Origin of the sequence: Mesorhizobium sp. M0018 (assembly GCF_040323955.1) — a bacterium.
Lineage (GTDB): Bacteria > Pseudomonadota > Alphaproteobacteria > Rhizobiales > Rhizobiaceae > Mesorhizobium.
The window spans coordinates 392,393-448,625 of sequence record NZ_JAMYVL010000002.1 but is presented as its reverse complement, the minus strand read 5'-3'; the positions used below and the strand labels follow the sequence as shown (position 1 = coordinate 448,625).

General features: G+C 62.7%; 54 protein-coding genes and 3 tRNA genes (2 of these 57 cut by a window edge). 21 read left to right on the top strand and 36 right to left on the bottom strand.

The genetic code is table 11. The features are described from left to right. Window positions 1-168: the 3' end of an aminoacyl-tRNA deacylase gene (locus NKJ81_RS04445; RefSeq protein WP_352470443.1), read on the top strand. 306 nt of this gene lie to the left of the window's left edge; the window shows 168 of its 474 coding nt (coding positions 307-474); its start codon lies beyond the left edge, outside the window; the stop codon is at window positions 166-168. Window positions 169-232: 64 nt separating this feature from the next. Here the strand turns inward: NKJ81_RS04445 and NKJ81_RS04440 are convergent, their stop codons facing one another. The 5 genes from NKJ81_RS04440 to tig form a co-directional block, all read right to left on the bottom strand. After that, on the bottom strand, window positions 233-1,045 hold the full coding sequence (locus NKJ81_RS04440; protein WP_352539752.1) for a DUF2189 domain-containing protein: 813 nt from the start codon (window positions 1,043-1,045) through the stop codon (window positions 233-235). Window positions 1,046-1,361: 316 nt separating this feature from the next. After that, entirely contained in the window at window positions 1,362-2,294 is a 933-nt protein-coding gene (locus NKJ81_RS04435) for a heme o synthase (protein ID WP_352470441.1), read from the bottom strand. Between the two features lie 147 nt (window positions 2,295-2,441). Then, window positions 2,442-2,795 (bottom strand): c-type cytochrome, encoded by a 354-nt coding sequence (locus NKJ81_RS04430; RefSeq protein WP_502899547.1) that lies wholly within the window; start codon window positions 2,793-2,795, stop codon window positions 2,442-2,444. Between the two features lie 212 nt (window positions 2,796-3,007). Next, window positions 3,008-3,529, bottom strand: coding sequence for a hypothetical protein (locus NKJ81_RS04425; RefSeq protein ID WP_352470439.1), 522 nt, complete (start codon window positions 3,527-3,529; stop codon window positions 3,008-3,010). Window positions 3,530-3,689: 160 nt separating this feature from the next. Then, entirely contained in the window at window positions 3,690-5,165 is a 1,476-nt protein-coding gene (tig, locus tag NKJ81_RS04420; RefSeq protein ID WP_352539768.1) for a trigger factor, read from the bottom strand. A gap of 343 nt (window positions 5,166-5,508) precedes the next feature. On the opposite strand from tig, the gene NKJ81_RS04415 reads away from it, so the two are divergent. Further along, window positions 5,509-5,593 (top strand) — tRNA-Leu (locus NKJ81_RS04415). A gap of 91 nt (window positions 5,594-5,684) precedes the next feature. Here the strand turns inward: NKJ81_RS04415 and NKJ81_RS04410 are convergent. Next, complete coding sequence (locus NKJ81_RS04410; RefSeq protein WP_352539750.1) at window positions 5,685-6,269, bottom strand: GDYXXLXY domain-containing protein; 585 nt, start codon at window positions 6,267-6,269, stop codon at window positions 5,685-5,687. Next, entirely contained in the window at window positions 6,266-7,384 is a 1,119-nt protein-coding gene (locus NKJ81_RS04405) for a DUF2157 domain-containing protein (protein ID WP_352539749.1), read from the bottom strand. The genes NKJ81_RS04410 and NKJ81_RS04405 overlap by 4 nt, the downstream gene beginning before the upstream one ends. A 222-nt stretch (window positions 7,385-7,606) precedes the next feature. Between NKJ81_RS04405 and NKJ81_RS04400 the strand changes: the two genes are divergently transcribed. The 3 genes from NKJ81_RS04400 (at window position 7,607) to trmFO (ending at window position 9,709) form a co-directional block, all read left to right on the top strand. Next, on the top strand, window positions 7,607-7,747 hold the full coding sequence (locus tag NKJ81_RS04400) for a DUF1127 domain-containing protein (RefSeq protein ID WP_091596947.1): 141 nt from the start codon (window positions 7,607-7,609) through the stop codon (window positions 7,745-7,747). Window positions 7,748-7,795: 48 nt separating this feature from the next. Then, on the top strand, window positions 7,796-7,936 hold the full coding sequence (locus tag NKJ81_RS04395) for a DUF1127 domain-containing protein (protein ID WP_023678914.1): 141 nt from the start codon (window positions 7,796-7,798) through the stop codon (window positions 7,934-7,936). A gap of 363 nt (window positions 7,937-8,299) precedes the next feature. Continuing rightward, window positions 8,300-9,709 (top strand): methylenetetrahydrofolate--tRNA-(uracil(54)-C(5))-methyltransferase (FADH(2)-oxidizing) TrmFO, encoded by a 1,410-nt coding sequence (trmFO, locus tag NKJ81_RS04390; protein ID WP_352539748.1) that lies wholly within the window; start codon window positions 8,300-8,302, stop codon window positions 9,707-9,709. A 26-nt stretch (window positions 9,710-9,735) separates the two neighbouring features. Here trmFO and NKJ81_RS04385 read toward each other — a convergent pair whose 3' ends face one another. The 4 genes from NKJ81_RS04385 to yajC are packed head-to-tail and all read right to left on the bottom strand — an operon-like array spanning window position 9,736 to window position 13,940. Next, window positions 9,736-10,563, bottom strand: coding sequence for a phytoene/squalene synthase family protein (locus NKJ81_RS04385; protein WP_502904270.1), 828 nt, complete (start codon window positions 10,561-10,563; stop codon window positions 9,736-9,738). 25 nt (window positions 10,564-10,588) lie between these two features. Continuing rightward, window positions 10,589-10,978: an Mth938-like domain-containing protein gene (locus tag NKJ81_RS04380; RefSeq protein WP_352539746.1), complete on the bottom strand. Its 390-nt coding sequence runs from the start codon at window positions 10,976-10,978 to the stop codon at window positions 10,589-10,591. Between the two features lie 15 nt (window positions 10,979-10,993). Then, entirely contained in the window at window positions 10,994-13,546 is a 2,553-nt protein-coding gene (secDF, locus tag NKJ81_RS04375) for a protein translocase subunit SecDF (protein ID WP_352470433.1), read from the bottom strand. A 52-nt stretch (window positions 13,547-13,598) separates the two neighbouring features. After that, window positions 13,599-13,940, bottom strand: coding sequence for a preprotein translocase subunit YajC (gene yajC, locus NKJ81_RS04370; protein ID WP_352451381.1), 342 nt, complete (start codon window positions 13,938-13,940; stop codon window positions 13,599-13,601). Between the two features lie 293 nt (window positions 13,941-14,233). Here yajC and NKJ81_RS04365 point away from each other — a divergent pair, with 293 nt between their 5' ends. After that, window positions 14,234-15,109, top strand: coding sequence for an ATP-binding protein (locus NKJ81_RS04365; RefSeq protein WP_352539745.1), 876 nt, complete (start codon window positions 14,234-14,236; stop codon window positions 15,107-15,109). Between the two features lie 96 nt (window positions 15,110-15,205). Here the strand turns inward: NKJ81_RS04365 and NKJ81_RS04360 are convergent, their stop codons facing one another. From NKJ81_RS04360 to NKJ81_RS04300, 13 genes are all read right to left on the bottom strand, one after another. After that, window positions 15,206-16,738 (bottom strand): peptidoglycan DD-metalloendopeptidase family protein, encoded by a 1,533-nt coding sequence (locus NKJ81_RS04360; protein ID WP_352539744.1) that lies wholly within the window; start codon window positions 16,736-16,738, stop codon window positions 15,206-15,208. 189 nt (window positions 16,739-16,927) lie between these two features. After that, on the bottom strand, window positions 16,928-17,593 hold the full coding sequence (locus NKJ81_RS04355; protein ID WP_352500868.1) for a protein-L-isoaspartate(D-aspartate) O-methyltransferase: 666 nt from the start codon (window positions 17,591-17,593) through the stop codon (window positions 16,928-16,930). Next, window positions 17,590-18,348, bottom strand: a complete 759-nt coding sequence (gene surE / locus NKJ81_RS04350) for a 5'/3'-nucleotidase SurE (protein WP_352539743.1) — start codon at window positions 18,346-18,348, stop codon at window positions 17,590-17,592. The genes NKJ81_RS04355 and surE overlap by 4 nt, the downstream gene beginning before the upstream one ends. Beyond that, a complete protein-coding gene (serS, locus tag NKJ81_RS04345; RefSeq protein WP_352539742.1) occupies window positions 18,348-19,652 on the bottom strand; it encodes a serine--tRNA ligase in 1,305 nt (434 codons plus the stop codon). The genes surE and serS overlap by 1 nt, the downstream gene beginning before the upstream one ends. Before the next feature lie 293 nt (window positions 19,653-19,945). Continuing rightward, on the bottom strand, window positions 19,946-20,809 hold the full coding sequence (tatC, locus tag NKJ81_RS04340) for a twin-arginine translocase subunit TatC (protein ID WP_352539741.1): 864 nt from the start codon (window positions 20,807-20,809) through the stop codon (window positions 19,946-19,948). Continuing rightward, entirely contained in the window at window positions 20,806-21,492 is a 687-nt protein-coding gene (tatB, locus tag NKJ81_RS04335; RefSeq protein WP_352539740.1) for a Sec-independent protein translocase protein TatB, read from the bottom strand. The genes tatC and tatB overlap by 4 nt, the downstream gene beginning before the upstream one ends. Window positions 21,493-21,537: 45 nt before the next feature. Then, the gene (locus tag NKJ81_RS04330) at window positions 21,538-21,759 is read right to left on the bottom strand and encodes a twin-arginine translocase TatA/TatE family subunit (RefSeq protein WP_023678929.1); all 222 of its coding nucleotides are present in this window, start codon (window positions 21,757-21,759) and stop codon (window positions 21,538-21,540) included. A 178-nt stretch (window positions 21,760-21,937) separates the two neighbouring features. After that, entirely contained in the window at window positions 21,938-22,717 is a 780-nt protein-coding gene (gene scpB / locus NKJ81_RS04325) for an SMC-Scp complex subunit ScpB (RefSeq protein WP_352470421.1), read from the bottom strand. After that, window positions 22,714-23,514 (bottom strand): segregation and condensation protein A, encoded by an 801-nt coding sequence (locus tag NKJ81_RS04320; RefSeq protein WP_023678931.1) that lies wholly within the window; start codon window positions 23,512-23,514, stop codon window positions 22,714-22,716. Before NKJ81_RS04320 ends, scpB begins: the two co-directional genes overlap by 4 nt. A gap of 58 nt (window positions 23,515-23,572) precedes the next feature. Continuing rightward, window positions 23,573-24,592 carry a beta-N-acetylhexosaminidase gene (nagZ, locus tag NKJ81_RS04315; protein WP_352539739.1) on the bottom strand — a complete coding sequence of 340 codons (1,020 nt, stop codon included), beginning with the start codon at window positions 24,590-24,592 and terminating at the stop codon, window positions 23,573-23,575. A 116-nt stretch (window positions 24,593-24,708) separates the two neighbouring features. Further along, window positions 24,709-28,395: an SPOR domain-containing protein gene (locus NKJ81_RS04310; protein WP_352539738.1), complete on the bottom strand. Its 3,687-nt coding sequence runs from the start codon at window positions 28,393-28,395 to the stop codon at window positions 24,709-24,711. Between the two features lie 103 nt (window positions 28,396-28,498). After that, window positions 28,499-30,256, bottom strand: coding sequence for an arginine--tRNA ligase (gene argS / locus NKJ81_RS04305; protein ID WP_352539737.1), 1,758 nt, complete (start codon window positions 30,254-30,256; stop codon window positions 28,499-28,501). A gap of 61 nt (window positions 30,257-30,317) precedes the next feature. Next, complete coding sequence (locus tag NKJ81_RS04300; protein WP_352539736.1) at window positions 30,318-31,532, bottom strand: deoxyguanosinetriphosphate triphosphohydrolase; 1,215 nt, start codon at window positions 31,530-31,532, stop codon at window positions 30,318-30,320. 73 nt (window positions 31,533-31,605) lie between these two features. Between NKJ81_RS04300 and erpA the strand changes: the two genes are divergently transcribed. The 4 genes from erpA (at window position 31,606) to NKJ81_RS04280 (ending at window position 33,565) form a co-directional block, all read left to right on the top strand. Further along, the gene (gene erpA, locus NKJ81_RS04295; protein ID WP_352539735.1) at window positions 31,606-31,953 is read left to right on the top strand and encodes an iron-sulfur cluster insertion protein ErpA; all 348 of its coding nucleotides are present in this window, start codon (window positions 31,606-31,608) and stop codon (window positions 31,951-31,953) included. 2 nt (window positions 31,954-31,955) lie between these two features. Further along, window positions 31,956-32,345 (top strand): VOC family protein, encoded by a 390-nt coding sequence (locus tag NKJ81_RS04290; RefSeq protein WP_352539734.1) that lies wholly within the window; start codon window positions 31,956-31,958, stop codon window positions 32,343-32,345. Between the two features lie 30 nt (window positions 32,346-32,375). Further along, the gene (gene xth, locus NKJ81_RS04285; protein WP_352500877.1) at window positions 32,376-33,170 is read left to right on the top strand and encodes an exodeoxyribonuclease III; all 795 of its coding nucleotides are present in this window, start codon (window positions 32,376-32,378) and stop codon (window positions 33,168-33,170) included. 77 nt (window positions 33,171-33,247) lie between these two features. Continuing rightward, window positions 33,248-33,565 (top strand): hypothetical protein, encoded by a 318-nt coding sequence (locus NKJ81_RS04280; RefSeq protein WP_023678938.1) that lies wholly within the window; start codon window positions 33,248-33,250, stop codon window positions 33,563-33,565. Window positions 33,566-33,589: 24 nt separating this feature from the next. Here NKJ81_RS04280 and NKJ81_RS04275 read toward each other — a convergent pair whose 3' ends face one another. The 8 genes from NKJ81_RS04275 to NKJ81_RS04240 form a co-directional block, all read right to left on the bottom strand. Further along, window positions 33,590-34,426: a tetratricopeptide repeat protein gene (locus NKJ81_RS04275; RefSeq protein WP_023678939.1), complete on the bottom strand. Its 837-nt coding sequence runs from the start codon at window positions 34,424-34,426 to the stop codon at window positions 33,590-33,592. After that, window positions 34,413-36,137 (bottom strand): dihydroxy-acid dehydratase, encoded by a 1,725-nt coding sequence (gene ilvD, locus NKJ81_RS04270; protein ID WP_352539733.1) that lies wholly within the window; start codon window positions 36,135-36,137, stop codon window positions 34,413-34,415. Before ilvD ends, NKJ81_RS04275 begins: the two co-directional genes overlap by 14 nt. 280 nt (window positions 36,138-36,417) lie before the next feature. After that, the gene (locus tag NKJ81_RS04265) at window positions 36,418-37,638 is read right to left on the bottom strand and encodes an OmpP1/FadL family transporter (RefSeq protein ID WP_352539732.1); all 1,221 of its coding nucleotides are present in this window, start codon (window positions 37,636-37,638) and stop codon (window positions 36,418-36,420) included. Between the two features lie 460 nt (window positions 37,639-38,098). Beyond that, window positions 38,099-40,882, bottom strand: a complete 2,784-nt coding sequence (locus NKJ81_RS04260) for a valine--tRNA ligase (protein WP_352539731.1) — start codon at window positions 40,880-40,882, stop codon at window positions 38,099-38,101. 392 nt (window positions 40,883-41,274) lie between these two features. Then, window positions 41,275-42,135 (bottom strand): DUF2497 domain-containing protein, encoded by an 861-nt coding sequence (locus NKJ81_RS04255; RefSeq protein WP_352539730.1) that lies wholly within the window; start codon window positions 42,133-42,135, stop codon window positions 41,275-41,277. Window positions 42,136-42,334: 199 nt separating this feature from the next. Next, window positions 42,335-43,726, bottom strand: a complete 1,392-nt coding sequence (locus tag NKJ81_RS04250) for a TolC family outer membrane protein (protein ID WP_352470406.1) — start codon at window positions 43,724-43,726, stop codon at window positions 42,335-42,337. Window positions 43,727-43,913: 187 nt separating this feature from the next. Further along, complete coding sequence (locus tag NKJ81_RS04245; RefSeq protein WP_352539729.1) at window positions 43,914-44,582, bottom strand: protein-L-isoaspartate O-methyltransferase family protein; 669 nt, start codon at window positions 44,580-44,582, stop codon at window positions 43,914-43,916. An 89-nt stretch (window positions 44,583-44,671) separates the two neighbouring features. Further along, window positions 44,672-44,745 (bottom strand) — tRNA-Cys (locus NKJ81_RS04240). 217 nt (window positions 44,746-44,962) lie between these two features. Between NKJ81_RS04240 and NKJ81_RS04235 the strand changes: the two genes are divergently transcribed. Then, window positions 44,963-45,163: a hypothetical protein gene (locus tag NKJ81_RS04235; protein WP_352539728.1), complete on the top strand. Its 201-nt coding sequence runs from the start codon at window positions 44,963-44,965 to the stop codon at window positions 45,161-45,163. Between the two features lie 64 nt (window positions 45,164-45,227). On the opposite strand, the gene NKJ81_RS04230 is transcribed toward NKJ81_RS04235, so the two are convergent. Further along, the gene (locus tag NKJ81_RS04230; RefSeq protein ID WP_023676401.1) at window positions 45,228-45,488 is read right to left on the bottom strand and encodes a hypothetical protein; all 261 of its coding nucleotides are present in this window, start codon (window positions 45,486-45,488) and stop codon (window positions 45,228-45,230) included. A gap of 220 nt (window positions 45,489-45,708) precedes the next feature. Here NKJ81_RS04230 and NKJ81_RS04225 point away from each other — a divergent pair. Then, window positions 45,709-45,783 (top strand) — tRNA-Asn (locus NKJ81_RS04225). Between the two features lie 257 nt (window positions 45,784-46,040). Here the strand turns inward: NKJ81_RS04225 and NKJ81_RS04220 are convergent. Further along, the gene (locus tag NKJ81_RS04220; protein WP_352539727.1) at window positions 46,041-46,946 is read right to left on the bottom strand and encodes a LysR family transcriptional regulator; all 906 of its coding nucleotides are present in this window, start codon (window positions 46,944-46,946) and stop codon (window positions 46,041-46,043) included. Between the two features lie 186 nt (window positions 46,947-47,132). On the opposite strand from NKJ81_RS04220, the gene NKJ81_RS04215 reads away from it, so the two are divergent. The 7 genes from NKJ81_RS04215 to NKJ81_RS04185 all read left to right on the top strand — a co-directional run bounded on the left by NKJ81_RS04215 (window position 47,133) and on the right by NKJ81_RS04185 (window position 53,337). Continuing rightward, a complete protein-coding gene (locus NKJ81_RS04215; protein WP_352470377.1) occupies window positions 47,133-47,360 on the top strand; it encodes a hypothetical protein in 228 nt (75 codons plus the stop codon). A gap of 50 nt (window positions 47,361-47,410) precedes the next feature. Further along, on the top strand, window positions 47,411-48,457 hold the full coding sequence (locus tag NKJ81_RS04210; protein WP_352539726.1) for an alpha/beta hydrolase: 1,047 nt from the start codon (window positions 47,411-47,413) through the stop codon (window positions 48,455-48,457). A 66-nt stretch (window positions 48,458-48,523) separates the two neighbouring features. Beyond that, window positions 48,524-48,727, top strand: a complete 204-nt coding sequence (locus tag NKJ81_RS04205) for a cyclophilin-like fold protein (RefSeq protein WP_352470375.1) — start codon at window positions 48,524-48,526, stop codon at window positions 48,725-48,727. 62 nt (window positions 48,728-48,789) lie between these two features. Next, complete coding sequence (locus tag NKJ81_RS04200) at window positions 48,790-48,936, top strand: hypothetical protein (RefSeq protein ID WP_352539767.1); 147 nt, start codon at window positions 48,790-48,792, stop codon at window positions 48,934-48,936. Between the two features lie 671 nt (window positions 48,937-49,607). After that, the gene (locus NKJ81_RS04195) at window positions 49,608-50,093 is read left to right on the top strand and encodes a (2Fe-2S)-binding protein (RefSeq protein ID WP_352539766.1); all 486 of its coding nucleotides are present in this window, start codon (window positions 49,608-49,610) and stop codon (window positions 50,091-50,093) included. Further along, window positions 50,090-51,079 (top strand): FAD binding domain-containing protein, encoded by a 990-nt coding sequence (locus NKJ81_RS04190; RefSeq protein ID WP_352539725.1) that lies wholly within the window; start codon window positions 50,090-50,092, stop codon window positions 51,077-51,079. The genes NKJ81_RS04195 and NKJ81_RS04190 overlap by 4 nt, the downstream gene beginning before the upstream one ends. Then, window positions 51,076-53,337, top strand: coding sequence for a xanthine dehydrogenase family protein molybdopterin-binding subunit (locus NKJ81_RS04185; protein ID WP_352470372.1), 2,262 nt, complete (start codon window positions 51,076-51,078; stop codon window positions 53,335-53,337). The genes NKJ81_RS04190 and NKJ81_RS04185 overlap by 4 nt, the downstream gene beginning before the upstream one ends. Here the strand turns inward: NKJ81_RS04185 and NKJ81_RS04180 are convergent. Continuing rightward, complete coding sequence (locus NKJ81_RS04180) at window positions 53,276-54,475, bottom strand: amidohydrolase (protein ID WP_352539724.1); 1,200 nt, start codon at window positions 54,473-54,475, stop codon at window positions 53,276-53,278. The genes NKJ81_RS04185 and NKJ81_RS04180 overlap by 62 nt on opposite strands. A gap of 89 nt (window positions 54,476-54,564) precedes the next feature. On the opposite strand from NKJ81_RS04180, the gene NKJ81_RS04175 reads away from it, so the two are divergent. Both NKJ81_RS04175 and NKJ81_RS04170 read left to right on the top strand, forming a co-directional pair. Further along, window positions 54,565-55,395: an AraC family transcriptional regulator gene (locus tag NKJ81_RS04175; RefSeq protein ID WP_352539723.1), complete on the top strand. Its 831-nt coding sequence runs from the start codon at window positions 54,565-54,567 to the stop codon at window positions 55,393-55,395. Between the two features lie 69 nt (window positions 55,396-55,464). Continuing rightward, window positions 55,465-55,896: a cupin domain-containing protein gene (locus NKJ81_RS04170; RefSeq protein ID WP_352539722.1), complete on the top strand. Its 432-nt coding sequence runs from the start codon at window positions 55,465-55,467 to the stop codon at window positions 55,894-55,896. A gap of 55 nt (window positions 55,897-55,951) precedes the next feature. Here NKJ81_RS04170 and NKJ81_RS04165 read toward each other — a convergent pair whose 3' ends face one another. Further along, a protein-coding gene (locus tag NKJ81_RS04165) for a nuclear transport factor 2 family protein (protein ID WP_352539721.1) crosses the window boundary here: on the bottom strand, window positions 55,952-56,233 show its 3' portion. It continues 165 nt past the right edge of the window; 282 of the gene's 447 nt are visible here — the last part of the coding sequence; the start codon falls outside the window, past its right edge; its stop codon occupies window positions 55,952-55,954.

The following is a 56,233-nucleotide window of genomic DNA, read 5'->3' as shown; positions in this document are numbered from 1 at the left end:
GGCGCTGCCTATGATGTGCCAGTGGTCCTCGATGAAAGCCTCGGCGACGCTCCCGAAATCTATTTCGAGGGCGGTGATCATAGGACGCTGGTGCATGTGAGCGGCAGAGATTTTCGCGACCTGACAAAGGACGCGCGCCAGGCCCGTTTCAGCCACCCGGCCTATTGAAAGCTCTGCCCCACCTGCCCGCACCGGCACTTTCACCGGTGCGCGCAGGGCTGGTTTTTTCAGCTCACGGTCTGGAGGCCGGCGGCGATTCCACAACTTTCCGATAGACATGCCAGGTCGCATGACCAAGGATCGGCAGCACGACTGCCAACCCGGCGAACACTGGCAGCGAGCCGACGATCAGGGCGACGGCGACGATAAGGCCCCACACGGCCATCACGATCGGGTTGGCCAGGACAACGCGCACCGAGGTGTGGATGGCTTCGTAGGCGCCGACATCGCGGTCGAGCAACAACGGGAATGCGACGACCGTGGTGCACAACACAACCGCGGCGAACACGAAGCCGATGGCGTGACCCAGGATGATGAGCGTCCAGCCGCGTCCCGTGGCAAATATTTCACTGATGAAACTGGACAGCGATTGCGGCGGCGCCGGGCCGAACAGGGTCTGGTAGAATATCTGGGCCGTCAAAAGCCAGGCGATGAAGATCGCAAGCAGCATGACGCCGACCGCTGCAATAGCCGGCAGTGCTGGAGAACTCCTGACCTCAAAGGCGTGCCTCCACGAGGCGTCGAGCCCGGCTTCCCGTCGCCGGCTGATCTCATAGAGGCCGATCGCCGCGAACGGACCAATCAGTGCAAAGCCGGACACAAGCGGAAACAGCAATGGCAGCGTGTTGTTACCTGATGTCCAGACAGCAAGCACGACACCCGCAATCGGATAGATCAGGCAGAGAAAAACGATGTGCGACGGCTTGACCATGAAATCATCGACGCCACGCCTGAGCGCATCAAAAAGATCGGAGACACCGATTTTTCGAATTCTGGTGTGTTCCAGCGTCTCGCCGGCGCCTGCTATTACGTGAAAGCTTGCCATGACCATTCCTCCAGACCAGGTCCGGTAAGGTCGCGTTTTACGGTGCTGCCGTTCCGCATGATTGGCCCACGCAAACCGCGACCTGCACCATGATCAATATACTCTCATGCGGGGGACTTGTCGCGCTTTGTAGGAAGGCCCGGGAGTAAGAGGTCCCGGGTAGCCTGACTAGCTACGGACGCCGTTCTCCGATATGCTCTTCTAGTCGAAGGTGAAGGTCATGGACGGAAGGACAGTTCTCATACTCGGCCTTGGCGTCGTTATTCTGCTGTTGCTGGGATTTTGTGCTCTGCCAATGTGATATTTTGAGCCGGGGTCAATAGTCGGCTGAAGCGATCACTCGCATTACAATGGTGTCGGCAAGCAACGCTGCAAATATTGCGAAAAGATAGACAATCGAATACGCAAACAGCGCCTTTGCCGGCTTCATCTCCTTGTCGGCGACGAGAACCTTCCAGGCCTGCCAAATGAAACCTGCACCCAACGCGGCTGAAGCAGTGCCGTAATATCCGCTCGCGAAGCCGAAACCCCAAGGGAGCACGCCGATTGGCGCCAAGAGCAGTGAATAGGCGAAGATTTGTTTTCTGGTCGAGTGCTGGCCGGCCACATTCGGCATCATCGGGACCCCAGCCGCGGCATAGTCACCGACCTTGAAAAGGGCCAGCGCCCAGAAATGAGGCGGCGTCCAGAGGAAAATGATCAGAAACAGGATGAGACTTTCAATGCCGATTGCGCCGGTTGCAGCAACCCACCCGATCACCGGAGGAAGGGCGCCTGCCGCGCCGCCTATGACGATATTCTGTGGCGTCGAGCGCTTCAGCCACATCGTGTAGATAACGACATAGAAAAAGATGGTGAACGCCAACAACGATGCGGCGAGCCACCCCACCAGCACGCCGAGCGTCATGACCGACAGTGCGGAAAGCACCAGACCGAAGCTGAGAGCTTCGCCAGGCGTGACGCGACCGGACGGAATTGGTCGCTTGGACGTGCGAGACATCAAGGCGTCTATGTCTGCGTCGTACCACATATTGAGCGCGCCGGCGGCTCCCGCTCCAACCGCGATTGCGCCGATGGCAATTAAGGCGATAACTGGATTCATCACGCCGGGCGCCATCATCAGGCCGACGAAGGCAGTAAACACGGCGAGCGCCATGACGCGTGGTTTCAAAAGCGCAAAGAAATCACCCGCCGTCGCCTCCGAGAGGCGGATGCCGGTATCCTTGAGACGGCTTTCTTCAGTCGACATTCAGACGACCACCGATGGGAATGGCAGCCTAGCCGGCCAATGTCTTTTTTGCAACGAGTCGCCCTCCCCACCGACACTGCCGGCAGATTGCGGCCGAGGCTATGCCTCGACCTGTTTGCTATACCAAGATCCGGCGGAAGAGCCGGGCTATTTGGAGAATTGCTTCAGATAAGCAATGACATTGGCGACGTCCTCGTCCTTCTTGAGGCCGGGGAATGCCATCTTCGTTCCTTTGACCATCGCCTTGGGATCGTGAAGGTAGGTCGTCAGCGTGGCTTCGTCCCATTTAACGCCGGATTTGCCGGCCTCGGTCATAGCCTTGGAATAGCTGAACCCTGGATGCGTGCCGGCCGTTCGGCCGATGACGCCATTCAAGGACGGACCGATCTTGTTCTGATCCTTGTCCGCGATATGGCAGACCTTGCATTTGGCGAAGACCTTCTCACCCGCCGCGGCATCCTGTGCCCGCGAGGGGCCGGCAATGACGGTGGCGACGGACATGATGACAAAAAACACAAAGGCACGCATGGCATTTCCTCCCTGATCGCCAATTTGCCCTGGCTGACCTGCACAGGCCGACATTTAGTCCGCTGGCATGCGCTCTTGAATGGCAGAACGGATATCCACTGCCCGGGGTTGCGGCACCTACATACCACGGAACCCGGCCGGCAGATAGAGTTCGGCCGTGCCAAGGTTTAATGCGGACAATCTGCTCAAGGCAATTTGGTGTTGCAGCTGGCGGCGATCCGGCCGATCGCCTCTTCAACTCCGGTGAGGTCAAACTCGGCTTTGCCGCGCCCCGACAGCAGCCCGAACCGCCAGGACAGCAGCAGCCGGTCCGCGGCAATCAGTCGCCTGATGCCGTCGGCACCGTCGCGGACCAGCATCCTGCTGCGCGGGCCGACCGACCAGCTTTCGTTGAGCTTGCCGGATTGGCCGACAGTCACCGACATGGCGATGGTTCGGCTGGCGGAAACGGTGTCGCTCAGCTGCAGCCATTCGCTCCAACGCGGTTCGCCGGCGGTCCGGCACGCGATCGTCAAAACCGGGCTGTAGCTCAATGCGCCGCCGCCGGTGATGAGCTTGTTGGTCGCATAAAGCGAGGCGGTGACAAGGCCATCGCTGCTCTTGTCGAACCGCCAGTTGTCGAGAACCGTATCAGCCTGGGCAATGCCACAGACCGACGCAAGCAGGAACGCCGCCGCCACGCTTCCGATACCGAAGAACTGTCTCAACGATGCCTCCAACAACCGCTGCGGTCAGCAACCCAGCGCAGATAATCATCAAAGCTTCATATCGCTACCTCGACCGCCAGATGCGTGAAATCCGTTGCGTCTGTGCCACAACGAAAAAGGCCGCCTCGAGAAGGCGGCCTTTCGGAATTCAGCAGGGACGTTATTCAGCGTCCTTGGCGGCCTTCTTCTTCGGCGCGGCCTTTTTCTTCGGCTCTTCAGCGTCGTCGTCGGCCCTCTTGGTGTCCGCTTTTTTCGCAGCCGCCTTCTTCGCCGGCTTGGCCTTGGTTGTATCCGTATCCTCCTCGTCGGCCAGCAGCTCTTCCTTGCTGACCTTGACGTCGGTGACCGAAATCTGGCCGAGCAGATGGTCGACCACCTTCTCTTCGAACATCGGCGCGCGCAACGTGTTCAGCGCTTCGGGATTGTTGCGATAGAATTCGAAGGCCTCCTGCTGCTGGTTGGCCGGATAGCGACGCACCTGCTCGAACAGGCCGCGCTGCAATTCCTCGTCCGTCACCGTGACGCCGGCCTTCTCGCCGATTTCGGCGAGAACCAGACCGAGACGCACACGGCGCTCGGCAAGCCGCATATATTCTGCACGCGCTTCTTCTTCAGTCGTCTCTTCGTCGGCAAAGGTGCGCCCGGCAGCTTCGAGATCGCGATTGACCTGGTTCCAGATGTTATTGAACTCGGCCTCGACTAGCTTGGACGGCGCCTCGAACGAGTAGGCAGCGTCGAGCTGGTCGAGCAACTGCCGCTTGACTTTCTGGCGCGTTATCGAGCCGAACTGGTTCTCGATCTGACCGCGCACCACCTCGCGCAGGCGCTCCAGCGATTCAAGGCCGAGATTTTTGGCCATCTCGTCGTTGATCTCAAGCGCGCCGGGCTTCGACACTTCCTTGACCGTCACGTCAAAAGTGGCTTCCTTGCCGGCCAGATGCGCCCCCTGGTAGTTTTCCGGGAAGGTAACCGTGACCTGCTTCTCGTCGCCGGCCTTGCTGCCGACCAGCTGGTCCTCGAAGCCGGGGATGAATTCCTTCGAGCCGAGCACCAGCGGCTGATCGGTGCCGGCGCCGCCGCCGAAGGCTTCGCCGTCGATCTTGCCGACATAATCGATGGTCACACGGTCGCCCTCGGCGGCCTTGCCGGTCTTCGGCTCGTAAGTGCGGGCGGATTCAGCGACACGCTTGACCTGCTCGTCGATCTCTTCATCCGGCACGTCGAACACCTGGCGCGTCACCTTGATGTCGGAGAAATCCTTGATCTCGATCGGCGGAATAACCTCATAGTTCAGACGGAACTCGAAATCGGCACCGCCTGCCAGGATCTTCTCGGCTTCCTTCTCGTCCTCGGTCATGATCACTTCGGGCTGCATGGCGGCCTTTTCGCCGCGCCCGGTGATGATCGAACGGGTCGAATCATTGAGGATCTCGTTGACCACTTCGGCCATGAACGACTTGCCGTAGACCTTGCGCAGATGCTGCACCGGCACCTTGCCGGGGCGGAAGCCGTTGATGCGGACCTTGTTCCTGGCATCGGAGAGCCGCGCCATCAGCTTGGCTTCCATGTCACCGGCCGGCACGGTGATCTTGATCTCGCGCTTGAGACCGGAGTTGAGCGTTTCGGTGACCTGCATCATAAAACCTTTGTTTCCACCAATGAGGCCGTCAAACGGCCCCTGCCGTTTACAGCCTGCCGGTATGATCTTGCCGGGAATGGCTTTTGGTGCGGGACTTGGCGATCTGTCCGCTCAACGCGGCACAAATCCTCCAGAAATACGCTCCAAAATGTGAATAAGTCTTTGTTTTTCCTACTTCTTATCACATTCTGCAGAAGCGGATCGTCGCGTCCCGTCACATTCGACACGCCTTTTGTCACAGGCGACGCTGATTTTCAACCATCTTTGCATTCCGGCCAATGATGCCGATGTGGGCTCTGACATTGACAGAATGATGGCTACATGGGATTGGCCGGGCAATGCGGATGTGGCGGAATTGGTAGACGCCCTGGATTTAGGTTCCAGTGCCGAAAGGCGTGGGGGTTCGAGTCCCTTCATCCGCACCACCCTTCGCTCTTCGAGCTTCGGGTGGCAGGCCACTCGAAGCTCCTCCGAAGCCTTGGCGAAGGAGGATCATTGCCAAGGCCGTGGCGCGATCTAATAAAGCGGCTCCTCGAACAGTGTCTTGTCGCCATCCACCAGCGCCTTGATCTGCGCCGTGCCGTTGGCCGCAATCGCCACCCGGATGCCGAACGGCCGCACCCGCATATCGTTCTGGATCGCCATCCCCTCGCCTTCCGGCAGATAGAAGCGCTCGATGCCGTAATCCGGCGCGATCGTCGTTGCTCCCTGGCCGATATTCCAGCCCTCGGAGACGTGTCCGACGATATCGGCTTCATCGGATGCTGCCGGCGCCGGCGCTTGCCCGAACCAGGCCGCGGTCGGGCCCCAATAGCCATCGGCGCCCTGCTTCAGCCTGACCACGATCGACGTTTCCTCGCTGGAAAGCTTGCCGGCCGGAATGTTGCCGATCAGTTTCACCGGTATGCGTGAAATGTCGTAGCCGAGCAGAATGTAGTCACCGCGCAAGAGATCGCGCGGATCGATCGGCTCGACCTTGAGCAGGACCTGCTTGCCATCGCGCAGGATCGCCGCGCGTCCGGCGATGATCCAGCTCAGAAAGCCGATCTGGACGAGCGCCAGGACCAGCGCCGAGATGATCAGTCTTTTGCCGGTCATCATGCCGCCGCTCCTGTCATGTTCGAGGCGTTCATGCGCCTTTCTATGCGGATGATAATGAAAGCAAGAACGGCGAGCAGCACCGCCGCCGCAAGGAAGAAGCCTGCCGTGTCGAGCATTGATTGCAGCATCACCACATAGATGATGGCGAGTTCGAAGGCGAAGCCCGCATAGGCAACCCAGCGCAGTCCCCGGCTCTCGCGGCCGCCCAGCACGATCGCCGCGATGATGCCGGCCAGCGCAACAGCCGAGGCAATGGCAAAGCCGCCATTGTAGCTGCTTTCATCCGCCAGTTCGAATTGGATCATCGCCAGGCCGGTGAGAAAGCCGATCAGCGCGTGCAAGGGCAACCTGCCGCCGAGTTGCAAAACCCTCTCGACCGGCCCGGCAGCAAAGATCGCAGCGGTAAAAAGCAGCACCGACGCGGCAACGAGCGGGATGGCGACTTGCAGCGTGTCGTATTCCATGGCCAACAGCACGAGGTAGAAAAGGACCGACAGGATGATCAGGTGGCGCGCCGCCTGGCTGCGCGTCCAGAACGAAACGGCGAACAGTATTAGCGCCATGACCACGAAGAGATGCGGAAATTCCGTGCGCCGGAAGTAGTCGAACCCTCTCAGGAACAGCCAGGCATCGGCGATGCCGACGGCAGCGACGGTCAGTGGGTTTGAGCGCAGCGCCACCGCCGCCAGCGTCGTGCCGGCGCCCCAGGTGATCAAGGCCGAGGCCTCGTCGCCCGACAAATGATACATCTGGCCGATCAGCGCGATCGAACCGCCGAATGCCGCAGCCGCGACGATCCACAGTGCTTCGCCGATCGCCGCATGGTCGCGCATCTTCAACATCGCGCCGCCGACATAGCCGGCAAGGATAACGGCAAAAAGTGCCGCGACCCGCACCAGCCGCGGGATGACTTCCCAGTTGGCGGCGATGAAGATCAGGATAGCCGCGCCGAACAGCAGCGCCGCCATCATCGCCAGGATCGAGCCGAAACTCAGCGATTTGCGTTCGTTTGCCTCGACGTCGCGCGTTAGAGCCTCGGCTGTCGGCGCGTCGATCAGGCCGGCCTGCTGCCATCGCGCGATATCCGACCTGACCCGTGACGAATAGCTCGCCATGCCCCTCCCCCTTTCCTTGGTTCTTTTAGCTCGTCCGGCCAAGCGTTTGACCTAACGGCATTTTCCGATCTGGGCGGAAAACTGGACGCGCGTTAATGCTGCATTGCACAATTTGCATTGCTGCCATGCACCAATAGCGCTTTTAAATCGATATGACCCCACCTATTTTCACGGTGCACACAAAGACGGAATGATCCGAAAGAAAGACGAAACGAGACTACCATGAACCTGATCCGCAACTATCGCAACTGGCGCCGCTATAGGGACACCGTGTCCGAGCTGAGCCGCCTGAGCACCCGTGAACTGACCGATCTCGGCATCAGCCGCAGCGACATTCACTACGTCGCCCGCAAGGCGGTCTAATCCTTCGGGCCGCAAATGGCCCGAACCAGTTTTGAAAAGAGAACGACAATGAACCTGATCCGCAACTATCGTAACTGGCGCGTCTACCGCGAGACGGTTACCGAGCTGGGTCGCCTGTCGAACCGCCAGCTCAACGATCTCGGCATCGTCCGCGACGAGATCAAGATGGTCGCTCGCAGGGCGATCTAACCACAAGAATTTCGCCAGGGTCGACCTCCTCCCCGACCCTGACGGATACGGTCAGCCTTCACCTCCTCCCGAGGGTTGACCACAAAAACGGCGCCCGCCGGACCTCCTCCCCCGGCGGGCGCTGTTTCTAAAAAGGGTTTCGCACCCTTTCAAATGGCGAAAGGAATTTCGTCAAAGCCGACCTCCTCCCCGGCGATGACGAATACGGTCGATCTTCACCTCCTCCCGAGGATCGACCAACAAAACGACACCCGCCGGACCTCCTCCCCCGGCGGGTGTTGTTGTTTTGGGGCGGCTTCCCCCGTCAGCCATTCTCCCGCGTGGCAATTGCAATCCTTGCGCCAAGCGACTATTTCGGCGCTCATGGACAAGAACCCCATTCACGTTATCGGCGGCGGTCTCGCCGGCTCCGAAGCCGCCTGGCAGGCGGCCGAAGCCGGCATTCCCGTTGTCCTGCATGAAATGCGTCCCGTCCGCGGTACCGACGCGCACAAGACCGACGGGCTGGCCGAACTCGTCTGTTCCAACTCCTTCCGCTCCGACGATGCGCAAACCAATGCCGTCGGCCTGCTGCACGCCGAAATGCGGCTGGCCGGTTCGCTGATCATGAGCGCCGGCGACGCGCATCAGGTGCCGGCCGGCGGAGCGCTGGCCGTCGACCGCGACGGATTTTCCGAAGCGGTCACCAGAAAGCTCGAAGCGCACCCGCTCATCACCATTCGTCGCGAGGAAGTGCCCGGCCTGCCGTCGGCGGAGTGGGACCAGGCGATCGTTGCCACCGGCCCGCTGACGGCGCCTTCGCTCGCCCAATCGATCGCCGAAGTGACCGGCGCCGACGCGCTCGCCTTCTTCGATGCCATCGCGCCGATCGTCCATTTCGACACGATCGACATGGATATCTGCTGGTTCCAGTCGCGCTACGACAAGGTCGGTCCCGGCGGCACCGGCAAGGATTACATCAACTGCCCGATGGACAAGGAGCAGTACCTTGCCTTCGTGCAGGCGCTGGTCGACGGCCAGAAGACCGAATTCAAGCAATGGGAAGGCACGCCCTATTTCGACGGCTGCCTGCCGATTGAGGTGATGGCCGAGCGCGGCGTCGAGACATTGCGCTACGGGCCGATGAAGCCGATGGGGCTGACCAATGCGCATGATCCGTCTGTAAAGGCGTATGCCGTCGTCCAGCTCCGGCAGGACAACGCGCTGGGTACGCTCTACAATATGGTCGGCTTCCAGACCAAGCTGAAGCACGCCGAGCAGGTGCGCATATTCCGCACCATCCCCGGGCTGGAAAACGCCGAGTTCGCCCGCCTCGGCGGCCTGCACCGCAACACCTACATCAATTCGCCGACTCTGCTCGACGCGTCGCTGCAGTTGAAGTCGCGACCCGGCCTGCGCTTTGCCGGCCAGATCACTGGCTGCGAGGGCTACGTCGAGAGCGCCGCCATCGGCCTGCTCGCCGGGCGCTTTGCAGCCGCCGAAAGGCTTGGCCATGCGCCGTCGCTGCCGCCCTTGACCACCGCCTTCGGCGCCTTGCTCAACCACATCACCGGCGGCCATATTGTCTCCGACGATGAGCCGGGAAAGCGCTCCTTCCAGCCGATGAACGTCAATTTCGGCCTGTTCCCGCCGGTGGACGCGCCGAAGATCGAAGGCAAGCGTCTGCGTGGCAAGGACAAGACGGTCGCCAAGCGGCACGCGGTGACATCGCGCGCGCTCGCCGACTGCCGCGAATGGCTGGGGCTGCCTTTTCGGGCGGAAGCGGCGGAATAACGATCGGGTTGGCTACGCGGCAGCCTCTATGCGACTGGCCAGCCCCGCGTCACGCGCCGGAACAAGAGCCAATGCCGGCGCAAGACAGAGAGCCGCGCCACCTCCTTGACAGGCGAGCGACGGGCGCGCTCCATCTTGTCGAGATAGGCGCCCGAAAGAGCCAGCGGCAGAAACGCCGGGCGCAATGAAACCGGCAAAACGGACGCCCCCTGCTCGAAGGCGGAAAGATGTTCCCGTGCCAGCGCGATCATCGCGGCAACGGCGCGTTCCGCGCCCGGGCCGCCGTCACCTGTAACAAACTCTTGCGGCGACGATCCCGCCGCCGCCAAAATATCGGCCGGGACAAAGCACTGTCCCCGCTTGCGATGCAGCGGCAGCAGAAGCAGGAGACCGGTCATCGCCTGCGCACAACCTGCCCTGCCGGCAAGTTCGGCAAAGCGTGGTGCTTGGACCGGATCGAGCACGATCGCCGCAAGCTGGATGAGCGCGGCGGCAGTCTCGCCGCAATAGCCTTCGAGGTCGGTGCGCGACGGCATCGGGTCGTCATAGAGATCGAAGATGCGCGTTTCGAGCATGTTGTCGAAAGCGGCCTTGGGCAGATGGTGGGCGGAAATAGTCGCCTTCAGCGCGTCCGCCACGGGATGGCCGACCTCAGCCCCATCCTCTTCGGCTGCGATAACGTCTCGCCACCATTGCAGCCGCACCTCGCCCGGCAGCGCCTCGTGGATGCGGTCGCGTATGCCGGCAATTTCGGCGTTGAAGGCATAGAGCGAAAACAGCGCGTCCCGCTTGTCTTCGGGCGCGTAGAGCGCGGTCAGGTAGCGGTCATGATCAGCGGCGCGCACCGTCTCCATGACGAGTTTGGTGTTTTCGGCCACGTCAGTCGACGGCGATGAGTGCTGCGGCCACCGCGCGGTCTTCAGCCAGCAGCACATTGTAGGTCCGCACAGCCGCCCCGGTCGACATCGGATCGGCGGAAATGCCGGCATCCTTCAGCGCGGCACGCAGCGCGGCCGGCAACGGCCTCAGATCCTTGCCGCTGCCGACCAGCAGGATCTCGACCTTGTCGGCCTCGTTGAACAGCTTGGCGAAATCCGCTGCCGTGAGCGCCAGCGGATCGGCCGGCTCCCAGCCATAGATGCCCGAAGGCAGGCACAGCAGCGAGCCGCGATGCGACATGTCGGCAAAACGGAAGCCGCCGTTGCCGTAAGCCTCGATCGGTGCGCGGCCGGGGAAATGCGCCTCGCGGATGACGATGCCCTTGACCACTTTTGAGGCAAGCCGTCAGGTGGCTATGGCTTTGCCGCCGCCCACCGGCTTTTCCTCGTCCGACGCTGTGGCCTGCGGTCGCAGCTTGAACAGGATAAGCAGTGGCGCGGCGATAAAGATCGACGAATAGGTGCCGAACACGACGCCGAACAGCATGGCCATGGTGAACGAGCGGATCACCTCGCCGCCGAACAGCACCAGCGCCAGCAGCGCCAGGATCGTCGTCACCGAGGTCAGCGTCGTCCTCGACAGCGTCTCGTTGATGGCGTTGTTCAGCAATTGCGGCAGCGGCATTCGCTTGTATTTTCGCAGATCCTCGCGAACGCGGTCATAGACGACAATCGTATCGTTGAGCGAATAACCGATGATGGTAAGGATCGCCGCCAGCGACGACTGGTTGAATTCGAGGCCGGTGAGGACGAAGAAGCCGATCGTCATGACCACGTCGTGAACGGTCGCAACGATGGCGCCGACCGCGAACTGCCATTCGAAGCGGAACCAGACATAGATCAGGATGCCGAGCAGCGCGACCAGCATGGCAATGGTGCCTTGCTTGGCAAGCTCGCCCGAGACCGTCGGCCCGACCACTTCGACGCGGCGAAAATCATACTGGTCCTGCAGCTCGCCGCGCACCTTGTCGATGACGGTCTGCTCGGCATTCTCGCCGCCCTCCTGGGTACCGACGCGGATCAGCACGTCGTTCGGCTCGCCGAATTGCTGAACCTGCACCTCGCCGATATTGAGTTCCGTCAGCCTGCCGCGGATGTCGGCCAGATCGGCATTGCCGGCCTTCGACTGCACCTCGATCAGCGAGCCGCCCTTGAAATCGATGCCGTAATTGATGTCGATGGTCATGAAGCCGATGACCGACAGCACCGAAAGCACGCTCGACAGTGTGAACGTCCAGCGGCGGATGCCCATGAACGGAATTTTCGTTCCCGGCGGAATGAAGGTCACCGGCGCGCGTGGCAACTCCTTCGGACGGGCCCGGCGAAGCCAGATCGACACCAGCAGGCGGGTGAAGGTGAAGGCGGTGAAGACCGTGGTCAGGATGCCGATGGCATAGGTGACGGCAAAACCCTTCACCGGCCCGGTGCCGAGGTAGAACAGGACCACGGTGGCAATCAGCGAAGTGACGTTGGAATCGACGATGGTCGCCAGCGCCTTGCTGAAGCCGGTATCGATCGCCTGGATCACCGAGCGGCCGGCACGTCGCTCCTCGCGAATACGCTCATAGATCAGCACGTTCGAATCGACCGCCATGCCGATGGTCAGCACGATACCGGCGATACCCGGCAAGGTCAGCGTCGCGCCAAGCAGCGACAGCAGCCCGACGATCATCGCGACATGCACCGCCAGCGCGATGTTGGCGAGGAAGCCGAGGAAACCGTAGGCGACGAACATGAACGCCACGACCAGGATCGAGCCGATGATGCCGGCGACCTTGCCGGCATGGATGGAGTCCTGGCCGAGGCCAGGGCCAACCGTGCGCTCCTCGATCACGGTGAGCGTCGCCGGCAAGGCGCCGGCGCGCAGCAGCACGGCGAGATCGTTGGCGCTCTCGGCAGTGAAATTCCCCGATATCTGACCGGAACCGCCAGGGATCGGTTCGTTGATCCGCGGCGCCGAAATCACCTGATTGTCGAGGATGATGGCAAACAGCTTGCCGACATTCTGCGCTGTCGCCTGGCCGAACCGCTGCGCCCCCTTGGAATCGAAGCGGAACGAAACCACCGGCTCATTGGTCTGCGAGTTGAACGTCGCCTGGGCATCGACGAGGTTTTCACCCGAAACGATGACGCGGTTCTCGATCAGATACGGAACCGGCGGATCGTCCTGCGAATACAGCACCGAGGATCCCGGCGGCGGACGGCCGTTCAGCGCATCCTGCACCGGCATCGATTGGTCGACCATCTGGAAGGTCAGCTTGGCGGTCTGGCCGAGAATTTCCTTCAGCCGTTGCGGGTCCTGCAAACCAGGCACCTGCACAAGGATGCGGTCGTCGCCTTGCCGCTGCACGATCGGCTCGGTCGTTCCCAGTTCGTTGACACGACGGCTGACAACCTCGATCGACTGGGTCAGCGCCGTCGACGTACGGTATTTGATGCCGGCATCGGTGACGGTGAATTTAAGCAGGCCGGCCTCGGAATCATCCAGGGTCATCTCCTGGATGGACCCGCCGCTGAACAGGCCGGCCGCCACCGGATTGGTCAACGGCTTCAGTGCGTTCTTGGCGGCGTCGATCTGTGCGGGATCGGTGATGCGGACCTGCACCGTGCGCCCCGACCCGGCAAGGCCGGTATAGCCGATCTTGGCATCGCGCAGCAGCGTCCTGATTTCGTCGCGCGTCGTCTCAAGCCGATCCTTGATCAGATCGTTCGGATCCATCCTGAGCAGGATGTGCGAGCCGCCCTGCAGGTCGAGGCCGAGCGTCATCTGCCGCTTCGGCACCCAACTGGGCAGTTGGGCCAACGTGCTTGCCGAGAAAAGATTGGGCGCAGCGAGGACCACCGTGGCGGCTACGGCCAGCCAGATCAGGATCATCTTGAAGCGCGAGAAATAGAGCATTGGTTATCGTCCGTTCAGGCGTACAAGCGGCTGCGTTCCGCCTTCAATTCGGTTATTTCTTGGCGTTCTGGTTTGCCACCGGCTCGCCCTTGACGCGCACGTCGGCGATCGTCGAGCGCAGCGCCGTCACCTTGGTGCCGCCGCCAAGGTCGATCTCCAGCTCGTTATCGTCGATCACCTTGGTCACCTTGCCGACCAAGCCGCCGCCGGTGACAACGGTATCGCCGCGACGAACCGCCGCCAGCATCTCGCCGCGCTTCTTCAGCTGCGTGCGCTGCGGCCGGATGATCAGAAAATACATGATCACGAAAATCAGAGCAAACGGCACGATCTGGATAAACATTGCGGACGAGTCCCCGCCGATGCCTTGGGCGTATGCCGGTGTCACGAACATCGAGGTACTCCTGAATTTTAAAAACAGCCGCCTTAACCGTTCTGGGAATTTGACGGCCCCGCCAAATTTGGCCGGAATATAGTCCGTAACGTTGCCAATGCAACTGCGCCGCCGGGCAAATCGGCTGCTTTTCCAGCCTGGTGAGCCGTGTTAGAGGGTGATCCCCAAAAGCGACGCTCGGTTTCCGCAAAAGATCATGCCCGAACAAATGCTTGGGACGAGTTTCGAAACCGCTGAAATCAGGTAGGTTGGCCTGCCGCACCATCCTGAACGCGAGACAAAAAAGACAAGAGATGACCGACAGCACCATCGATACCCTGAGCCAGAAGCTCGACCGCCTGATCGAGGCGGTCGCCCGCCTCGCCCCGCCGCCGGTGCCGCAAACCGACCTGGGCGAGGCCGATTGCTTCGTCTGGCAGGCCGATCCCGGCTATCTGGAGCCGGTGCTCAAGGTCAACCGCGTCGACATCGGCCTGATCCGCGGGGTCGACCGCGTCCGCGACATATTGGTCGACAACACCGAGCGCTTCGCGTCAGGCTATGCCGCCAACAACGTGCTGTTGTGGGGCGCGCGCGGCATGGGCAAATCGTCGCTGGTCAAGGCGGTGCACGCCGCGGTCAACGCTTCGGCCAAGCTCGATCTGCCGCTCAAGCTTATCGAGATCCATCGCGAAGACATCGACACGCTGCCGAAGCTGATGGGCCTGCTGAAGGCAGCACCCTTCCGCTTCATCCTGTTCTGCGACGACCTGTCATTCGACCATGACGACACGTCCTATAAATCGCTGAAGGCAGCGCTTGAGGGCGGCGTCGAGGGCCGCCCGGCCAACGTCATCTTCTACGCCACCTCGAACCGGCGGCATCTGTTGCCGCGCGACATGATCGACAATGAGCGCTCGACGGCGATCAATCCGTCCGAAGCGGTCGAGGAAAAGGTTTCGCTGTCGGACCGTTTCGGCCTGTGGCTTGGCTTCCACAAATGTTCGCAGGACGAATATCTCGATATGATCGACGGCTATGTCCGCCATCACGATCTCGCCATCGATCCCGAGATGCTGCGCGCCGAGGCGCTGGAATGGGCGACGACGCGCGGCAGCCGTTCGGGCCGCGTCGCCTGGCAGTTCACCCAGGATCTGGCAGGCCGGCTCGGCAAGCCGCTCAAGGATTAGCCGCTCAACGACTAACAACAGAAGAAGCCCGCACCTTGCGGAGCGGACTTCCTCGCCGGGCTGAAGGTCAGGTGGCCCGCAAATCGCTTTCGTCGTCTATTCGAGATAGGTCGAAGGATCGACCGGCGCCGAGTTCTTGCGCACTTCGAAATGCAGTTTCGGCGAGTCGGTGGTGCCGCTCATGCCGGACAGGGCGATTTCCTGGCCGCGCTTGACCTTCTGGCCGCGCTGCACCTCGATCGAGCTGGTGTGGCCGTAGACGGTGACCAGACCGTTTTCGTGCCGCACCAGCACCGTGTTGCCGAATTCCTTGAGGCCGTCACCGGCATAGATGACGACGCCGTTTTCAGCTGCCTTGACCGGCGTCCCCTCGGGCACGGCAATGTCGACGCCGTCCTTGCCGCCGCCGAAGCTTGAGATCACGCGACCGCGCACCGGCCAGCGCATCTTGCCGATGCCCGTTGCGTCCGGCGCCACCGCATCGTCGTCCTCGGCCTGCTGGATGACTTTCGCGTCCTTCTTTGGCGGCGTGTAGGAGGCGAGCGTCTGCGTCGGCGTGGCCTTGGCAGGCGGCTGGGTGGTGGCCGTCGTCACCGGATCGACCTTTGCCGGCTTCGCACCGGCGACAACAGCGGTTCCGCCTGCCGGCACTTTCAGGGTCTGGCCGATCTTGAGCAGTCCATCCTGCATGCCGTTCGCCTGCTTCAACGCGACGACGCCGACGCCGGTCTTTCTGGCGATGGCCGACAGCGTATCGCCTTGCTGAACCGTGTAGGTGCCGCCGGCACCGGCTGGCTTGGCCGTCGCCGAAGCCACTTTGGGCGCGGCCTTTCCATCCTTCGGCTGGCTCGCGGCAGCCGAGGCGTCCACCTGCGCGGCAGACTTGCCTTCCCTGAGCTTCGGTTGCTGCGGCAGCACGGCCACCTTCTCCGGCGCGTCGGCCGGCTGGTCGTGCCTGGTGCCGTTCGCGGGCTTGGCGTCGGCGACTTTCGGCGTGGCGCCGTTGCTCGAATACGCATAGGCCGGGATGACGAGCTTCTGGCCGGTCTTCAGCCCCTTGGTCGCGCTCAGCCCGTTGACTTTCATGATGGCATCGGCCGGCACGCCGTAGCGCCGAGACAGGCCGGAAATGGTCTCGCCGTCCTTGACGACGATCTCGGTTGCATGCGGTGCGCCGGCGGCCGTCGCCATGCGCGGCGCGTCGGGCTCGGCGTTCTTGAACGGCCTTGCCGCCGGAGCGACGGTGCCGGTTGCCGTCCTGTCGACACGAGGAGCGGCAGGCGCCATCGCCGGCGCGGCAGCGGTACGCACCGGGCGGGCGGCGGGTGCCAGGGCGGGAGCCGGCGGTGGCAACTGCTGCGCCGTAACCGGTTCGAGGCTTGAGCGGCTGACCGACTGGGTGTGGCTGCCGTCGACCGGCGCGGCCGCAACATCGCCCGGATAGGGCTGGGCAGCATCCTGCTTGTCGATGATGGCGCGCTGGTTGTTGGTCGAGGCGGTGAACACGTCATCGACGCTGTTGAACCGCGCCACCTGGGAACTACACCCCGTCGCAGCGCCTGCGATCATGAGGACGGCGCAGCCACGCGCCAGATTGCGTCCGTTTGCCTTCAAAACACTGAATTGCATCGCACTAACCCGCACAGACCCGGTACAACTGAGTGTGATTAAAGCGCGTTAATGTTACCGGTCGGTTAAACCTGTAGAATCAGACGCAAATTTTCTTAAAATATTCGAGGAAGGCTCTCAACTTCGTCGTCCTAGGATGACGAAACGACAGGCTTCGGCTGATCCCCAAGCGGCGCGATGTACCCGGAATCAGATCACCGCGGCGACACCGTGCAGGATCGGCTGCAGGCGCACCAGGCCGATATCCTCGCGTTCGAAGCGGCTGCCGACCTTGGTCAGCTTGGCCAGCACCTGCTCGCCTTCGTCGGGTCCGATCGGCGCGATGACGATGCCGCCGCTCGACAATTGGTCGAGCAGGAAGCGCGGTAGGCTGTCGAAGGCCGCCCAGGCGACGATGCGGTCGAACGGCGCTTCGTTGGCCAGCCCGTTGGAACCGTCCGCCTGGCGCACGATGACATTGCCGATGGCGAGCGCCTCGAGCCGCTGCCGGGCTTGTTCGGCCAGCGTCTTGTAACGGTCGATGGTGACGATCCGCGCGGCAAGCCGCGACATCACCGCCGCCGTGTAGCCGGACCCGGTGCCGATCTCGAGCACCCGGTTGCCCGGCTCGATGGCAAGTGCCGCGATCACCGCCGCCTGCAGGTCGGCGCCTTCGATGGCCTCGCCGCATTCGATCGGCAGCATACGGTCCGACCAGGCTATCGAGTGGAAATGCGGAGACAGAAAGCCGCGCCGCGGCGTCGCCTCGAAGGCGGCGATAAGCGCCTTCGGCACCGTCCCCCTGCCGCGCAGGCGAAGCAGGAAGGCAGCGAAACCTTCGCGCTCGTCGACCGTTGCAGCGTGGTTCAAGTTCATGCGAGCGCCTTGGCCAGTTGATCGCGGATTTCATGCGCGGTGAGATCGAGCTGCAGCGGCGTCACCGACACCAGCCGATTGCGCAAGGCATTGAGGTCGGTGCCTTGCTTGCCCTCGACTGGCTCGCGGCCGAAGCGCAGCCAGTAGTAAGGCAGGCCGCGCCCGTCGCGCCGCTCGTCGACCCACAGGCTGTGGACCAGCTTGCCCTGCGAAGTGACTACAGTTCCGGCGATCTCTTCCGGCGCACAGTTCGGAAAATTGACGTTGAGCAGCACGCCGTCCGGCAACGGCATGGCGACGAGCTTTTCGAGCAGGGCCGGCGCCAGCGCTTCGGTGGTCTCGTAGGGAACGACGCGGTCCTCGCCGACATAGGAATAGGCCTGGCTGATGGCGATCGATCGCACGCCGAGCAGCGCGCCTTCCATGGCGCCGGCGACCGTGCCCGAATAGGTGACGTCGTCGGCGATGTTGGCGCCGGAATTGACGCCGGACAGGATCAGGTCAGGCGCTGCGGGCAGGATCTTCTTCACGCCCATGATGACACAGTCGGTCGGCGTTCCGCGCACCGCAAAGTGCTTTTCGCCGATTTTCCTGAGCCGCAGCGGCTCCGAGATCGACAGCGAATGCGCATAGCCGGACTGATCCTGTTCCGGTGCCACCACCCAGACGTCGTCCGACAGCGTGCGCGCGATGCGTTCGAGTGATGCAAGGCCCTCGGCATGGATGCCGTCGTCGTTGGTCAGAAGGATGCGCATTATTTCGATTCGATCTTTTCCAGACCGCCCATGTAAGGCCGAAGCGCTTCAGGAATGGTTACGCTGCCGTCCTCGTTCTGATAATTTTCGATGACGGCAATGAGCGCACGGCCGACGGCGGTGCCCGAACCGTTCAGCGTGTGGACGAAGCGGTTGCCCTTGCCGTCCTTGTCCTTGTAGCGGGCGTCCATGCGCCGCGCCTGGAAATCGCCGCATACCGAGCACGACGATATCTCGCGATAGGCATTCTGGCCGGGCAGCCAGACCTCGATGTCGTAGGTCTTGCGCGCGCCAAAGCCCATGTCGCCGGTGCACAGCGTCATGGTGCGGAACGGCAGGCCGAGCCGCTTCAGCACCTCCTCGGCGCATTCGGTCATGCGCTCATGCTCGGCAACCGAAGTCTCCTGGTCGGTGATCGACACCAGCTCGACCTTGTAGAACTGGTGCTGGCGCAGCATGCCGCGCGTGTCGCGCCCGGCCGAGCCCGCCTCGGAGCGGAAGCACGGCGTCAGCGCCGTATAGCGCAGCGGCAGTTGTTCGTGCGGCGTGATCTCGTCGCGAACGAGATTGGTGAGCGGCACTTCGGCGGTTGGGATTAGGCCAAGCCTGCCGTCCCCGTGCCGAACGAAGAACAAATCCTCCTCGAATTTCGGCAGTTGCCCGGTCCCGAAAAGCACCTCGTCGCGCACCATCAACGGCGGCTGGATCTCTACATAGCCGTGCTCGGTGGTGTGCAGATCCAGCATGAACTGGCCGAGCGCGCGTTCCATCCGCGCCAGGCCGCTTTTGAGCACGATGAAGCGCGAGCCGGAAAGCCGTGCTGCCCGCTCGAAATCCATCATGCCGAGCGCTTCGCCGATCTCGAAATGCTCCTTCACCCAATTCGGCCGCGTCGGCACCTCGCCGACGACGCGTTTGACGACGTTGTCGTGCTCGTCCTTGCCGACCGGCACATCGTCGAACGGCACGTTTGGCAGCACTGCCAACGCATCGTTCAGCGCCTTGTCGAGCTCGCGCTCGCGCGCCTCGCCATTCTGGATGAAGGCCTTGATCTCGCCGACCTCGGCCTTCAGCCTTTCGGCAAGAGCTGCATCGCCCGAGCGCATGGCATTGCCGATCTCCTTCGATGCGGCGTTGCGGCGTTCCTGCCTGGTCTGCAGCTCGGTCAGATGCTCGCGCCGCGCCTCATCCGCGGCGATCAGGTCGTCGACCGTGGACTGCGCATCCCCGGCCGACCACGAGCGCTTCTGGAGCGCTTCGACAAGGGCCCTCGGGTTGTCGCGAATCCATTTGATGTCAAGCATGGTCTGTTCGTCCTCGGCACGGCGGTTTCGGGGCAAGGAAATGCCCAAAACAAAGACCAGAGGGCGTAAACCGCATCGATACAAGACGTCAAGGCAGAGTTCCTTCGCGCCGACCTCAGGTAGGCAGCACGCGCAACGTTCGATCGAAAGAACCCTGGAAACAAAAACCCGCCTCGAGAGGCGGGTTTTTGGAGCCAATTGGCACCATACCTAAATTAGTAGCATAGCTGCCGGCACAAAGCAAGAACAAAGTTGCTATGGCCGGCAAAAAATGCTGCCCGTTTCAACCGAACCTATGTCGAAGACGCGTCCGCCGGCTTTTCGGCCACCTCTTCGGTGGCGTCCTGCTTTTCGCGGGCCACACGGTCGCGCTCCTTGCTGCGTTCGATCAGCCGGGCCGACCAGATCGAGACCTCGTAGAGCAGGATCGTCGGAATGGCGAGGCCGATCTGGCTCATCGGGTCGGGCGGCGTCAGCACCGCCGCCACGACGAAGGCGATGACGATCGCCCATTTGCGCTTCTCGGCCAGGGCCGTGGACGACAGCATGCCGACCCGCGTCATCAGGCTTGTCACCACCGGCAGCTGGAACACCAGGCCGAAGGAGAAGATCAGCGTCATGATCAGGCTGAGATATTCGGACACTTTCGGCAGCAGCGAAATCTGCACCTGGTCGTTGGTGCCGGTCTGCTGCATGGCGAGGAAGAACCACATCACCATCGGCGTGAAGAAGAAATAGACCAGCGATGCGCCCATCAGGAACAGGATCGGCGAGGCGATCAGGAACGGCAGGAAGGCGTTGCGCTCGTTTTTGTAGAGGCCGGGCGCGATGAATTTGTAGATCTGCGTGGCGATCAGCGGAAAGGCGATGACCATACCGCCGAACATGGCGAGCTTGACCTGGGTAAAGAAGAACTCCTGTGGCGCCGTATAGATCAGCTCGACCTTGTGCGGGTCGAGCCCGGCCCATTGGGTCGCCCATCTGAACGGAACGACCAGAAGGTTGAACAGCCGCTTGGCGAAAAAGAAGCAGACCAGGAAGGCAACAAAAAAACCGCCGATCGACCAGATCAGCCGCCGGCGCAACTCGATCAGGTGCTCCATCAGCGGAGCCGACGATTTTTCTATCTCGTCCTTTTCCTTGTCCGAAACGCTCACTTGGCGGCTCCCGCCGTTTTCCTGGCGGCCGGCTTCTTCGCTGCTGACGCAGGCTTCTTCGCTGCTGACGACTGCGCTTTTTGCTCAGCTTTTGCGGCAGCCTTTGGCGCAGCAGTCTTTGCCGGCTTGGCCGGCGCGGCGGCCGCGGCTTTTGCGGGCGCTGGCTTCTTCTTTGCCGCAGGTGCTTTTTTCGGCACGGCCGCTGCAGCCGTTTGCGCCTGCACTGCCGGCGCTACGACGGACTCGTCCGTCATCGCCGGAAAGATCGGCGTGGCCGGCGTCGGCTCCGGCGGGCTGACGCCCGGCATCGTCGTTGCGCCGTTCTTAAGCGGCTCGGCCGCCTGCTCCGTCGAAGCGGCGGCATCGACGGCCGGCTTGGGTTTCATCACTGCGTCGACGCCGGAACGGACGTCGGCGGCGGCCTGCTCGAATGGATTGAGCTGCTTCCTGATCTCGGCTGCCGGATTGAGGCTTCTCAGCGAATCGACCGACTTCTTGACGTCGTCGAGCTCGGCTTCCTTCAACGCTTCGTTGAACTGCCGCTGGAAATCGGACGCCATGGCGCGCAGCTTCGCCGTCGTGCGGCCGAAGGTGCGCAGCATGTTGGGCAAATCCTTGGGCCCGACGACCACGATCATGACGATCGCGATCACCAGCATCTCGGTCCAGCCGACTTCGAACATGGCTATACGTTCCGACTCAAGTTTTGGCCGACTAAAGTTTTGGGCTCAGCTTTTGCTGGCCTTTTCCTTCGGTACCGAAACGGTTTCGTCGGAACGGTGTTCGACGGTACGCTTGTCCTCGGCAGTCTCGTCGTCCGCCATGCCCTTCTTGAAGCTCTTGATGCCCTTGGCCATGTCGCCCATCAACTCGGGGATCTTGCCGCGGCCGAACACCAGCAGCACGATCACCAGAACGATCATCCAGTGCCAAATCGAAAATGAACCCATAGCAAATCTCTCTCGAACGGTTTCCCAGACGCTGATCTATGCGCTTTCGGGTTCGGATTCAAACAGAACTGCGACAGAGTTCATGAATGAGTCGCCGAAGTCACGCACTTTCGGCACGGTGGCCCGCTACCAATCGGCGCAGTTCCATCCTGCCTGTGGCTTTAAGATGGCGCTCGGCTCAATCTTCCGTGACGCGCGGCGTCAAAAGGCCGAGTTCTTCGAGGTCGATGTCGGTCAGCGGATCCTCGTCGTCGGTAAGCGCATCGGGGTCGGCCGGCGGCAGCGGCACCGAGAAATTCGACGGCATGCGGCCGGACAGCAGCCCGGCACCCTTCAATTCCTCCATGCCGGGGAGATCGCGTATCTCCTCCAGTGCGAAATGGTCGAGGAAAATGTCGGTCGTGCCGTAAGTGACGGGACGGCCGGGCGTGCGACGCCGGCCGCGCATCCTCACCCATTCGGTCTCCATCAGCGTGTCGAGCGTCCCCTTTGACGTCTCGACGCCGCGGATGTCCTCGATCTCGGCGCGCGTTACCGGCTGGTGGTAGGCGATGATCGCCAGCACTTCGAGGGCGGCGCGGGACAGCTTGCGCTGCTGCACCGTGTCACGGCTCATCAGGAAGGCGAGGTCGCCGGCGGTGCGAAACGCCCAGGCATCGCCGACGCGCACCAGATTGACGCCGCGCCGCGCATAGATCTGCTGCAGTTCGGCCATTGCCGCGGCAATGTTGATGCCGTCGGGCAGTCGCGAAGTGAGCTGTTTTTCGCTGACCGGCTCGGCGCTGGCGAATACGATCGCCTCGGCCATCCGTACGGCCTCCGCCATATGCAGCCGCTCGCCGGGATTCCGCGACAAATTCTGCCCCTGATTTTGTGCCGGGTTTTCGGCGACCGCGCCTTGCTCGGCGTCGTCGTCGACCTTGAACGGAATGACCGAAGCGTTGGCGCGTTCGTTCATGGTGTTACCTCGACTATCTTGATGGCCTGGGCGCGGCCGCGCAGATAAAGCGGCGCGAACACCTGGTCCTGCCGCATTTCCATCTTGCCTTCGCGCACCAGTTCCAGCGTCGCCGCAAACGAGCTGGCAACCGCGGTGCGCCGCTCTTCCGGGCCGGCCAGATATTCGACCAGGAAACTGTCGAGCGCCGTCCAGTCGCGCAGCGACCCGATCAGCCTGGTCAGCACGTCGCGCGCATCCTTGAGCGACCACACGCCGCGCCTGGCGATCGTCACATTGGTTATTGCCTGCTTCTGGCGCTGCTGGGCATAGGCGGTCAACAGGTCGTAGAGCGAGGCCGAATAGGCATTGCGCTTCTCGACGATGACCATCTCCGGCATGCCGCGTGCAAACACGTCGCGTCCGAGCCGGTTGCGGTTGACCAGCCGTGCCGCCGCGTCGCGCATCGCCTCCAGCCGCTTCAGCCGGAACTGCAGCACCGCCGCCAGTTCCTCGCCGCTTTCGCCTTCGTCGCCGGGCTGCTTGGGGATCAGGAGCTTCGACTTGAGAAACGCCAGCCACGCCGCCATCACCAGATAGTCGGCGGCAAGCTCCAGTCTCAGCGCCCTCACCTTCTCGACGAAGGCCAGATACTGTTCGGCCAGCGCCAGGATCGAGATGCGCGACAGGTCGACCTTCTGATTGCGGGCAAGATGCAGCAGAAGATCGAGAGGACCTTCGAAGCCGGCCACATCGACGACCAACGCCGGATCGCCGGTCAGCCGGGAATCGTCGTTCTCGGCCCACAAGCGGTCCATCGGTGCGGCCTTGCCGGCCTTCAGGTCCAATGTTTCCGCCACTTCGCTTCCTTTGATGCTAGGCCACCGCGTCGAAATAACTGGCAAATTCGGTCCGAATCTCGGTCTCGTCCGCCACGTCACGGTTCCTGATATAGGTCAGCGCCCGCTCCGCGCGTTCAAACGACTTGCCTTCCAGCCCGGTCGTGCGCGATGCAATGCCGGCCATCTCCTCGAACACGCCGTTGCAGTGAAGGACCAGATCGCAGCCCGCCGCAAGGATAGCGGCCGCCTTTGACGGGAAATCCCCAGAAAGTGCCTTCATCGAGGTGTCGTCGCTCATCAACAGCCCGTCGAAGCCGATTTCGTCGCGGATGATCTTTTCGATGACCTTGCCGGATGTGGTGGCCGGGTTCTTCGGGTCGATCGCGCTATAGACGACATGCGCCGTCATCGCCATCGGCAAATGGTTGAGCTCCCTGAACGGGGCAAAATCATGCCGCTGCAAGTCGCCGATCGAGGCGTCGACGGTCGGCAGTTCGAAATGCGTATCGGCGAAGGCCCTTCCATGACCGGGAATATGCTTCATCACCGGCAGCACGCCGCCCGCCATCAGGCCTTCCGCCGCGGCGCGACCCAATTCGATGACGGCGCGCGGCTCCTTTCCATAGGCGCGCGCGCCGATGACGTCGCTGGCGCCCTCGATCGGCACGTCGAGCACCGGCAGGCAATCCGCCGTGATTCCGTAGCGCAGCAGGTCGAAGGCATGCAGCCGCGCCATCAGCCATGCGGCACGGGTGCCGGCGTCATGGTCGTCGCGCCACAAGGCGCCGAGTGCACCGGCAGCCGGATAGTTCGGCGCCAGCGGCGGCCGCAGGCGCTGCACCCGGCCGCCCTCCTGGTCGATGAACACCGGCGCATCCGCACGCCCGACGCAGTCGCGCATCGCGGCGACCAGATCGCGGATCTGCTCGGTCTCGCCGATATTGCGCGCAAACAGGATGAAGCCCCACGGGCATTCGTTGCGATAGAAACGGATCTCGTCGCGGGTCAGTGATTTCCCGGCGCAGCCGAGGATCATGGATTTTGATTCGGTCATGCGGAACAGTTTAGAGCTTCGCGCCGACAAAGGGAATCGCCCGCAATTGCCTTCAGAGGTTTCCGTTCACGCAAAAAAGCCGGCGCGGACGCCGGCTTTTCGAGAGGTTTTGGTGCCTAGTGGGACACGAAGCAATTGCCGCCGGCAGCCTTGTAGCTGGTGCACAGTTTGATCGCCTCGTTGCGAGACTGCGCCGGAACGCGGACGCGGTAGAAGGTGCCCTTGCCGGCAATCTCGGCCTTGACGATGTTGGCGGTGCGGCCGGAAAGCACGCTGCCGTAGCGGCGCTGCAGATCCTGGTAAGTCGCCTGGGCGCTTTCGACTGTCGGCTGCGAAGCGATCTGTATCGACCACGAACCAGCCCCGGCCGCGGCCGGATCGATGGAAGCGACCTGATCGGGCTTGACCTCGCCGACCACGTCGACCGGCTGGTCGGACGGGCGCTGCGGCGCCACCGGAACCGTGGCCGGGGTGCTGGCGGACTGCTTGCTGGCTGACGGCTTGGCTTCAGCCTTTGTGTCGGGCTTGGGCGCCGGCTGCAGCTTGGAGGTTTCGGCCTGATCGCCGCTCGCCTGATCGCCGCTCGCCTGATCGCCACTCGGCTGGTCGCCAATCTTCGGATCACTTGTGATTTGGTCGATCAGGGGCACGGTGCCGGTCTGCGCGGCGGCGTCGGCCTGGGCCGACGGAGCGACGTGCTGCGGCGCCGGATCGGCCGGCTCGGCAGCAGCCATCTGCGGGGCGGCAGGCGCCGGATCCTCGCGCGCCACCAGCGAACCGTCAGGTTTCACGACCATGGTCCGTACCTTGCGCGGCGCAACGGCGACGATCTCGGGGGTTGCACCCTTCTCGGCCTCCTGCAGAACCTGCGCGATGCGATCCTCGGACTTGGGCGCCGGTGCGGCGGCGGTTTCGGCAGCGCCAGCCGCACTGGCGCCAAGCGTGCTGGAGTCAGACGCGCTGGTGCCGGGCGCATTGGTGCCAGCCCCGTCGGTGTCGGACGCCGCGGTGCCGGGCGCGTCGATATCGTCCGCGGCATCGGGGTCATTGGGCGAAAGATCGACGACGCGGCTCTCCGGTTCGTTGGCCTTCAGGTCCACAGGCTCTTCGGTGTTGGTGACCAGCTTCTGCTGAACCGGCTCGGCGGGCTTGGTGCCCTTGACCACAGCGTCATAAACCTTGTTGTCCTGGTTCGGCACGACGGTGCCGCCTGGATTTTCCGGCTTGATCTTGATCGGCCTGTTGTCGGCCTTGACGATAACCGGCGCATCGCCGCCGCTCTTGCCGCCGAGGGTCAACGCAAAGGCGCCAAGGCCTCCGGCAATCGCCACGGCGCCGACCACCGCTCCTATCAGCAGCCCGCGCCTGCGCGGCTGCCTTTCGGCCCCGCGTTCGGCAAGGCCCGGAACCGACATCTCCTCGTCCAGTTCGGGATCGTAGTCGAGCTCATCGAAGGTGAAATCGTCGGCCTGCGAAACCGGCTGGCCACCGGGCAATGGGCCCAGATCGAAACCGTCCGCTGCATCGGCATAGGAAGCAGCCGCCGCGCTGACGGGGGCTTCCGCAGGCTTGGCGCCATAGGCGCGCGTCTCGCTACGATCTTGCTTGTAGCCAGACGCGAAGCCGGCATCGTATTCATCGTCATAGCCAGCACTGCGCACCGGGGCAGGCGCTATATCCGTTGCATTCATTTCGGTGAGAAGGCTGGCAAAATCGGCATCGAGATCGTCGTAGGCGGGCGCCACCGGCTCGTCATCGTCGAAGTTGAGCTCCGGAATGTCGAGATCGTCCGCCAGCGCCACGACGCGCTCGGGCACGTCGACCGTCTCGACATCGGGCATCTCGTCATAGGCGGAAGGCTGTTGACGCGAAGTTGGTGCAGCTTCCGTGTAGGCGGGCCGATCTTCATAGGACGGCCTCTCTTCACGGGATGCCTGGCTTTCATAGGACGGCCTCTCTTCGACCGGTGCGGCCCGATAGGACGGCGTTGCAGCCGGCTGCGGCGGTGGTGCCGAACGCGCCGAAGCCATCGGCTGGCTTGCAAAAGCGGGCTGAGGCTGTGCGACCGGTGTCACGCGGCTCCACGAGCGGGCCGGCTCGGGCGGTGTGGCGCGTGTCGTCAGCCAGTTCAGCGCATCGAGCGGGTCTTCCTCGGCAGCAGCTGCCGCACTCTTGTCGGCCGAGTCATGATCCAGGCCGATATTCCTGGCGAAGTCGGCATCGAGTGCATCGCTGTCGAGATCATCCGCGGGTCCGGCAGCGGCTTCAACAGCGAAATCCTCGCCTTCAAGCTCATCGAGGAGGACACTGCCAAGATCGGCGTCATCGGCGGCACTGGACTGCTGCGGCTCAGCGGGCTCGTGCTCGTCGAGTTCCCAATCCAGCTCGTCGACAGCATGCACCGGTTCGTTGGCGACGTCTTTGACCGCCGCCATTGGCTGTTCAGCGGCCACTGCTGGCTTCTGAATTACCGGCGCGATAGGCTGCTGAACAGCCATCACGGGCTTCTGGGCAGGCTGCTGGGCAGTCTGCGGGCTTGTCTGAGGTTCGTTGACCGCTTGTGCCGGCCGTGTGCTCATCGCACCGAGCAGCGCGTTCAGTTCGTCTTCCAGGCTGCGTTCCTCAGCCACTGGGGCCGTCGGGACGACAGCGGCCGGCGCCGCTGGTTCGGCCGCAACCTGCGCCACGGGTTCTTCGGCTTCCTCGGCAGGCGCATCGTCGAAGCTCAGATCGAAATCGTCGTCGAACGCCGCTTCAGCGGCCGTGCCGGAAAGCCGGGCGGCCTCTGGCTCTTCGATCGACTGCTCTTCGATAAACTCTGGTTCTTCGATTTCGGCAGGCCCGTCCGAGCGAACGTCGAAGTCCATGTCGACATCGGCCATGGCATCATCGAAATGGCCGGCAAGATCCTCATCGGCCGAAACCGCCTCAACCGGCGATGCCGGGGCGGCGACGTTTTCCGCCGGCTCATGCTCATCGAACATCAGCTCGTCTTCGAGCGAACTTGCCACGGCATCGTCGAACTCGTCATCGAACGCAGGCGCGGCCGCTTGCGCAGCGGTTTCAACGGCGACGGTCTGCTCCATCGGCTCATGCTCTTCGAGCATCATCTCGTCTTCGAGCGAGCTTGCAACGGCATCGTCGAACTCATCGTCGAAGGCGGGCTCGTCGACCGGCTCGATCGCCTCGGCTGCGGCCCTGGGTTCATCCTCACCGGTCACCGCGATCTTGGCCGTCACATCGTCGTCGTGCCGAAAATCCTGGTCGAGCGAGGCGGCAAGTTTGTCGTCACTCGAAAGGTCGTCCTCGAATGGCGACACGTCTTCGAGCGAGCCGGCGACGGCGTTATCGAAATCGTCGTCGAGCTCCGGCTCGACGGCGGGAGCGAACGCCCTTTCGGGGGCGGAGGCAATTTCGTCGGCGGCAACAGAAGTGGCTGCAACAGGAGCAGCATCATCCGCCGCACTGTCGTTGAACGCGAAATCCTGTTCGAACGAGGCAGCAAGCGCGTCCTCCATTTCGTCGGCGGCGGCCGGTTCGGGTGTCGGCTCGCGAAGCTTGGCAGGGGAAGCATTGTTATTGGCGTCGGCGCCGAATTCGCCCATCAACTCCTTCTCGAGATCGATCTCGAAATCGCCCTCGTCCAGCGACGGTTCGGCGGCAGCGGTTTTCGGCTGGGCCGGCGTTTGCGGTTTGACCGGCTGGCGCGGGTCGAACCCCATGATCCTGGTCAGTTCCGCGAACGGATCATCGTTGGCGATGTCGTTGTGGTCGGCTGCTCTCAGCTGGGTTCTGTCTGCCATTATTGTTCCCGAACTCGCACTCATTCGGACGCCATGGACGTCGCGTAGGGTTGGCCCTTACCAGCGCAATGTGGGCAAAAGGTGACAGGTTTTTTACTCAAACCTAACGCATTTCGGTGGGCGCATTGGCTCCGATCAGCGTCAGGCCGGACGTCAAAACGTCCGAAACAGCCTGCACCAGCCCTAGTCTGGCATGCGTCAATTGTCGGTCGTTAACCTTAACAAAACGTAAGTCGGGATTATCGGTGCCCCGGTTCCAGTGTCCGTGGAAGCTGGAAGCGAGTTCGTAAAGGTAAAATGCCAGCCGGTGGGGCTCGAGCGCGAGCGCCGCGGCTTCGATCAGCCGAGGATATTCGGCGAGCTTCCTGATCAGGCCGATCTCGCCCTCGTCGGTCAGCAAAGCCACTTCGGCGGCCAGCTGGTTGCGGTCGAACATGGCCTCGCCCAATTGCTCGCTCGCCTGCCGGAACACCGAATGGCAGCGCGCCGAGGCGTACTGCACGTAGAACACCGGATTGTCCTTCGACTGCTCGGTCACCTTGGCGAAATCGAAGTCGAGCGGCGCGTCGTTCTTGCGGTAGAGCATCATGAAGCGGATCGGGTCGCGGCCAACCTCCTCGACCACTTCGCGCAAGGTCACGAACTCGCCGGACCGCTTCGACATGCGCACCGGCTCGCCGGCGCGAAACAGCCTGACCAGCTGGCAAAGCAGCACGGTAAGCTTGACCTCGTCCCCGGCAATCGCCCGGGCAAGCGCTTCCAGCCGCTTCACGTAGCCGCCATGATCGGCGCCAAGCACATAGATCAGGTCGACGAAACCGCGATCGACCTTGTCCTTGAGGTAGGCGACATCGGCGGCGAAATAGGTAAAGGTGCCGTCCGACTTGACCAGCGCCCGGTCCATGTCGTCGCCGACCGCGGTCGAGCGGAACAGCGTCTGCTCGCGGTCCTCCCAGTCGTCCGGCTTCTCGCCCTTGGGCGGCGGCAGCTTGCCCTTGTAGATGTGGCCCTTCAGCGTCAGGTCGCTGATCGCCGAGCGGATCTTCTTGGCATTGTTGGCATGCAGCGTCCGCTCGGAGAAGAAGACGTCGTGATGCACGTTGAGCAGCGCCAGATCCTCGCGGATCATCGCCATCATCGCATCGATCGTCCTGTCCTTGACGATGGCAAGCGCCTCTTCGTCCGGCATCTGCAGCAGGGAGCGGCCGAATTCGCTGGCCAGCGCCTGACCAACGGGGATCAGATAGTCGCCTGGATAAAGCCCGGCCGGAATGTCGCCGATCTCATCGCCGAGCGCTTCGCGGTAGCGCAGCATGACTGAGCGTCCGAGCACGTCGATCTGCGAACCGGCATCGTTGATGACGTATTCCTTGGTCACGTCGTAACCGGCGAAGGCCATCAGATTGGCCAGCGCGTCGCCGACCACAGCACCCCGGCAATGGCCGACATGCATCGGGCCGGTCGGGTTGGCCGAGACATACTCGACATTGGTTTTCTTGCCGCCGCCGACAGTCGAGCGGCCGTAATTGCGGCCTTCGCCGAGCAGCGCCGTCAGATGCGCCTGCCAGAAGCCGTCCTTGAGCCTGAGATTGACGAAGCCCGGGCCGGCGATCTCGGCGGCCGCGATATCCTCGTCGGCGCGCAGCGCCTCGGCCAGCCTTTCGGCCAGCGCACGCGGGCTCTGGCCGGTCGGCTTGGCCAACACCATGGCAGCGTTGGTCGCGAGGTCGCCATGGCTGGCATCGCGCGGCGGCTCGACGGCGATGCGCGACAGGTCCGGCGACGCGCCATCCTTGTCTTTCAAATCAAGCGCTTCGACGGCCTTTATGATTCGCGCGTTGAAATCGGCGAAGATGTTCATTGCTATGGCTCTGACGGTTTTGCATGGATCCGGCGCGTTGGCCGGCAAAATCGCGCCCGCCCTAGCTCAAATCCGGCGTATGGTCAAACAAACGCCTGTGTTCCTTGAGCGCATAAGTGTCCGTCATGCCGGCCAGGAAATCGGCAACACTGCGCGCCTTGACGCGGTCCTCTGCCCGGTCGAGCCCTTCGCGCCAGCCATCCGGCATGGCGCGCGGATCGGCGAAATAGACGTCGAACAGGTCCCTGACGATCTGGTCGGCATCGGCGCGCACCCGCATGACCTCCGCATGCCGGTAGAGGTGCTTGTAGAGAAAGGCCTTCAGCTCCTTTTCCGATACGGCCGTCTCGGCGGAGAAGCTCACCATCGTCTCGCCGGCCGCCCTTACCGCTTCGGCGCTGTCGGGCTGGATGCGCGCCAGATTGGCCGTCGTCGAGACGATCACGTCCTCGACCATGATGGTGATCTGCCGGCGCATCAGCTCGTGGCCGGTGCGTACGTCATCGAGCGCCGGATAGCGCTGACGCACGCCCTTGAGGATCGACCCCGGCAGCGAGACGCCCTCCAGCATATCGAGCGTCAACAGCCCTGCCCTCAAGCCGTCATCGATGTCGTGGGTGTTGTAGGCAATGTCGTCGGCAATCGCCGCGCACTGCGCCTCGATACCGGCGAAGCGGTCGAGCTCGAGGTCGTGCAGTTCGGAATAGTCGCGGATAGCCTGCGGCACCGGCCCCTTCAGCCCTTTCCCCTTGGCATCGGTCAGCGGGCCATTGTGCTTGACCAGCCCCTCCAGCGTTTCCCAGGTGAGGTTCAGCCCATCGAACTCGGCATAGCGCCGCTCCAGCCGCGTCACCACACGCAGCGACTGCGCATTGTGGTCGAAGCCGCCCCAGGCGGCCATCTTCTCATTCAGCGCGTCCTCGCCGGTATGGCCGAAGGGCGTGTGGCCGAAGTCGTGCACCAGGGCCACCGCCTCGGCCAGGTCCTCGTCGCCGCGCAGCGCCCGCGCCAGAGCGCGTGCGATTTGCGCCACCTCGATCGAATGCGTCAGCCTCGTGCGGTAATGGTCGCCTTCGTGCGCGACGAACACTTGCGTCTTGTGCTTCAGCCGGCGGAACGCCGTCGAATGGATGATGCGGTCGCGGTCGCGCTGGAACGGCGTGCGCGTCGGGCTTTCCACCTCGTCGAACAGCCGCCCGCGCGACTTCGCCGGGTCGCTGGCATAGGCCGCGCGCGGCCGATAGCCGAATCCGATGTCGCCCAACTCGTTGGTCATAGCGTATGCCGCAGTTGACTTGCCCCGTCGCGCTTCATACCTATCATACAAAACCGAAAGCAAGGTGACGCCCATGGGCGCTGATGCCAAGACCGCCATGAAAGTCGAGATGACCGACGCCGCCGCCAGGCGGATCGCCAAGATTGTGGCGAGCGAAGCCGGCAAGACGGCGCTGCGCGTTTCGGTCGAGGGCGGCGGCTGTTCCGGCTTCTCCTACAAGTTCGACCTGGTCGATGGGCGCAATGACGACGACGTCGCCATCGAGAAGGACGGCGCCACCGTGCTGATCGACGACCTGTCGCTGGTCTATATGGGCGGCTCGGTGATCGATTTCGTCGACGATCTGATGGGCCAGTCGTTCCAGATCAGAAACCCCAATGCGGTCGCCTCCTGCGGCTGCGGCACCAGCTTCTCGATCTAGAAATGCCCGACATCGGCGCGGTCCGTCAGGTCGCGCTTTCCGCCGGGCGCGACCTCGATGCGACGCTGGCGTTCTGGTGCGAGGTGCTCGGCATGAATCTGCATGCGCGTTTCGATCCGCCGGGCATCGCCTTCATCATGGCCGGTGACGTGCGCCTGCTTTTCACCGACGGCCTGCCTGCCGGCACCGTCTATCTCGACATATCGGGCCTCGACGAGTTCCACGCTTCGGCAAGGGCCGCGGGTGTTCCCTTCACCGCGCCGCCGGCGCTCGTCCATCGCGACACCGAAGGCCTGTTCGGCCAGGCGGGGGAAAGCGAATGGATGGCCTTCCTAAAGGACCCGGCAGGCAATACGATCGGCCTTGTCGAACGTCATCCACCGGATCGCTAGTCTCCGGACCACCAGCCTATCGAGGCCGTCATGAAAATCGTCACCTGGAACATCAACGGCGTTCGCGCCCGCATCGGCAATTTGACCCATTGGCTGACGGAAAGCGCGCCCGACATCGCCTGCCTGCAGGAGATCAAGACGGTCGACGAGCAGTTTCCCCGCGCCGAGATCGAGGCGCTCGGCTACAATGTCGAGACTTACGGCCAAAAAGGCTTCAACGGCGTCGCCATCCTGTCGAAGCTGCGTTTCGACGAGGTCAATCGCGGTTTGCCGGGCGACGATGCCGACGAGCAGGCGCGTTTCATCGAGGGCGTGTTCTCGACCGACAAGGGCGCCTTGCGCGTTGCCTCGATCTATCTGCCGAACGGCAACCCGATCGACGACGAGAAGAAGTTCTCCTACAAGCTTTCCTGGATGGCGCGACTTGAGCGCTGGGCCGAGGAGCGGCTTGCTCTGGAAGAGCCGCTGGTCCTGGCCGGCGACTACAATGTCATTCCCGAGCCGATCGACGCGAAGTATCCGGAAAACTGGCTAAGCGATGCACTGTTCCAGCCCGCGACGCGGCAAGCGTTCCGGCGGCTGAAGAATCTCGGCTTCACCGAAGCCGTGCGTGCCGTCACCGACGCCTCGGACATTTTTACGTTCTGGGACTATCAGGCCGGCGCCTGGCAGAAGAACAACGGCATCCGCATTGACCACCTGCTTCTGTCGCCCGAAGCCGCCAACTGGTTTTCCTCGGCTTCGATCGAAAAACAGGTGCGCGCCTGGGAAAAACCCTCCGACCACGTGCCGGTGGCGATCGATCTGGCGCTGCAGCCGGCCTGACCGGAGCTGCTGTCCGGCGGCACATTGATAAGTTGACCTCTTATCGCCACAAATCGCGCGCTTAATGAGAAATCATCATGGTGGCTGGGGTTCCCATGACTACTCGATTTGCACTTTGCCCGATCGGCTGCGCGCTTGCGATGGCGGTGGCGACGCCGGCTTTTGCCGATGCAGAGTGCCTGGCTAACGGCAAATCATTCCAGATCGGCCGGGTCGCCTGCCTGACGCTTGCCGGCCAAAGCTACCTCGCCCGTTGCGAGATGGTGCTCAACAACACATCCTGGACAAAGCAGCGGGATGGCTGCCCGGAGAACACGCTGGCCCCACATCTGCAGGGCACGCCGATCTCAACACCGGCGCCCAGCGGCATGCCGGCGGAACCGACCGACAATTGATCTCAAAACGGAAATTCTGCCGACCTATTGGTCGCCGCCACCCTTGGTGAGGATGTCGTCGGCCAGCGAGATCGCGGTGCGGCGGTCGGCTTCGCCGGCGGCCGCAAACGCTTCTTCCTGCATGCCGCGGATCCATGGCTGGTCGGCGGGTGAGGCCCGTTCGAGCGCCGCGGTCATCATCGCCAGCCCCCGCACGATCTTGCCGCTTTGGAAAAGCAGGTTGCCGAGCGTCGCCTGCGCGCCCGCATGGCCCTTTTCGGCCGCCAGCTGGAACCAGCGTCCGGCCTGCTTGACGCTGGCCTTGACGCCGCCCTCACCCTTGAGGAACATCTGGCCCATCTCGAACTGGGCGTTCGGGTTGCGGTAGTTGGCGGCGGCACGCATGTAATATTCCTGGGCCGCCACCTCGTTCTCCTCGACGGGGCTGCCGGGAATGCCCTTCCTCAGATAGTCGCCGAGCGCCACCAGCGCGTCCGAAACATAGCTTTCCTCGGGCGAACCGGGCTCGACATCCTGGTCGACGATCTCGCTGAAGAACTTGAACGCCGCGTAGTCGTCTCGCGCCACGCCATCGCCTTCGGCATACATGCGCGCAAGCTTCCAGGTGGCGCCGATCTGGCCGTTCTCGGCGGCATATTTATAGGCTTCCGCGGCCTGCTCCTTATGGCCGTTCTTGTAGGCGGAAAAGCCGAACTGGAACACCGCCCACGGGCTCGACTGCGGCTTCACGCCGGTCTTGTCGTCGAACACCTTGTCGTCGAAGGCCATGGCCTGGCCGACGGCGCCCAAGGTCGCGCCAAACGTGGCGAGCGCAACCAGTGCCGAAAGGACAGACGACCTCAACAACTCAGATGTCCGCATAGCAGTGTGTTTCTTTGGCACCGCCGGGATGGGTGACCGCGCCGTCGCGGGCAGGTCCGACCGTCTGTGCGTATTTCCAGATCGCGCCCGACTGATAGTCGGTCGTGCGCGCCTTCCATGCTTTTGCCCTCGCCGCCAGTTCGGCTTTGGACAATGCAACCTCGATCGTGCCGTTCACCGCATCGATCGAGATCAAGTCGCCATCCCTAAGCAGCCCGATCGGGCCGCCCACTGCCGCTTCCGGCCCGACATGGCCGATGCAAAAACCGCGCGTTGCGCCCGAAAAACGCCCGTCGGTGATGAGCGCCACCTTGCCGCCCATGCCCTGGCCGTAGAGAGCCGCCGTCGTCGACAGCATTTCGCGCATGCCCGGGCCGCCGCGCGGACCCTCGTAACGGATGACGAGAACCTCGCCTTCGCTATAGTTGCGATGCGTAACCGCTTCGAAACATTCCTCTTCCGAATCGAAGCAGCGTGCCGGACCCGAGAATTTGAGCTCCGCCATACCTGCGACCTTCACGATCGCGCCTTCGGGGGCAAGGTTACCCTTCAAGCCCACGACCCCGCCGGTCTGGGTAATCGGCCTGTTGGCGGGACGGACCACATCCTGGCTGTCATTCCAGGAAACATGTTCCATATTTTCGGCCAAAGTGCGGCCGGTCACCGTCAGGCAATCGCCATGAAGATAGCCATGGTCGAGCAGCGTCTTCATCAACAGCGGAATGCCGCCGGCCTCGAACATGTCCTTGGCGACGTATTTGCCGCCCGGCTTGAGGTCGGCGATATAGGGTGTTTTCTCGAATATCTTGGCCACGTCGAAAAGATCGAACTTTATCCCGGCCTCGTGCGCGATCGCCGGCAGATGCAGCGCCGCGTTGGTCGAGCCGCCGGTGGCCGAGACCACGGTCGCGGCATTTTCCAACGCTTCTATAGTAACGATGTCGCGCGGGCGGATGTTCCTTGCGATCAGCTCCATGATCTTTTCGCCGGAAGCGAAATTGAAGCGGTCTCGCATCTCGTAGGGTGCCGGCGCGCCGCAGGAATAGGGCAGCGCCAGGCCGATCGCCTCAGCGACGGTGGCCATGGTATTGGCGGTGAACTGGGCGCCGCAGGAGCCGGCCGACGGACAGGCGGCTTGCTCGATCTCGAGCAGCTCGGCGTCGCCGATCGTGCCGACCGAATGCTGGCCGACCGCCTCGAACACGTCCTGCACGGTGATCTGCCGGCCACGGTAGCTGCCGGGCAGTATCGAGCCGCCATAGATGAAGATCGACGGTACGTTGAGGCGCACCATGGCCATCATCATGCCGGGCAGCGACTTGTCGCAACCGGCCAATCCAACCAGCGCATCGTAGCAATGGCCGCGCATGGTGAGCTCGACCGAGTCGGCGATGACCTCGCGCGACACCAGCGACGACTTCATGCCCTGATGACCCATGGCGATGCCGTCGGTGACGGTGATGGTGCAGAATTCGCGTGGCGTGCCGTTGGCGGCCGCCACGCCCTTCTTGACCACTTGCGCCTGGCGCATCAGCGAGATGTTGCAGGGCGCGGCCTCGTTCCAGCAGCTGGCGACACCGACCAGAGGCTGCGCGATCTCGGCCGCCGACAGCCCCATTGCATAAAGGTAGGAGCGATGCGGCGCCCGCTCGGGACCAACGGTCACGTGGCGGCTCGGCAGCTTGGCCTTGGAGATCGCTCTGGCGTCCATACTCGTCCTTGCCGCGGGCGGTGCGGCCTGCCTCTTCGCCTAGCCTTTTGGCGCATGTCCCGAGACAGGTTCGAGGTGCGCCGGGTTTATGGCGGGAAATAGGCAATGTTCTCGGGCGGCCGGGCGACGCGAGGGTTGTTCAGAAACTGTTGCCAAAACGTCACAATTATCGGAGCGAACATCATGGGGGGCAATTTGTTGCATTGGCCGAATGCCGGATGACGCACCGAACAAAACGGCCGGGCAGCGCCCGGCCGTTTTGTCGTTTAAAATTCAATAGTTAGAACTTGATCTTGACGGAAGCCGAACCAGCGAGAAGCAGGTCGTTGCCGTAGGTGTAGGTAACGGCATTTGCCACGTCGCCGACACCGCTGAAAGTCGATGACCCGCTCGTCAGCACACCGATCGAGCCGCCGAGCCTGACCTCGACCTGGTCGTTCGGCGAATAGGAGACGCCGCTGGCGACGGCCCAGGTATCCGACTGATAGCCGGAGGTCGTCGAGGTGCCGCGATCCCAGGTCAGCGAAACCACGCCCGACAATTGATCGGTGAACTTGTGCCCGATACCGCCCGTGACCGTCCAGCCGTCGCGATAAAGCAGGTCGAATGAAACGGGCGAGGGCAAACCGGTTACCGGACTGTGCACGCCATTGATGGCAATGACGCCAAGCTTGCTCCACTCCTGCCAGCGGATGGAACCAAAGGCCAGCCAGCCAGGAGCTATGCCGCTCTGCAGCTTGAATTCCAGAGCCTGAGGTATCTCAGCCGACGCCGAGACTGGGTACACGCCGGTAGAGCCGGGAATCAGATCCGCTGGAAAGGCGCCCCTGAAGCCGGTCGTGTCGACGGTTCCCGACAGCCCGTCATATTTGTAGCTCGAAGAGTACATCAGGCTGGCGCGCAGAGCGATCTCGGGGATCTCATAGGCTGCGCCCGCACGCCAACCCCATGCCTCGTCGGATAGCTTGAAGACACCGAGGCCGGTATTGCCGAAGGCGAGCAGTGTCTGACGGGAAAGAAACGCGTCTACCTGCTGGTAGGAGACACCGCCGATGAATCGTATGGCGCCCTTGCCGACGTTCACCTTATAGGAGCAGGTGAGACCGAAATCGTCTGTGTCGACGGCGTATTTGACCGCTGTCGGCGAATAGGCGTTGTTCATGCCGAAATTCGCGTCCGCACCATACGGTCTCGTATAGGTGGCAAGACAGTCTACGGGCTCAAAGATGTTGGCCTTGATGCCGACATGCGGCACCGCATAATCGCCACCAACGTCCACCGCCGATGTCGACAAACCCGAGCCATCGAGACGCTGCACATTCTTGAGTTTGCGCTGTGGCGAAACATAGGTGACGCCTGCGTCGAACGAATATGGCGCCGCGTCGAACAGCTGGTCGATGTTGACGCCGCCCCGGTCAAAGCCCCCGGCTTGCACCGTCCCAGCCAAAGCCAGCGAAAAAGCCCCCGCGCCCAGCAGCACTTTGAGACGCGAATAACACATGAATCTCCTCCCCGAAATGTCCTTGCATCAAGCTAGAACCAATTCAGGTTAACGGCGCAACAACGAATTCGCCGTGCGTACATGTACAGCTTGGCTGAACGCATTTCCGACAAGGTGTCGGCCTTGTTGCCGAGGCGGGAAAATGGCCGCCACAATACAGATCGACGAGAAAACTCGGGAAAACCCTCTAAATCACTGCAGAACAGGGCATTTTGCGTGCCCAGTCAGCCATTGTTACATTATGGCAACAATGGGGCAAAAACATTCAGTTTGCCTCAAGATTTACGCTGCGGAATGCCCGTTTTCGTGGCAGGCGGCCTGTCTGGAAGGCAGATTCGTGACCGGCGAATCTATTGCGGCCAGCAGGCCCAATTTGTTTGATCAGCCGGCCCAATCTGTTCGATCAACTTGTTTGATCAGCCGGCCCAATCTGTTCGATCAACCGGCCCAATCTATTCGATCAACCGGCATCGCGCACCCGCGCCAATGCCACCGAAAGCTTCTCTTGCGCCTCGCGATATTCGGCGAGTTTTTCACGCTCGGCCTCCACCACCTCTTCCGGCGCGTTGGCGACGAATTTCTCGTTGGACAGCTTCTTGTAGAGCCGCGCTATTTCCTCGGTCACCTTCGCAAGCTCCTTGTGCAGGCGCGCTGCCTCGGCGGCAAGGTCGATCAGGCTGCCGAGCGGCAGGCAGATCGTCGCCTCGTTGACGACGATCTGGGCGGATCCCCTGGGTGGCGCCTCGGCGAGCGAGATGTCGCCGACCCGCGCCAGACGCTTGATGGCCGAGTCCTGACGCTCGAGCCTTTCGCGTGTCGTTTCGTTGGCGCCGATCACCACGAGCGGTGCGATAGCCGCCGGCGGCACGTTCATCTCCGAACGCACCGAGCGGATGCCGGAGACAAGGTCGACCAGCCAGTTGATATCGGCGGCGGCCGCCTCGTCCTCGAAGTCGGGCGACGGCCATGCCGCATGACAAAGCAGCGATTGCCGTTGCCTGCCCTCGCCGGCGGTTTCGGCCCACAGTTCCTCGGTCATGAACGGCATCATCGGATGCAGCAGCTTGTAGATCTCGTCGAGTACGAAGGCGACGCAGGCCCTGCTCTCGGCCTTGGCGGCCTCGTCGGTGCCCATGAACACCGGCTTCAGCAGTTCCAGGTACCAGTCGCAGAACTGGTTCCAGACGAAGCGGTAGGCGGCACCCGCCGCCTCGTTGAAGCGGTATGAGGTGATGCCGTCCGTTATGTCGCGCGCGGCTCGCGTCAGCTCCGTCAGGATCCAGCGGTTGACCGCCAGCTTGGCGTCCTGCAGCCAGAAATCGTCGTCGCGCGCCACTTCGTTCATCTCGGCGAAGCGCGTCGCGTTCCACAGCTTGGTGCCGAAATTGCGATAACCGGCAATGCGCGCCGGATCGAGCTTAACGTCGCGGCCTTGCGCTGCCATCACAGTCAAGGTGAAGCGCAGCGCATCGGCGCCGTATTCGTCGATGAGCTCGAGCGGATCGATGACGTTGCCTTTCGACTTCGACATCTTCTGCCCGTTCTTGTCACGAACCAGCGCGTGGACATAGACCGTATGGAACGGCTCCTGGTCCATGAAATGCAGGCCCATCATCATCATGCGGGCGACCCAGAAGAAGATGATATCGAAACCAGTCACCAGCACGTCGGTCGGGTAATAGGTCTTCAGCTCCGGCGTCTGGTCCGGCCAGCCAAGCGTCGAGAACGGCCACAGCGCCGACGAGAACCATGTGTCGAGCACGTCCTCGTCGCGGGTCAGGATCTCGCCAGGCTGGAAATTCTCGAGCTTGTCCTCGACCCAGGCCTTCCACGGCCCTTCCAGCGCCAGATAGTATTCGACGGCGGCACCGAGCGCCTCTTCCTCGGTCTTTTCGACAAAGACATGCCCGTCCGGCCCGTACCAGGCCGGGATCTGGTGGCCCCACCAGAGCTGGCGCGAAATGCACCAGGGCTGGATGTTTTCCATCCAGTCGAAATAGGTCTTTTCCCAGTTTTTGGGCACGAAATTGGTACGGCCCTCGCGCACCGAGGCGATCGCCGGCTTGGCCAGTTCCGCCGCATTGACATACCACTGGTCGGTCAGAAACGGCTCGATCGGCACGCCGCCGCGGTCGCCGTGCGGCACCGTGTGGCGATGCGGCTCGACCTTCTCGAGAAAGCCGCCCGCCTGCATCAGCTCGACGATCTTCCTGCGCGCATCGAAACGGTCGAGGCCGTCGAGGCTGTCCCAGACGGCCTGGCGCTCCGGCGTCACGTCCAGTCCGGCGAGAAAGTCCTCATTGTCCTTGAGGCTCACCGCCGCATTGACGGTGAGGATGTTGACCGCCGGCAGCCGGTGGCGCTTGCCGACCTCGAAATCATTGAAGTCATGCGCCGGCGTGATCTTGACCGCACCACTGCCTTTTTCGGGATCGGAATACTCGTCCGCCACCACCGGGATCCTGCGGCCGACGATCGGCAGGATGAGGTTCTTGCCGACAAGATGCCGGAAACGCTCGTCGTCGGGGTGGACGGCGACAGCCGTATCACCCAGCATCGTCTCCGGGCGGGTCGTCGCAACGGTAATGAAGGTCTTCGGATTTTCCGGATCGAAGGTCATGCCTTCGACCGGATAGCGGAAGTGCCAGAGGTTGCCGTTGACTTCCTGCTGCTCGACCTCGAGATCCGAGATGGCGGTCAACAGCTTCGGGTCCCAGTTCACAAGGCGCTTGTCCTTGTAGATCAGCCCTTCCTTGTAGAGCGTCACGAACACTTCGAGCACGGCCTTGGACAGGCCCTCGTCCATGGTGAAGCGCTCCCGGCTCCAGTCGGCCGAGGCCCCGAGCCGCTTCAGCTGGTTGAGGATGGCGCCGCCGGATTCGGCCTTCCATTCCCACACCTTGTCGATGAACTCATCTCGGGTCAGGTCGCGGCGGTGGATCTGCTTCTCCATCAGCTGGCGCTCGACCACCATCTGCGTGGCGATGCCGGCATGGTCCATTCCCGGCTGCCACAAGACGTTCTTGCCGCGCATGCGCTCGAAGCGGACCAGAATGTCCTGCAGCGTGTTATTGAGCGCGTGGCCCATATGCAGCGAGCCGGTGACGTTCGGCGGCGGGATGACGATGGTGAAGGCTTCAGCCCCCTCCTCGGCCCCGGCGCCGGCCCGAAACGCGTCGGCCTCTTCCCAGATCCTGGCAATCTTCGGCTCGACGGCTTTGGCGTCGTAGGTCTTTTCGAGCATGGGAAAACGGTCCGCGCTGTCCGGAATTTGTGGTCCGGTGTAAATCGGAAGGTTGTTGCCAAGTCAACCGCAAGGGCGGCATGGCCAATAGATAGCGCCGGGATGGTTCGGTGCAACTCGCGGGACTGAATGTTGCAAGGCAATCGCTTCAGGTTTGCGCTGACTGTGCGAATGCCGCTGCCGGGCATTTCTCCCCGTATAGTGACGGGGAGAAAAACGCCTGCACTGAAGCTTTCGCCAGTCACGAACGTTGCGGAAAAGGCGCCTAAATTGCGGTCAACCCCTTCTCCCCGTCACTATACGGGGAGAAGGTGCCGGCAGGCGGATGAGGGGCAGCGCCGACTTCGACAATTCGCCGGTCGAGCGCCGCCCATTGGCGGCTCTCCGAATTGCTACTGCGCGCCGCGCGCGACGCGCTCGATTTCCTCGCGCACCAGCCGCTCGACCAGCGTCGGCAGGTTGTTGTCCAGCCAGTCCTGCAGCATCGGCCGCAGCATCTCCTCGGCCATCTCGTCGAAGGTCTTCTTGCTGCGGCTGGCAAACGCGTCCGAAAGTTCACCGAAGGCGGCGGCAACCTGCCGGCCCGCATGCTCCGAAAGGATCGCCGGCCGAAGGGACGGCGCCTCGCTGACCGCCGGACGCGCCAATCCGATTTTCGAAGATTCCGGGCCGATTTTCGAAGGTTCCGGGCCGCTTTCCGAAGGCTCCGGCCCAATTTCCGAAGGCTCCGGCACAGGTTCAGCAGTCGCCTCGTTCTCGAAAACCTCGGCTTTCGGCTCGGCGTCCGGCGTCCGGCGTGGCTCGGCGCGCTCCGGCTTGGCCATCGCGTCGCCGACCGCCGCGATCTCGCGCCGCCAATCGGCGATGATGGTGTCGGTCGTCTCGGCAGCCTTGGCTGTCGCAGGCCGATCCGGCTTTGCGGGAGCGGTGTTCACCTCAGCCGGCGTAACCGCTGCCTTTTCCGGGCCGGCGCGCAGCGGCGTTTCCAGGGGCTCAATGACCGGCGCGGCCGTTGGCTGCACCTCGGCGCGCGTGGCCGGCTTGGCGATCTCCAGCCCGCCGCGCAGTTCGGAGCGGAACGCATCCCCCTCCGCTGCCCGTCCGGCTGCCGGCGCCGGTTGCAGATCCTGGCGCAGCTCGTCGGCGTCGCCCGGCTGCTTGCGGCCGGTATCGCTGTCCTCGATGATCCTTCTGATGGAAGCTAGTATTTCTTCCATGGAAGGTTCGCGCTGTACGCTGCTTGCCGTCGCCATCGTCACATCCGCCGCCCTTGTGACTCGTTCCCAGATTTCCTGTCCGGCAATGCCGGATTCGAATCATGGCAACAGCGTAACCGACGGAACGGCTTGCGAGAATCCCCAATCTGGCGACATCTCGGATTTCAACAGATTAGGGTCGGGAGTTGAAAGCCCGCGCGTCGTTCGAGCGCGGGCTGAAAACACGGCCTGGCGATCAGCGGCCGTCCGGCGTGCGCAGACCGATCCACTTGTCCTTGACGGCGTTGTAATGCTCTTCGGGCCTGTACTTCGTCACGTTGAGCGCAAGGCGGTCTGCCGACAAATGGCCAACCGCCGAGAGGATGGCATAGCTCGCCACCACCACGTCGCGTTCGGCGCTGACAAGATTGATCTTGGCGGTGATGAGGGTCGCCTGCGCGTTGAGCACGTCGAGCGTGGTGCGCTGGCCGACATTGCGCTCTTCGATGACGCCGTTCAGGGCAAGCTGCGCGGCGGCGACCACCTGCCGGTTGGCCGTGACGCTTTGCTGCGCGGCGGTGTATTGCGACCATGCCGAGGTCACCGCCTGGCGCACGGTGTCGCGGCTGACATCGACCTCGATACGGGCCTGGCTAAGTGATTCCTTTGATTGGCGAACCAATGCCGAGGTCCGGCCGCCGGAATAGATCGGTATCGTCAATGTCGCACCGATGTTCGCCGAATTGGTTACGCCATCCTGTGTCGAGGAGAGCGAGCCGGGCGCGGTGCCGCGATAGGCGCTCGAAACACCCGCCGACGCCGAGAGTTGCGGCAGCAGCGCGCCTTCGGCAGACTTCACCGAAAACGCCGCCGCGTCGACCAGATGCGCGGTGGCGAGGATGGCCGGATGCTCGGCCGATGCGATCGCGATCGCTGCATCGAGGCTCGACGGCAACAGCTTCGACACCGGCGAAGCCGGCCTGAGCCTGCCCGGCTCGTCGCCGACGATCTGGCGATAGGTCGCGGCGCTTGCCAGCGCCGTGGCGCGGGCGGCGCTCAACTGCGCCACCGCGGAGGCACGCTGGGCGTCGGCTTGCGCGACGTCGGTGCGCGTACCTTCGCCGACCTCGAAGCGCGAACGCGCCGCACGCGCCTGCTCGGTCAGGAATTGCAGGTTCTGTTCGGTCAGCACGGCGACCTGACGGTCGCGGATAACATCCATATAGGCGCTTGCCGCGTTGAAAAGAGTGTTTTCTTCGGCGTTGCGCAGGCTTTCGAACGAAGCGCGGACCCGCGATTCGGCGGCCGCCACATTGTTCCTGGTCTGAAAACCGTCAAACAGCGTCTGGTCGATCTCGACGCCGAAGTTGCCGGTGGTCAACGAGATGTTTCGGTGCAACAGGTTGCTGTGGCTGGCGGTATAATCAATACTTCCGGAACCGGTGATGGTCGGGCGCCAGCCGGATTTGGCGATGGCAACGCCCTCGTCGGTGACGCGAACGCCGGCGCGTGAAGAATTGAGAGAGGAATTGTTCTGATAGGCCTTTGAAAGTGCCCCGAGAATGGTTTCGGCCGAGGCGGCCATTGGAGAAAGCGCGGTCGCCGAAACGAGGACAGCGGTAAAAAGCAACTTGCGTACAGACGGCACGTTATATTCCCTCATTCGTTTTGCACGGGAACTGCGCCACGCTGGCTTCTCCTTCTGATCAGCCGGCGCCGCGTTTTTTATCGTTCCCCCGCTGAAAGCCCCCAAGAAACACCCGGTTATGCAGATCAGCAACGATTGTTCAAACGCAAGCGATCATGACAGCGCCTTCGCTGCAAGGCAAAATCACTCAGAATTCGAAGGCGGGAATGCGTTCGAATCCCGGTAGTGGCTTAATTGCCGCATTAAATGCGCGTCTTCCCGTTACAACCCCTCCAGTCTTAAAAAAAAGCCGGGCTACGCCCGAATTGCCCTGCCCCTCCACGGCGACGAGTCGGCCGCCTTCGGCAAGCTGGTCGAACAGCGCCGCCGGCACCTCGCCGACGCTGCCGCCGATCAGGATGACGTCGTAAGGCGCCTTATCTGCGTGGCCTTGCGGCAGCGGCCCGTGGACCACGGTGGCATTGCCGCAACCGAGTGCCGCAAGCGTCGAAGTGGCGGTCTCGGCCAGCGCCGCATCGCTTTCCAGCGCCACCACGGACCTTGCCAGCCGCGACAGGATCGCCGCCGCATAGCCGGTGCCGCAGCCGACATCGAGTGCCGAATCGCTTGGGCCGATATCGGCCAGCTGCATCAGCTTGGCCAATGGCGACGGTTCCATCAGATAGCGCGGACCGTCGGCCGTATCGGCGATGCGGATGTCCTCGTCGATATAGGCAAGGTCACGCTGGCCGGCGCCGACAAAGGCCTCGCGCGGCACGACAAGCATCGCCTCGAGCAGCGGTGCGCTGGTCACGTCGGTGGTGCGGATCTGGCCGTCGACCATCTTCACCCGGCGTTCGGCAAAATCAGCGCTCATGTTCCAACCATCCGCTTGCCGCGCAAAGGCCGCGGCTGTTTCGACCGGAACTGAAGCCCCCTGACGCTGACGCGCGGGAGCTCGGGCATTGGAGGCCTCGCCCGGAATCGAACCGGGGTGCAAGGATTTGCAGTCCTCTGCGTAACCACTCCGCCACGAGGCCTCATTGCTCCCGGCGTTCCACCCGGCTCCAATAGGTTGCGGCGAAAATGCCGTCAAGCGGCCACCATGCATTCCCAACGGTTCCTCGACATTCCATGCCCTGCCTTATCAACGCAATGCCCATCTTAGCAATAACATATTAGCTTATCGTTAAGCATGATTCTGGGCGACGGGAACCCGAAACCGGCGGCCACGTTGGGCAAAGAGGAGGCTCCGCCATGCGTCGAGCAGCTACGAAGGACGGCACGTCGCGCGGATTGTCGCAGTCTGCAGAGCTTGTGCGCTATGCCATCGACCGCCTCAGCATAGAAGGCGCAAACAGCCTGCCGCCGCGCGACCGGGCGCGGCTGGCATCGGCTACCGCCGTTCTCAAGGAGCTTTGCGAACGCCTGGAGAGCTGCTTCGGCCAGCCTAGGTGAGGCCTGGACGGACCACGCCGCTCTCCGACATTTTGCCGGATACCGGCCGGTCAGCAGGGCAGTCTCAATCCGGCCGGCGCCGTCGCTCCCACCAGACGACGAAGCGGCGCCGGTGACGGCGCACCAACGCGAATTCGTAGGAGAGCACCAGCAATCCGATCGGCACCATCCAGAAACCCAGGATCGGCAGGAAGCCGAGAATGCCGCCGATGATCAGCACGACGCCGATCGCAATCCGGAGGCCGCGCGAGCGCGGCATGGTGAACTGGCGGCCGAAGACCGAGATTTTCCGGGCCGGTGGCTGTTCGTCGCTCATTGCCGTCATGTGAAATGTCGATCCGTTTGCATCAGTAGCACCGTCAGCCGGAGAAAGCCGCAACGGCCTTTTCTGTTCCGTGACATGCGAGAGACAGCTCATATGAGGGCGCTCGCCGGCCATTGCCAGCAAGCCCTGCGCCAAAAAGCACCGAAAAAATGCGAAATGCTTCTTTGCAAAGCCGAAACGGGTTTGCTATAGGCTGCCCCACTCACGCAAGAGCCTCTGTTCCCCGGTAGCTCAGTGGTAGAGCAACCGGCTGTTAACCGGTTGGTCGCTGGTTCGAATCCGGCCCGGGGAGCCAACATCTACGCTGCGGTGCGATGCGGCCGCGGACCTATTCAATTTCCCTGTAGGATCATGCGCTTCGCTCCAGCCGGCGCGATGGGGAAGAAAGTTGTGGCCAACCTTCGCGCAAGCATCGACGCGATGTTCTGGTTATAACTAACGCTTCGAGTTGGATACCGGACCTCGACCTATGCCTTTCCTGCTGCGCCTATCGAGATTCAGGAATGAGCCGCTATCGACCACGCCCCTGAGTACAATATGACGAAGGGAACATCACGATCCCGACGGATCCCGATGCCGCAACGCGTCGACAATGATCTTGAACGCAGGAAGGTTTTGGCGGCGGCTCGGATAATAGAGAAAATAGCCATCGAAGAAGGGTGACCAGTTGTCGAGGACCTTCACCAGCAATCCTGAGACGACGTGCCGCTCCACGATGTTCTCGGGAACATAGGCGATGCCATAGCCACTCACTGCAGCGTCGATCATGGCGTAGGAGTTGTTGAAGGTAAGTTGACCGTCCACACGGACACGCAGCGCCTGTCCATCCTTCTCGAACTCCCATGCGTACAGACCACCGGCGGTTTCGTGACGCATGTTGATGCAGACGTGCCGGACCAGATCCTGCGGATGCACAGGCACGCTGTGCGCCGCGAAGTATCGCGGCGAAGCCACGGCGACTAAGCGCCAGTCCGGGCCGATGCGGACCGCGATCATGTCTTTCTCGACGCTCTCTCCAAGCCGGACACCGGCATCAAAACCTTCCTCGACAATGTTGCGGAAGGTGCTGTCCAGGATCAGTTCGACGCCGATGTCGGGATAGCCGCTGAGGACCGGCTTAAGCTTCGGCCAGACGACGCTTTCGAGCGCGTGGTCGGACAGGGTCAACCTGATCGAGCCTGACGGCTTTTCGCGGAGCGCCATCAGCGCTGTGATCTCGTCTTCGATTTCACCAATGCGCGGGGTGATCGTCTGTAGCAGCCTTTCGCCCGCAAAGGTCGTCGCGACATTACGCGTCGTGCGGGTCAGAAGGCGTATGCCCATGCGTGTTTCGAGCTGCTTGATCGTGTGACTGAGCGTCGATTGCGCGACGCCGAGCTTTGCCGCCGCCTTGGTGAAGCTGCGCTCTTCTGCGACAGCCTGAAACCACGTCAATTGGTTGAGATCGGTTCTGGCCATGAAGTTTCTCTCTCCGTCGCTTGCAGCAGATTATTCGATATGGTCGATAGGTTCATGCCGATTTATAGGGGTAATCGCTTTATGGCAAAACCATTAGGTTTGCACTGCAACAATGCATTACCGCGATGTCGGTGATTTGGATGACATGGATGTCGCAAAATGCGGCCGAGGCCGCCGGCAGGCCTGATGGTCGCGGCGATCCAGGCTTCGATCCTTCTGGGCGCGGTAGTCGGAGGGGTGCTGCTGTATGGTCTGACGATCTCCGCGATCTTCATCGGCAGCTTGGTTCTGGCCGGCTTCGCAATCGCGCTGATCGGCAACGGTCGGCGTCTGCTCAAACTCGAAGAGGACTGGCCAAAGTGGCGAGTGGTTCAATTCCAACCCAAACTTACAGGAGATCGGAAATGCCTTTGAATACCCCTGATACGAAAATACCAGCGCGTGAAATCCACCGGCGGGAGCTTTTGAAGCTGACCGGCTCCGGCATCGCCGCCTTCAGTGGGGCGTCACTCTTCAACTTTCCCTTCGCAAAGGCTCAAGACATGTCAAACGGTGCAAACAATTTCTATACAAGCGGTCAGGTGACGCTGGAGAAAGTGACCTTCAAAAGCCAATACCATATGAATATTGCGGGAAATCTGCTCGTTCCCAAGAACCTCGACCGCAATGCACGTCATCCGGCCATCGTCGTCGGCCATCCAATGGGCGCGGTGAAAGAGCAAAGCGCGACCCTCTATGCCACCAAGATGGCCGAGCAGGGCTTCATCGCCATGGCGATCGACCTGCCATTCTGGGGCGAGAGCGGGGGCGAAGCCCGACAGATCGTTTCGCCGGATGTCTATGCCGAGGCGTTCAGCGCGGCGGTGGACTTCCTCGGGACACACGCGTTCGTGGACCGCAACCGCATTGGCGCGATTGGTGTCTGCGGCAGCGGCAGCTTCGTCATCAGCGCCGCCAAGATCGACCCGCGCATGCGCGCCATCGCCACGGTCAGCATGTATGACATGGGCGCGGCGAACCGAAACGCACTCAATCACTCGCTAAGCGTCGAGCAACGGAAGCAGATCATCGCGGCGGCCGCCGAACAGCGCTACTCCGAGTTCGAAGGCGGCCAAATCCAGTATACGGGCGGCACTGATCTCGAACTGACCGCGTCGACGCATCCCATCCAGCGCGAGTTCTACGATTTCTATCGGACACCCCGCGGAGAGTTTACCCCGGCGGGTGTCTCCGACCAGATAACGACTAAGCCGACGCTGACCAGCAACGTCAAATTCATGAACTTCTACCCGTTCAATGACATCGAGACGATCTCGCCGCGCCCAATGCTGTTCATCAGCGGCGATCAGGCGCATTCGAGGGAATTCAGCGAGGAAGCCTACAGACTGGCAGCCGAGCCCAAGGAACTGGTTTGGGTCCAGGGCGCCGGTCACGTCGATCTCTACGACCGTGTGGACCTGATTCCGTTCGACAGGCTTACCAGCTTCTTCAATCAGCACCTCTCCGCGTGACTGACGAGATGGAGCCTGTGTTTGCTGGGGCGGGCTCCATCTGCCTAGAAAACGGACGAATGACCCGTGCTGAAATCACTGCTGAGCGCTGGCGTTATTGCATTTGGAATGGTTGGACCCAGGATGGCTCAAGAACGTATTCGCATTTCATCAGACTGGGGCGAGGTCACGGCCGATCTTGCCGATAACGAAGCCGCAAAATCTCTTGCTCAGATGTTGCCGCTTACCATTGAGATGAGCGACCACCTTCGCCAGGAAGAAGACCGGTAAATCTACCGGCTCCATTTCCGGAACAGACACGGCAGCGCGACTTCTCGGTCGGCACGCTCGGGCTGTGGAGTTCCGATCATTTCGTGATCTACTATCGGAATGGTCGCGTCCCGTCGCCCAGCATCGTTGTGCTCGGGAAGGTCGCCGGCGATGTTTCGATCTTTGATCGTCCCGGTTCCGTCACGGTGAGAATTGAACGTGCTGGCTGAGGCGTGTGCAGCGCGGTGGCATCACGGGAACAGCGGCATAAGCCGGGTGCGGATTTCGACAGCGCCTGCCCCTGCGGTCACAGACGCCACGACCGGCATGGAGCACCTCCTTGCCACCGCGGCGATCCGCTCCCTGATTTCCCTCGTGATCGTACTGATCCCCAGGCCGCGTTCAACACTGCCGCGCGATACCGTCCCTAGCCGACCTTCACGAGCAATCCTCCTCGGCCCGCCGGCAACGAGTAGCGCCTCAGTGCGATCACGGTCACGTTTCGTTTCCTGTGCGCTTGCGGCGAATCCTGGCGTCGTCCGATCGCGAACTCGTAGTTCTCAGCTTCATCTTTCATTTGCCGGACGACATTGCCAGTCGCAAGGCCGCCCTGCCCTGGAAAGCCGCCTGCCCTAGATTGGACAGCGGCGCGGCAATGTTCCCAATGTAGGCCGCCCAAGCCAACCTGAATGACGGGAATTACGGAATTACGGTGACACTTTTTGCGGCGGCATTCAGGGCGTTTCCGCCGCAAATCTCAAATGCGCGTTTTTTAGCCTTCCCTGACCGGCAGCGCCTTTTCACCGGAATTGACCGCCCTATTTCGCCTCGACAGGTGGGTGGCTGCTTGCTGGACGAGTCCCTTGCGGCGAGTACGGCATGTGCTTCGAGGTACCCCCACATGAACTTCCACGATCGGCACCTATTGAGGTTGCGGGTGAACGGAGAGGATCACAGCCTTTCCGATCTCGATCCCCGCGTCACGCTGCTCGACCTGCTGCGCGAGCGGCTTCATCTGACCGGAACGAAAAAGGGATGCAATTTCGGCGAGTGCGGCGCCTGCACCGTGCATCTCGACGAACGGCGTGTGAATGCCTGCATGATACTTGCCGTGTCCTGCGAGGGACGCGAGGTCACGACGATCGAAGGGCTGGCAGACGGCGACGCGCTTCATCCCGTGCAGCAGGCGTTCATCGATCATGATGGTTTCCAGTGCGGATTCTGCACGCCCGGCCAGGTGATGTCGGCGGCGGCGCTGATCGAGGAGGGACATACCGGCTCCGATGCCGAGATCCGCGAATGGATGAGCGGCAATCTGTGCCGCTGCTCCGCCTATCCGCAAATCGCCGAGGCGGTGCGCGCGGCGGCCGGGAGGGTGAGCCAATGACCCCATTCGTCTACGCGCGCGCCGACAGCCTGGGCGACACGATCGCGGCCGGTGCCGCGCCGGACAGCGCCTTTCTCGCCGGCGGCACCGAATTGCTCAATTGGCTGCGCCTTGGAATTGCCGGGCCGGCGCGGATCATCGATATCTCCCGCCTCGATGGGCTGGATCAGATCGAGGCACTGCCCGGCGGCGGCTTGACGATCGGCGCGCTGACGCATCTCAACGATGTCGCGCAGCATCCGCTGGTGATGCGCGATTATCCCGTATTGAGCCAGGCGATCCTCAACGCGGCGTCGCCGCAACTGAGAAATCTCGCAACGATAGGCGGCAATCTGCTGCAGAAGACGCGCTGCGCCTATTTCCGTGCCGAAGAGCAGCTGCCATGCAACAAGCGTCAGCTCGGCTCCGGCTGCTCGGCATTGCATGGCATCAACGACAATCACGCAATCTTCGGCTGGACCGAGGATTGCGTCGCCACCCAGCCATCCGACCCGGCGGTGGCGCTGGCAGCACTTGATGCGGTCATCGTCACCGCGCACCGCAGCGGCGGCCGGCGCATTCCGGCAACGGAATTCCACCTGCTTCCCGACACGCGGCCCGAGGCGGACAATGTGTTGCAGCAAGGCGAACTGATTACGGCAATCGAGCTGCCGGCGCCGGCGCCGCGATCTGCCTACCTCAAGGTGCGCGAGCGCGAATCCTACGAATACGCCATCGTCTCCGCCGCCGCTGTACTGGAGATGGACGGCCAAACCATTCGTCGGGCTGCCCTGGCGCTGGGGTCCGTCGCGCTGCGGCCGTGGCGGCTGAGCGCCGCCGAGGAGCAGCTCGCCGGCGCCGAAATCGGCGATCGCGAGGCGTTGAGCACCGCTATCGAGCAATCCTTCGCCGAAGCGCGTCCCTTGTCGCAGAACGCCTACAAGATCGAACTGGCCAAGACCGCCGCTTTGCGGGCGATCGAAAGAGCAGCGAGGATGCCGTCATGATGATCAGCCAGCCTGTTGCCCGCCCTGACGGCGGCGCCAAGGTGACCGGCCGCGCCCGCTATGCGGCCGACTATTTCGCCCCCGACCTGCTCTATGCGGTACTCGTGACCGCGCCCGTTCCGGCCGGCCGCGTGACGTCGATCATGGTCGACGACGCGCTCGCCGAGAAGGGCGTCGTGCGTGTGCTCACGCATGAGGACATGCCCAAATTCGGCCGGTTCGCATCGCCGAGGGCCGAGCCCGATACGCAGATGCAGCAGGCCGAAGGCCCGCCGGCCGCGCAGAGCTTCATGCCCATGCAGGGCGACGAGATACGTCACGAGGGTCAGCCGCTTGCCATTGTGCTGGGCGAGACGCTGGAGGCGGCGGAGGCCGGCGCCCGCCGCGTCGCATTGCGCTACGAGTTCGCCGAGCCGGAATTGCCGGCACCGCCGGAGTGGACCGCCATCGACAAGGCTGCGGTCGTGCCGAGGGAGAGCGGCTTCCTGTTCCTGGAGCCGACGTTTACGAAGGGCGAGGTCGACCGCGGGCTTAGCGACGCCGCCGCCACGGTCGAAGCCGTCTATTTGCAGCCGTCGCGCCATCACAACGCCATGGAGCCCTCGGCGACGCTCGCTGAGTGGAATGACGGAGAGCTGACGCTGCACGATGCCACGCAGCACGTCTACGGTGTCCGCCAGGTGCTTGCCGCCCGCATGAATGTCCCGGCCGAGAAGGTCCGCGTGATTTCCCGCCATACCGGCGGCGGCTTCGGCGGCAAGGGCTGGATCTGGCCGCATCAGGTGCTGGCCGCCGCCGCCGCGCGCATCATGCAGCGCCCGGTCAGGCTGGCGCTAAGCCGCGCCAACGCCTATTCCTGTCTCGGCTATCAGCCGCGCATGGCGCAGAAGATCGTGCTGGCGGCGGACAGCTCGGGCAAGCTGACCGCCGTGCAACAGGACGTGATCAACCTGACCACCGTGAGCGACGATTTCGTCGAGTTCGCCACCGAAGCCTCGAAGGGTCTCTACGCCACGCCGGCGATGCGTCTCAGCCAGCGCGTCGAGCGCGCGAACGTCGCCATGCCGACGGCGCTGCGCGCGCCGGTCGAGGGTCCAGGCACCTGGGCCCTCGAAAGCGCGATGGACGAGCTCGCCCACCGCCTGGGCGTCGATCCGCTCGACCTGCGTCTGATCAACCATGCGGACACGGATCCGGCCACCGGCCAGCCCTGGTCATCGAAGAAGCTGCGCGAGGCCTATGAGGAAGGCGCCCGCCTGTTCGGCTGGCGCGAGCGCCCGCGCAAGCCGCAACGCGACGGCGATTGGCTGATCGGCTACGGCATGGCGACCTGTACCATGGGTTGTTTCCGCCACCCGACGCCTGCAGCCGAGGTCAGGCTGCACAGGGACGGCACGGTGCTCATCCGCACCGGCACGCAGGACATAGGGACCGGAACACTCACCATCTTTCCGCAGATCGCAGCCGACGTGCTGGGCCTGCCGATGGAGAAGATCGAGTTGGAAATGGGCGATACGCAGCTGCCGGAGGCGGGACCGACCTATGGCTCGTCATCGACCATGGGGGTGGGCGCGGCGGTGCTTGCCGCAGCCGAAGATGCGCGTTCGCAGCTTGCCCGTCTTGCCAATCTGCTGCCGGACGAGGTGGAGATGCAGGACGGCAAGATTCGCCGCAGGGGCGCTGCCGGCGGTCAGACGATCGCCGATGTGATGAGCCATACCGACATCGGCGAGATCGTCGGCTCCGGCTCGTTCGATCCGGCGCAGCATGGCAAAGGCCTCGCCATGCGCACTTTCGGCGCGATTTTCATGGAGGTCGGCGTCGATCCGGGGCTCGGCCTGCTCAGGCTCCGTCGCGCCGTCGGCAGCTACAGCGCCGGCCGCATCGTCAATCCCCGCACCGCACGCAGCCAGATGACGGGCGGCATCATCTGGGGCTGGGGCATGGCGGCCATGGAGCAGAGCAGGCACGAACCGGTGCTTGGGCGGTTCCTGTCGAAGAACCTTTCCGGGGTCGCCATTCCGGTCAACGCCGACATTCCCGGCGACATCATAATCCACTTCGTCGATGAGGTGGACGAGCATGCCAGCCCGATCGGCGGCAAAGGCATCGGCGAACTCGGCGCCACCGGCGTTGCCGCTGCTGTTGCCAACGCCGTCTTCGACGCCACAGGCAAGCGGATCCGGGAGTTGCCGATCACGCCGGAAAAACTGCTGTCGAAGGATCGGCCCGCGGAAGCGTCTGCTCGACCAGGTTGACGTAATAGCGCATCACCGTCGGCACGATCTCGTCGTTGAAAACGTAGCGGTCGCCATGCAGGCCTTTGCCCGGGCCAGCCTCGCCGGCGCCGATCCAGGCATAGCAGCCGCCGGCGTCGCGGATCATGAAAGCGAAATCCTCGCAGCCGAGACTGGGGCTGAACTCGGTCAAGACATTCTCCCGGCCGACGACGGGGGCGGCGGCCTCGACGGCGCGGGCCGTCGCATCCGCCGTATTGATCAGCGGCGGATAGCCCTTCCTGTAGTCGAGCCTGGCCTTGAGCGAATGCGCGGCGGCAATACCTTGTGCGATCTCGCCGATCAGCCTCTCGCAATGGTCGGAAAGGCCTTGCTCGAAGAAGCGGCAGGTGCCTTGCAGCCAGACCTTGCCCGGCACGATGTTGCCGACATTGCCGCCATGGATCTGCGTGATGCTGACGACAAGCGCGCTCTGCGGGTCGACCGAGCGGCTGACGATGCGCTGGACGGCTTGCACGAAGGCGCTGGCGGCCAGGATCGGGTCGTCGCCGAGCTGCGGCATCGCGGCATGCGCGCCAAGACCCTCGAAGGTCAGCTCGAAATTATCGACGGCCGCCATTTGCGGCCCGACGCGGGCGGCGATCGTCCCCAGCCTGAAGCCCGGCCAGTTGTGGACCGCATAGACCGCCTTGACCGGAAAGCGCTTGAACAGGCCGTCCTCGATCATGCGCATGCTGCCTCCCTCGTTTTCCTCGGCTGGCTGGAAGATGAAAGTGACGGCGCCGTCGAAGGCGCGCGACTCGCTAAGCAATTTGGCGGCGCCGAGCAGCATCGCGGCGTGGCCGTCATGGCCGCAGGCGTGCATCACGCCCTCTTGCCTCGAAGCATAGGACAGGCCGGTTTTCTCCAGCACCGGAAGCGCGTCGAGCTCGGCGCGAAGGCCGATAGCGCACGTTCCAGCGCCGCTGCGCAGGACACCGACGACGCCGGTGCCGCCGATCCCTTCATGCACCTCATCGACGCCGAAGGAGCGCAGCTTCTCTGCAACGAAACGCGCCGTTTCGTATTCATTGAATCCGAGCTCCGGATTGGCATGGATATGGTGCCGCCAGCCTATGACCTCTGGTGTCAGCGCGGCGATGGGGTCATTATGCAGCATGATGCCTCCTTTCACGCCGGCAAGGCGGCGCGGTTTGATCCTGCCAGCCATAGAAGGCCGGACGAGAAGCGTCTTGAACCGGATTGACCATGGCAAGGACAAACGAAGCGGCAGAGACCGGGAAATTCTGGCGCCATCCGTGCTTCCCCGACCTTGGTCTGTTTAAGGCGCGCTTCACCCGGCACCGTTACGACCTGCACACGCACCCGACCTATGTGGTCGCCCTGATCACCTCCGGCTGCGAACGCATTCGCATCGGCCGCCAAAGCGTTCTCGCTCCGGCAGGCACCATTGCCGTCGTCAATCCCGAGGAGTGGCATGACGGCGAACGCGGCGCGGACGAAGGCTGGGCTTACCGGACGTTTTATCCTTCGGTGCCGCTGATGACCGCGCTTGCCCGCGAACTCGGCCGGGACGGCGCTCCAATGTTTTCGCGCGCGACGATCGAAGACAGCAGTCTCGCCGCGGCATTGATGGCAGCACACCAGGGCTCGACATCCCCGGAAACAATGACGGCCGAGACGTCCCTGCTCGTGGCGCTGCGACGGCTGATCGTTCGGCATGGCGGCTCGAGCGGACAGGCCGAAGAGATCGAAAGCTCAGGATCGCAGCGGAGGTTTTCGCTCTGTCGCGACCTTATCGAAAGCGAACTTGGTTCGCAGCTCGACCTCAAGCGGCTTGCCGGCGTGGCAGGCGTGACCCGGTTCCAGGTCATCCGCGACTTCAACAAGGCGATCGGCCTGACGCCGGCGGCCTATATCCGGGACCGGCGATTGCGCCGGGCGAGCGCGCTGATCGAACAGGGATCTGGCCTCGCCGACGCCGCTATCGCAGCAGGTTTCGCGGACCAGAGCCATCTGTCCCGTACATTCCGGGCTATGCATGGCATGACGCCAGGCATGTTCAGAAGAGCGGGATAAGGCGCTCCCCAACAGACAAGCTTGCGCACCAATGCGTGCTGCGCGATGCTGACGCAGCCTGGGGGAATCATGCGAAAAATCTTGGCGCCGACGCTGCTGCTCGCGGCTGCACTGTTTGCAAACAACGCCCAGGCGCTGGATGCCGGCGGGACGCCGGTTGTCGTGACCCCGCTTGCCTCTCGCACCGAGACCGCGTCCGGCCAGCCGATCACGCTGCCGCAGAACAACGTCCAGGTCCTGGTCTCGGCCTATCAGATCGCGCCGGGCGCGACCTTGCCGGTCCACAAGCATCCGTTTCCGCGCTATGCCTATGTCGAGGCCGGCACGCTTCAGGTCACCAATGTCGAGACCGGCAAGAGCAACACCTATCAAACAGGTGATTTCATCATCGAGATGATCGGGCAATGGCATCAGGCGACCAATGTCGGCGCCGACCCGGTCAAGCTGCTGGTCATCGACCAGGTCGAAGAAGGCACCAAGAACACCGTGTTGCGCCAGTAGCTGCCAGGTCTGAGAACGGCGTCCGGGGCGGATCCAGCACAGCGCGTAACAGACGTCAGAACGCGAACCCCTCCGGCAAATTGTGATTCCAATAGCCTTCCTCGACCAGTTCACTTATGCGCCAGCCCTCGGACGTGCGTACGACGCGGTCTCGATACCAAAGCCCCTGGAAGAAGACCTGCCTTTTGCCTTCGCCGAGGTCTACCACCATCGGGCATGAACAATGCACGCGCGCGCTGGCCTCGTCCCCTCGGAGATCCAGAAGGATTGTCGAAATGGCGTGCTGCGAGATCAATATCTTGGAAAGGGCGCCTTTCATGTAAGCAACATGCTCATC

Excerpts from the sequence above, each read along its gene's own strand:
- NKJ81_RS04440 (WP_352539752.1), bottom strand. The coding sequence starts at position 1,045 with ATGGCAAGCTTTCACGTAATAGCAGGCGCCGGCGAGACGCTGGAACAC.
- NKJ81_RS04435 (WP_352470441.1), bottom strand. The coding sequence starts at position 2,294 with ATGTCGACTGAAGAAAGCCGTCTCAAGGATACCGGCATCCGCCTCTCG.
- NKJ81_RS04430 (WP_502899547.1), bottom strand. The coding sequence starts at position 2,795 with ATGTCCGTCGCCACCGTCATTGCCGGCCCCTCGCGGGCACAGGATGCC.
- tig (WP_352539768.1), bottom strand. The coding sequence starts at position 5,165 with ATGCAGGTCACCGAAACGCTCAACTCCGGTCTCAAGCGCGAGATCAAG.
- NKJ81_RS04410 (WP_352539750.1), bottom strand. The coding sequence starts at position 6,269 with ATGATGACCGGCAAAAGACTGATCATCTCGGCGCTGGTCCTGGCGCTC.
- NKJ81_RS04405 (WP_352539749.1), bottom strand. The coding sequence starts at position 7,384 with ATGGCGAGCTATTCGTCACGGGTCAGGTCGGATATCGCGCGATGGCAG.
- NKJ81_RS04400 (WP_091596947.1), top strand. The coding sequence starts at position 7,607 with ATGAACCTGATCCGCAACTATCGCAACTGGCGCCGCTATAGGGACACC.
- NKJ81_RS04395 (WP_023678914.1), top strand. The coding sequence starts at position 7,796 with ATGAACCTGATCCGCAACTATCGTAACTGGCGCGTCTACCGCGAGACG.
- trmFO (WP_352539748.1), top strand. The coding sequence starts at position 8,300 with ATGGACAAGAACCCCATTCACGTTATCGGCGGCGGTCTCGCCGGCTCC.
- NKJ81_RS04385 (WP_502904270.1), bottom strand. The coding sequence starts at position 10,563 with ATGGAGACGGTGCGCGCCGCTGATCATGACCGCTACCTGACCGCGCTC.
- secDF (WP_352470433.1), bottom strand. The coding sequence starts at position 13,546 with ATGCTCTATTTCTCGCGCTTCAAGATGATCCTGATCTGGCTGGCCGTA.
- yajC (WP_352451381.1), bottom strand. The coding sequence starts at position 13,940 with ATGTTCGTGACACCGGCATACGCCCAAGGCATCGGCGGGGACTCGTCC.
- NKJ81_RS04365 (WP_352539745.1), top strand. The coding sequence starts at position 14,234 with ATGACCGACAGCACCATCGATACCCTGAGCCAGAAGCTCGACCGCCTG.
- NKJ81_RS04360 (WP_352539744.1), bottom strand. The coding sequence starts at position 16,738 with ATGCAATTCAGTGTTTTGAAGGCAAACGGACGCAATCTGGCGCGTGGC.
- NKJ81_RS04355 (WP_352500868.1), bottom strand. The coding sequence starts at position 17,593 with ATGAACTTGAACCACGCTGCAACGGTCGACGAGCGCGAAGGTTTCGCT.
- surE (WP_352539743.1), bottom strand. The coding sequence starts at position 18,348 with ATGCGCATCCTTCTGACCAACGACGACGGCATCCATGCCGAGGGCCTT.
- serS (WP_352539742.1), bottom strand. The coding sequence starts at position 19,652 with ATGCTTGACATCAAATGGATTCGCGACAACCCGAGGGCCCTTGTCGAA.
- tatB (WP_352539740.1), bottom strand. The coding sequence starts at position 21,492 with ATGTTCGAAGTCGGCTGGACCGAGATGCTGGTGATCGCGATCGTCATG.
- NKJ81_RS04330 (WP_023678929.1), bottom strand. The coding sequence starts at position 21,759 with ATGGGTTCATTTTCGATTTGGCACTGGATGATCGTTCTGGTGATCGTG.
- scpB (WP_352470421.1), bottom strand. The coding sequence starts at position 22,717 with ATGAACGAACGCGCCAACGCTTCGGTCATTCCGTTCAAGGTCGACGAC.
- NKJ81_RS04320 (WP_023678931.1), bottom strand. The coding sequence starts at position 23,514 with ATGGACCGCTTGTGGGCCGAGAACGACGATTCCCGGCTGACCGGCGAT.
- nagZ (WP_352539739.1), bottom strand. The coding sequence starts at position 24,592 with ATGACCGAATCAAAATCCATGATCCTCGGCTGCGCCGGGAAATCACTG.
- NKJ81_RS04310 (WP_352539738.1), bottom strand. The coding sequence starts at position 28,395 with ATGGCAGACAGAACCCAGCTGAGAGCAGCCGACCACAACGACATCGCC.
- argS (WP_352539737.1), bottom strand. The coding sequence starts at position 30,256 with ATGAACATCTTCGCCGATTTCAACGCGCGAATCATAAAGGCCGTCGAA.
- NKJ81_RS04300 (WP_352539736.1), bottom strand. The coding sequence starts at position 31,532 with ATGACCAACGAGTTGGGCGACATCGGATTCGGCTATCGGCCGCGCGCG.
- erpA (WP_352539735.1), top strand. The coding sequence starts at position 31,606 with ATGGGCGCTGATGCCAAGACCGCCATGAAAGTCGAGATGACCGACGCC.
- NKJ81_RS04290 (WP_352539734.1), top strand. The coding sequence starts at position 31,956 with ATGCCCGACATCGGCGCGGTCCGTCAGGTCGCGCTTTCCGCCGGGCGC.
- xth (WP_352500877.1), top strand. The coding sequence starts at position 32,376 with ATGAAAATCGTCACCTGGAACATCAACGGCGTTCGCGCCCGCATCGGC.
- NKJ81_RS04280 (WP_023678938.1), top strand. The coding sequence starts at position 33,248 with ATGGTGGCTGGGGTTCCCATGACTACTCGATTTGCACTTTGCCCGATC.
- NKJ81_RS04275 (WP_023678939.1), bottom strand. The coding sequence starts at position 34,426 with ATGCGGACATCTGAGTTGTTGAGGTCGTCTGTCCTTTCGGCACTGGTT.
- ilvD (WP_352539733.1), bottom strand. The coding sequence starts at position 36,137 with ATGGACGCCAGAGCGATCTCCAAGGCCAAGCTGCCGAGCCGCCACGTG.
- NKJ81_RS04265 (WP_352539732.1), bottom strand. The coding sequence starts at position 37,638 with ATGTGTTATTCGCGTCTCAAAGTGCTGCTGGGCGCGGGGGCTTTTTCG.
- NKJ81_RS04260 (WP_352539731.1), bottom strand. The coding sequence starts at position 40,882 with ATGCTCGAAAAGACCTACGACGCCAAAGCCGTCGAGCCGAAGATTGCC.
- NKJ81_RS04255 (WP_352539730.1), bottom strand. The coding sequence starts at position 42,135 with ATGGCGACGGCAAGCAGCGTACAGCGCGAACCTTCCATGGAAGAAATA.
- NKJ81_RS04245 (WP_352539729.1), bottom strand. The coding sequence starts at position 44,582 with ATGAGCGCTGATTTTGCCGAACGCCGGGTGAAGATGGTCGACGGCCAG.
- NKJ81_RS04235 (WP_352539728.1), top strand. The coding sequence starts at position 44,963 with ATGCGTCGAGCAGCTACGAAGGACGGCACGTCGCGCGGATTGTCGCAG.
- NKJ81_RS04230 (WP_023676401.1), bottom strand. The coding sequence starts at position 45,488 with ATGACGGCAATGAGCGACGAACAGCCACCGGCCCGGAAAATCTCGGTC.
- NKJ81_RS04220 (WP_352539727.1), bottom strand. The coding sequence starts at position 46,946 with ATGGCCAGAACCGATCTCAACCAATTGACGTGGTTTCAGGCTGTCGCA.
- NKJ81_RS04215 (WP_352470377.1), top strand. The coding sequence starts at position 47,133 with ATGGTCGCGGCGATCCAGGCTTCGATCCTTCTGGGCGCGGTAGTCGGA.
- NKJ81_RS04195 (WP_352539766.1), top strand. The coding sequence starts at position 49,608 with ATGAACTTCCACGATCGGCACCTATTGAGGTTGCGGGTGAACGGAGAG.
- NKJ81_RS04190 (WP_352539725.1), top strand. The coding sequence starts at position 50,090 with ATGACCCCATTCGTCTACGCGCGCGCCGACAGCCTGGGCGACACGATC.
- NKJ81_RS04185 (WP_352470372.1), top strand. The coding sequence starts at position 51,076 with ATGATGATCAGCCAGCCTGTTGCCCGCCCTGACGGCGGCGCCAAGGTG.
- NKJ81_RS04180 (WP_352539724.1), bottom strand. The coding sequence starts at position 54,475 with ATGCTGCATAATGACCCCATCGCCGCGCTGACACCAGAGGTCATAGGC.
- NKJ81_RS04175 (WP_352539723.1), top strand. The coding sequence starts at position 54,565 with ATGGCAAGGACAAACGAAGCGGCAGAGACCGGGAAATTCTGGCGCCAT.
- NKJ81_RS04170 (WP_352539722.1), top strand. The coding sequence starts at position 55,465 with ATGCGAAAAATCTTGGCGCCGACGCTGCTGCTCGCGGCTGCACTGTTT.